Here is a 57,671-nt window from a genome sequence, read left to right as displayed (position 1 = left end):
CTCATTTCCGCCGCGCGTTACTTTTCGAACCTGACAGGGCTGGCGCTCTCTCTACTAGTCGAGGCGGGCCCCGGTCGCGTTGCTGAGGCGTATGGACTGGTCCTGCGTCACAAGTCGATCTCGGCGATGGCGCTGTTCGCGCGGCGCAATGCCGTCCTAGGCGGTCGTTACCCAGAGCTCGCGCCTAAGCTGGAGGAGCTCCACGAGCTACAGACCCAGATCGCCGCCGCCACCTTTGCTGGCGCGGAAACCGCCTATGTCCTCGTGGAGGCGGAGCTTCGACGCGACGCCCTGGAAGCCGAGCTCGCCCGGGCCATCCCGGAGATGGCCGTGGACGCGACCATGGCCGACCTCTCGGCCGCCAAAGTTGCCGCGGCTCTGCCGCCAGGCGCCGTGCTGGCGGAGGCTGTGGTCTACGAACCGTGGCGGTGGGAGCGGCTGGACTTCGACCCGAGCCTCGACACGATCACTGGAGACCCGCGCTATGGCCTCTTCCTGCTCGACGGCGCCGGGGCGGCTGAGTTCCAGGACATAGGCGACGCTAGGGCGATCGACGCGCACGTCCGCATGATGAACACCGCGCTGGAGGAGGGGCGCCCTTGGATCGAGCCCGCTCGCGCACTTGCCGCGGCCATCTCCGAGCGGGTCAGTACGTTCGCCCGGGCCCGTGCTGCGGAACGTGTATACATCGCGCCGGACGGGGCTCTGTCGCTCGTGGCGCTGGACGCCCTCGACAGCGGCGACGGCCGCGACGTCGTCGAGGTGTTCGAGGTCGTGTTCCTGACGACAGGACGGGATCTGCTCCGGGCCGAGATCCCTGCGCCGGCAAGTCCGCCCGTCGTGGTCTACGCACCTGACTTCGACCGGGTTGTCTCCGGTCCGGAGGCCGACTCCGATCAACATACCGAGACGCCCGGGTCGCCCAAGCGGCTCAATGTGCGGTTTCGGCCGCTGCCGGGGACTATTCGCGAAGGCGAAGCTGTGCTGCGCGTTTTCCCGGGCGCAGTCGGCTTGACGGGGGCGGCAGCCACTCGCCGTGCGCTTCAGCAGGTCCATCGGCCTGCGTTCCTGCACCTAGCGACCCATGGGTATTTCACGCCCGGCGACGAGGTGGACGAGGAGGTCGATCCGATGCTGCGTTCAGGCCTCGTCCTGGCCGGAGCCAACGTGGAGGACGACCCCGCGGGTATCCTGATGGCCGCGTCGGTAGCCACCCTGGACCTGCTGGGGACGGAGCTTGTCGTCCTTTCCGCCTGCGAGAGTGGCCTCGGGGACGCCGCCGCCGGTGAAGGTGTCTTCGGGTTGCGCCGGGCCTTCGGCGTGGCTGGGGCCCGCGCCCTGGTCATGAGCCTATGGGAAGTGCGGGACACGGCGACAAGCGATCTGATGCGCCTGTTCTACGAAGGCTTGGCGACGGAAATGAACAAGGCGGCGGCCCTGCGCGCGGCAAAGCTCGCGTTGCGCGAACGGTCGGCGCCGCCGCGCGACTGGGCGGCCTTCATCCTGGAGGGCGATCCTGCGCCGCTCAGTCCTAGAGCTTGAGCGCCGTCCACACGCTGCCCGGCAGCTGCCGGGCGCTTTGTTCGGCAAGGCCGGGGACGTCTTCAGCTCTGACCTTCATGAGATCCCACCCCCACCTCAACAGGGGGCGTCGCCCCTCGCGCAGGTGCAGGAGAAGGTCGGGGCGCCCCCCCTGGAAGGCGGTCCGCAAGACCTCGACGTCCAGCGCACCTGCAACGGGTTTTCTGAACTTCGGAAACTTCAACATGGCGGCGCCTTCGGGGCTCATCGCCAAAGCGTAGGCCGCTGCAAGGCGTAGGAGGTCTGTCTCTGTCTTCCTCTCCTCCGACGGCGCCTTAGCGTGGAGAAGTTCGAGAAGCCCCTCCCGGGAGAGCCAATCGAGGCGGCCGGCGGAGAAGAACGCATCCCAAGCGGGATGGCCGATGTTACTGAACGGCTCCACGCGCCCGGCGCGCGCCTCTATCGCGAACCGTTGCCTGGGCAGGGCGGCGATCTCGAACCCAGCGAACTGAATGAGCCCGCCAGGCACCACGTCATAAAACTCCCAAACGACGGTGGCGTCGCCGCGGCGAGCAAAGAACCCGTTTCGCAACGGCGGGCGGCCAATTTCATTGGGAAGCTCAATTACCGCCGGCTCGCCGCCGCCCGGACCACGTACTTTTACGATCGAAGTGCGGCTCCAGTGCCCCCAGGGTAGGTCGATGGACACGCGATAGGCGCCTGGGAGAAGTGTCAGCAGCATTGGCCCGTTGAGCGGCAGACGCACAGGATCGTCGCCCTCAGCTTCCAGCAGCAGCGTCGCCGATTCTGCCAAGGCCCCCGGAAGGGTTGGCGGCACTTCGATCCGCACCGTCGGCAGAACGTCCTGCGCCGGCGTGCCCGGCGGCGCCACGACAACAAGTTCATTGTTGATTTCAGCGACAAGACCCGCCCATTCCGCCGCAAAGGCCCGGGCGCCCTCCTCCTCACTCGCGCTCCAAATGGCAGGCTCGTAGTCCCCGAGGATCGACCGCCTCTGCCGCTGCAAGAGCAAGTCGGGACCATGCTCATGCCGCACGAACTTGAGCCCGAGGTCCTTCGCCCGTTCCATCAGTCGTCCGGCGCGCTCGTCGGCGTAGATCCGGTGCGCGTTGTAGGTCGGATTGCCCGTGGGGGCGACCGTCCGCAGGTTGAAGCTCATGAGTTCGGCGTAGTCGGCTCGGGCTCTCCGTCCACGCGTCGGTTCCAGTATCGTGAAGACCAAATCAACGGTAGAGCTGTTTACGGACGCGTCGAGGCGTGGCGGCTCCGGTGGCCGCTCAGGGTTGCGCCCACGGGCTTGCGCCACCACGTCTACCCCCTCGGGCAGTCTGAGGGTCGCTGGCAGGGCCACCGGCGGGATCGACAACACATGGTTCCACGTCGGGGCGATGGTGACTAGGCGCACGCTCTCGAGCAGGGCGCGATCACGGTCCGGACGAGCATCCACCGTCACATCGGCAAGGCGTTCGGCTGACCAGGTGAGGATCGGGCCGCATCTGACCGCGCCGCTCGCCGTGGCCCGCGGTGTCTGGGCGGCGCCCTTTAGCCGCTGGGCGGCCTCTGACACCTCAGGTGCGATCACGTCCTGCATCAGGCGGTCGAGCGGCAGCCTGAGCTCCCCGGTGTTCCAGTCATAGCTTACCGCTTGGTGGACGGGATCATCGTCGCCGAGACGCAGTAGGCGATCAGGGTCGAGTGCGGCGAGCAGCCGCGACATCATCAGACCGCGACCCTGATCCTCGTAGGCGCGCTGACCCGGAGATGCGGAGAAGGCTGCGGCGAGCCCCGTGTCCGCGCGAGGTGTGACGGTCTCGTCCGGCGGGCCTCGCGGTCGCACCCGGCTGCGCAATGTGGGCGAGGCGACGTAATTTTCGCAGGCGTCGCAGAACAGGAACTGCTCGGGGAAATTCATAGACAGAAAAAAGTCAATGAAGCGGGAGACGCCGAGATTGGCGGAGAAGTCGTTGTCGACCCCATAGTCTTGAAGGAGTAGCGCGGGTTCCTGGGGTGGAACCATGATTCCATGGCCCGACATCACGATGAACAGACGATCGCCCTTCGCTTGGGTCAGGGCATTGAGGCTGCGCCAAACTGACCTCCAAGTGGCGTCGGCGAACCGGATACTCGTTCCTTGAAAGGCTAGATCATCGGGCGCGGGAGGGGACGCCGGTGAGAGGTGTAGGTGAATCGCGTCCGGCGCCACCCCGATGTCCGTCAGCCACCGACAGGCGCCGATCGCGTCAGCGGTTGCGCCGCTCAGTTGGGGGATCTCGGCGAGATCGTAGGCTTCGACGCCCACCACAAGCGCGCGGGCGCCCTTTCCGCCGCGGATCATGGGCATTTCGCCGCGATAGCCTGATACACCTGGGGAAGTCGGAAGTAGGCGCCGTGAGACTCCGGGAAAGAGGTTCCAGACGAGACCTCCAGATCTTCAATCTTGCCGACGCCTGCGAACGAAGGCGACGCGCGGAATGAGAGGAGGTCGTTGCGGTCGAAGATGTTCAGCCAAGGTGTGAACGGGGCGCCGGCGCCGCCGCGCCTGACCGTCGCGAGCGCGTCGCATTTGAAGAAGAAGGCAGCCTGTGACCCAACGGTAATGAGCTGTGCGACCTCCCGTCCCGCTTCATTGTTCGAAAGAATGTCGAACAGGATCACGCCGCCCAGGCTGTGCCCAACGAGCACAAGCGGCTTGTCTCGCGGCGCGCCCCCGATGGCGCTCAAGACGGCGCGGCGGATCTCTTCGCCGCGGCGCTGGTACAGAAGGATGTCGCCGACGCCGGGGGAGGCCGCCTGCATCAGACCGCTGCGTCGCTCACGTCCGAAGGTGGTCGCGCGTGCAAGGCCAAAGTCCTTGAGGCGCTTTCCGAGCCAGTCGCCGAGGCCTCTCGTCTGCGGGGCGATGGCCGCCGCAACGGCGCGCACAAGTTCCATTCGCTTCTCCGGAAGATAAAGCGCGTCCGGCCCTTCGCCGATTCCTGCTCGCGACCGCGACAGGGTGATGGCGCTGACGGCCCGAGCGACAGCCGCTACGAATTCGGGATCGTCCGGATCTCCGACGGCTGCAGCTCCCTCAAGCAGAGTTGTCTCGCGGGCAAGCTGCGCGGCAGCGGCGCGAATCAAGCTGGCGGACACCCCACCTGGCGCGCCCTCGATGTTCAATTGCTGAAGCCGTCGTGTGACGACGACCTCCGGTGGGTCCGCGCCTGGCAGGGCGGACCCCGTCCGGGCAGCGGCGCCCGGCGGCTCGATGGCGACCACACGGAGTTCGAACAAATGGTCGTCGAGCAGCAGGCTCCACAGCCCGGCGTCGCTGCTCTCAGCGTCCATCAGGGCACGGGCGGGCTCGGGGAGCACGTCTCCAAGGTCGTGCTCACTGATCTGCACGCCATGCAGATCACCCCAGGCGCCAGGGCGAATCTCGACGTCCGCCGAGCGACCCTGGGCATCCAGTCCGTCGCGGATGCGATTGACGGTCGTATCGCCGCGCACGCCCGTGCCGTGCACAAAGATCAAGGTCGATGCCAACTACGGCCTCCCGCCCTATGTGCGAGAGCATAATCCACAAGTCTCAGGCGCGCGCAACATTGATGTCACCCACCGGCCGAACAGTAGGCGCCGGCTATAAAAGGGAGCCCCCGCGTACGACTTGCGTCATTAGGGTCGGCTCTCGCTCGGGAGATCCTCGGCGCCAAGTCAAGAGTGGTCCGAAACGTCGATCGCGCTCGAGACTGGATTCCGCAGCAAGGAGCCGCCGTCGGCATCTCGCCGCGGCGAACATCTGAAATCGGGCGGGGCACCAAGGTCTGCCGTCTACCAAGGCTATGTGAAAACGCAGGGACAGTAGAACGATCTTTCCTCGTAGGCCCTGGGCAGTGCCCGTATAGGCATCCTCATGGCCCTCCGGCCGCTATACATTGAGCCAAAATGGGGCGTCGTAGAGGTTTTTTCTGCATTTTCGGCGGCTCTCTTAGTTTTCGCACAGCCTCCACCCTAACCGGACCCTCATGGTAGATGACAATGGAGAGATGCGAGGATTTTTTTGGAGCGGTTACTTCGCGGCATGGCTTCCCGATCTCCCACGTCTCATGGCGAGCTTGTGTCGTGCCCATCGGCTGACACGACAACTTAGGATTTGAGGCAAACGGCCGTCCTGTTTACACTCCGGAGTAGAGGCGGCAAACTGGGCGAACATAATTAGCGGTCCATGAACGTGGATCCGCTCGCGTCTACAACGGCCCAGCTTGTGACAGGCTCTCTTACGGAGGTTAGCGCAGGCTATGGATCACGTTATTTCAACAGTAATAACGAATCAATTCGGCAATTTTCCAGCAAATGCAAGCCTACGAGAAACAGCATATGCTATAGACTCGGGTAGGAGGAAAAAATGCCACTCAATCGGCGAGAATTTCTTGAACTGCAATCCAAATGCTTGGCTCTGGCGAGCTCGGTTGCCGTCGCAGGGTGCGACAACACAGGCACATTTACCTCACTCGTAGTTGAGAATTTTGGCGCCGATGTGGCTTCGCCTACTCTGGAGCAAACGGTAAATTTAAGCTGGGCTTATAATTACGACAACCCCGAAATCCAGCAAAGCCGAAATAAACGTGTGAGGGCTCAGCGCTTGATTATCAAGCGTCTTCATCTGATAGGGATTGCAGAGCAAGCGATAGTAACCGGGCAAGAAATCGCAGGCAACGCCATTTTTCAAGCCGAAACTCGATCCTTTCAGTTGACTTTTAATGGCCCAATCGTTGTTCAGCTGCAGGGCTCCTTTTTTGAGAGTACGGCAAATGACGGATCCGATTTTCGCCCACACACGTCTGCCGTGCTAAGCTTGCGGCTCAATCAGGAACTCTTTTGCCGAGCGGTTTTTTCGCCCGGCTTAGGGCAGCAAAATGCGCTGTACCCTTATCTCGGATACTCTCAGGATCCCAACCCAGATTTCCCATTCATTTTTCCCGCTCAAGTGGAATTTACACAATTCGTTGCCTTCCATGACACAGGAACTCGGGGCCAAGTGGATCTTGCAACAAGAGCGCCTCAGATTTTCCAAGCCGAAAGGCCTTTTCGAGCCTTATCTTTCAGCGCTCTGGAGAGTGATAATTTTAGGACAATCGACGGGTCCTCGTATCCAGCGCAAATTCTGCAGAACCCCAATCTCGGCTTAACCAACTCGATGCTATTTGCTGGCGCGATAGTATTCAATGGAGAGGTCTTGAGGCCGACAAAAGGCCAAGATCCCTCGAATGGGGCACGTCGCGTCGTCGGCGTAAATGAAAGCGGCGTCGCAGTTGATCAAGTAATTATACCCATATTCTTGGCAGTGCCCATGCTTTTTGGCCAATCTGGCAATAGTTTTACAGTGGCCGATATTCATGCCGGCAGTGCAATTGATAGAAGCAGGTCGCCCCAACAGCAAAGGCCACTGGTGCTTACGGCGCTCTCAACTCCCGGCCAGACGGCAACGGGGAATTTAGGAACTATCCAACAGTTGGGCCTGACTCCTCAGGGTGGCGGCTTTCTTCATCGGGGAGCGATCAAGGGGGCCCGACTCGTTCGCGACGTAACTACGCTAAATCAGGATATATTTACATCTATTGTAGACATATTGAGTTTAGAATGGCTATGCCAATTTATGCGGGACGATCAGCTGGATCAGCTGCTGAATATTGGAAATGAATGAGCGCATCCGTTGCATTTCTATAAGTGCGGAAGCTATCGAAATGCAACAATAGCAAGATAACAACATAGGTATCTAGGCTGTGTAGGTAGCTGTAAATACACCTGACCGCCATGACCTTTCTCAAGATCAATGCCGAGTGTACTCGGCCAAACGGGAAACGTCAGCATCGGCGGACGGCCTCGCCATCGTCGCATGTCATCGGTCGCGCTTGGCAGACCGAACTAGCCTCGGACGGTGGCCAGCTCGGAGAAGCGGATGAAGCCGAGTTCAGAACAGCCGAGGCCCACGTCGAGCCATTCTCATACTGCAAGCCATGCTTGCGCAAAGCAGTTCGCAGGCCCGAGCAGGATTGGCGACATCTTATAAACGCATTACAAAACGGGTTCTGGCGCGCTGGTGAGGATGGCGAAACCGACCCTTCCCGACGATCTCTTGCATGCGATCGCCCCGCTTCTTCCCGCGGCGAAGCCACGCCCGTTGGGTGGTCGTCCTCCGTTGGAGCATCGAGCCGCGCTCACTGGCATCCTGTTCGTTCTACGCACAGGCATCCCGTGGGAGTGGCTGCCGGTCGGGATGAATTGTGGCTCGGGCATGAGTTGCTGGCGGCGTTTGCGGGACTGGCAGGAGGCCTGCGTGTGCTCGGCTGCATCAGATGCTCCTGGAGTGCGTTCACGCAGCCGGTGAAATCGATTGTAGCCGATCAAGCCAGGACAGCGCCTCCGTCCCGGCGAAAAAAGGGGTTCGGCCACGGGCCCGAACCCGACGGACAGGGGCAAGGCGGGCACGAAGCGCCACCTCGTGCCGATGCCCGCGGCACTCCGCTCGGTCTCCCCTGACAGGCGCCAACCGACACGACAGCCCGGTGATGACTGACGTCCCCCCATCGCTTTGGTCCGGCGTGAGTGCGAGTTTTCCGGTTGTGTGAGCCCCTGATGGGAGGAGCAGAGCCGTGAAGAAGAGCAGGTTCACTGAGGAGCAGATCGCCTTCGCGCTGAAGCAGGCCGAGACGGGGACACCGGTCGCGGAGGTGCTGCGCCGGATGGGCATCTCCGAACAGACGTTTTACCGCTGGAAGAAGCTCTACGGCGGCTTGGGCACAGGCGAGCTGCGGCGGCTGAAGCAGCTTGAGGACGAGAACCGCAAGCTTAAGCAGCTCGTTGCCGATCTGAGCCTCGACAAGCACAGCCTGCAGGACGTGCTCGCAAAAAAGCTCTGACGCCTGCTCGGCGACGCGAGCTCGTGCACCAGGTTCAGGAGGCGCACGGGGTGAGCGAGCGGCGCGGCTGCGCCGCGCTCGGCGTCGGCCGGTCGAGCATCCGCTACCGCTCGACCAGACCTGATCAGGCACCGCTGCGGATGCGCATCTGTGATCTGGCCAAGAGCCGGGTCCGCTACGGCTACTTCCGAATCTACATCCTGCTGCGCCGGGAGGGTTGGCGGGTGAATCACAAGAGGGTCCACCGTCTCTACCGGGACGAGGGGCTGAGCCTGCGGCTCAAGCGACCGCGCCGGCACGTCAGCGCGGCACACCGTGAGCGTCAGCCTGCTGCGCTCCAGCCGAACGAACGCTGGTCGATGGACTTCGTCTCCGACGCGCTGTTCGACGGCCGCCGACTGCGGGCCCTGACGGTCGTCGATGCGTTCACGCGCGAGGCTCTGGCGATCGAGGTCGACCAGGGCATCAAAGGCGAACAGGTCGTGGCTGTCGTCGACCGCTTGGCGCTGCTGCGCGGAGCACCGTGCGCGATTCAGGTCGATAACGGGCCTGAGTTCGTCTCGAAAGCCCTCGACCGCTGGGCCTATGAGAACGGTGTCACGTTGGACTTCTCGCGCCCTGGCAAGCCGACCGACAACGCACTGGTCGAGTCGTTCAACGGCCGGCTGCGCGACGAGTGCCTGAACGCGAAGTGGTTCTTGTCGTTGGCCGACGCGAGGAGCAAGATCGAGACGTGGCGGCGGCACTACAACGAGAGCCGTCCTCACACCGCCCTGGGGTGGCGAACGCCCCAGGAATTCGCCCTGGCGGCGGCCCTGCAGGCCGCCGAATGAGACCCGGAGGCTCACCTTTCGGCCGGACCAAGATCCGGGGGACCCTCAATCAAAGCCCGCTTCCCACCGAGGTCGTGTGAGAACGCTGATCTTCAGGGGTGGAGGGGCCGAGGGAGAGTAGCGCGGTGGATGGAGGTCGCGGGCTTCAGGCCCGGATGGCCCTCATCAGCGGACCGACCCCGAAGATCTGGATCATCCGCTTCATGTTGTAGGCTAGAACCTGCAGGCTCATCTCGGTTCTGACCTTGGCCAAGGTCCGGGTCAGGAAGTGAGTGGCGCCCATCCAGGCCTTCAGCGTGCCGAACGGGTGCTCCACGGTCTGGCGACGGATCTTCATCGCGTCCGGCATCCGGTCGAGCCGCTCCTGCATCGCATCGAGCACACCCTCGTGCACCCAGCGTTTGACACGCCGCGTCTCCGCTGGCGTGCAACGGGGCTTGAGCGGGCAGCCGAGGCAAGCCGTCAGGTTGCGGTAGTGATCCATCTCGTCGCCATCGGCCCGGCGATCGGACCGGGTAACGCCCTTGGTCAGGTGCTGGCCGGCGGGACAGATGTAGTGGTCACGTTTGGCGTCGTAGACGAAGTCCTGTCCCGTGAAGAGGCCGCGCTTGGCATGGCCAGGGGTCAGGGTCTTGGGCACGCACGGCAGCACGCCGGTGCCCTCGCAGGCCAGAACCTGTTCCCCGTTAAGGTAGCCTCGGTCGGCCAGCACCGTGAGCGTGGCGCATCCCGTCGCCTCCTGCGCCAGAAGCCCCATCGGCGCGAGTTGCGCCCGGTCGCTGCCGACGTTGGTCACGGCGTGGGCCACTATCAGATGGTGCTCGGCATCGACCGCGGCCTGGACGTTGTAGCCGACCATGCCCGTACCCTTGCCGCTGGTCGCCATGGAGCGCGCGTCGGGATCGGTCAGCGAGACCTGGCCGTCGGGTGCAGCCTCGACCTGCTGCCCTCTCGCCTGGAGAACCTGCATCTGCGCGCGCAGGCCCGCGATCTTCTCCTTGAGCCGTGTCGTGCGCGCCTCGGCGATGTCGCTCGGCTCACGGTCGGCCCGGTCCAGCGCCGCGAGGTAGCGGCCGATGCTTGCCTCGACCTGCGCCAGTCGGGCTTCGACCTTGGCGGCGGTGAAGTTCTTATCGCGGTTGTTGACCGCCTTGAACTTGCTGCCGTCGACCGCGACCACTGCCTTGCTGAACAGATTCAGCCGGCGGCACAACACCACGAACTGCGCGCAGACGGCCTGGATCGCCGGACCGTTGTCCTTGCGGAAGTCGGCCAGCGTCTTGAAGTCGGGCATCAGCCGGCCGGTGAGCCAGATCAGTTCGACGTTGCGTTGGCTCTCGCGTTCGAGGCGCCGGCTCGACGGGACGCGGTTGAGATAGCCGTAGAGGTAGATCTTGAGCAGTGTCGCCGGATGGTAGGCGGGACGGCCCGTTGCCTCCGGTACCGCCCCCGCGAAGCCGAGCGCGCCCAGATCGAGCTCATCGACGAACACTTCGACGAAGCGAACTGGGTTGTCGGCGGCAATGTAGTCGTCCAGGCAGTCGGGAAGGAGCGTGATCTGCTGACGATCCTCGCCTGCGATGAAGCGCTTCATCCCGACCTCCTCAGATCGGAAATTACTCTACCAGGTCAGCGCGTTTTCACACAGCCTGCACCCGTAGCGGACCAAACTCTCAAGTCGGTGGGCGCTCTGCCAGCTTGTCGTCGCGGACCGGCCCTGCTTCCCTTAGCAGGGCCGCCTTGTCCCGAGCTTGGCGAGCTTCCCGGAGGGCGACGTACAGCTTTTCGATAAGGACGTGACCGTCCCAATCATCAGCAATCCGAATGACGGTGTCGCCGTGCTCAACCTCGAAAAGGCACGGCGCATGAGGCTCAAACGCATGGTCGCTGAGCGCGGGGATGGGCGCTGATCGCGGGGAAGGCATCGTGGTCTCTCATCGGTATCGGACGTGCCGCCACCGGAGACCTATCTGGATATGAAAGCGCCGCCGGGATGCGGCGGCTTGGTATGATCGTTGGTCGTGATCGAACGCAGCCGCCCTATGGTGAGGGTGGGCGATAGCTCACGGCATTGCTGGCGCGACGGATCATGGGTGGTACTTACGCCAGCGTTCCGGGAGCCGTCAACGAGGCACGCATTGGATCCGCATCCGACCCCTTGCAGGCCCTGGGAAGGTCAGCTTCCAGGCTGTCGACGAGGCAGAGGACGACGACCAGCTTGATTGGATTTACGCCTGTCCGCTTCCTGTTCGATCGTCGAAAATGCTGCCGCTTATAGACTTTCCCACAAAGGGGCGTCGGTAGGCCGGGCCACCGCGCAGACGCATGGCGGTGCCGAGCTAGCTCAACTCGAGGCCCATACGCCCAACGCGATGATGCTGAACGCCGCTCCCAAGGCCGAGACCCCGAGCCAGCCGGCATGAGCGTAGGCCGTGGTCGCGCCGATCGCGCCTGTGGCGCTGCCGACAGCGTAGAACACCATGTAGCCGCCCAGGAGACGGCTGCGGGCATTGGGGTGCCGCGCAAAAAGGATGCTTTGATTGGTGACGCGCACAGCCTGCACGGCGAGGTCGAGCAAGATGACACCGACGAGAAGGAGGGGGATCGACTGCGCCAGCAGCGCGATCGGTCCCCATGAGCCCAGCAGGACGACAAGGGCCAAGCCCGTCGTCCATTGGCCAAGGCCGCGATCCGCGAGCCGGCCGGCAGCGGTTGCGGCGAACGCGCCAGCCATACCGAGAAGGCCGAACAGGCAAATCTGCGTGTGGGAGTAGGCGAAGGGTGCAGCGTTGAGGGGCGACACCATCGCCGTCCAGAAGGCCGCGAAGTCGAGGAGTGCCAGGATGCCCCGTACGAGCAGGATCGGGTCGTGCAGGAACAGGGTGGGAATGGAGCGGAGCGTAGCGGCATAGCTGCCCTAGCGGTCCGGAGCGGAATGCCGCGGCAGGGTGAGGGCGAAGAGACCGAGCATGATGAGCGTCAGCCCGGCGGAGGTCAGGTAGACGGCCCGCCACCCGCCGAGGTCCGCCACCGTCCCCGCCACGAAGCGGGCGGCCAGGATGCCGGTAACGACGCCGCTCGTAACCGTCCCGATCGCCCGACCCTGCTCGGCCGGCCTCGCCAGGATCGCGGCGAAGGCAACCAGCACTTGGACCACGACTGCCAGCAGGCCCACCGCCGCCATACCGGCAAAGAGCCAAGCCTCATCACTTGCAATAGACCTAAAGACGGCGATGGCTGCGGCGACAAGAATAAAATTCAAATGGCCATACTTGCCGCCGTTTGCGTTCGACAGCCATGCCCATCTATGAATTTGACAACTTCAATTCAAATGGCCGAGCACAGTGATTGTGCTCGGCCTTAAACAAAAATATGCTTGTCAAGAGATTAGTAGCCCGACCCCGTCCGCAGAAGATGCATAATTCGTCCGCACGCCGATGATGTAGGTGCGGCCAGCGATCAGCTTCGTCTCTAGCATCGCATTTTCTGGACGACCGGAATCATCAGCGGAACTATGATGCCGTGGCTGCCCATCCCTCTCTTCAAAAATAACCAGCCGAGAGTCGGAGGATCCAACGGTCTGAATTCTGTATTTACGAGTTGCTTTCGGGCTGAAGCTGAAGCTTGTTTGCGATCCGGCCTCTGTCGGCAAAGGCTCAAGCCTCATCACCTGAATTGAGCGTGGATGTCCTACGGGAGGATACATCTCTAAGGCTGACAACTTGTCTTGCTGCGAGAGCGCAAGATTCTCTCCAATCCCCTCTACATCGTAGGGGGGAGGGCCAAGGAGGTGGCCTGGAAGCTGCGGATAGTGCAAATTTGATGTGGGGTCCCATTTAGATCCACGTTTCTTCCCCGATACTATCTTCGATAATATGTTGCGTTCTATTGTTTGATCGTCCCAGTAGTTGGGATAGCCCCTATAATAAGCCATCACGGCCGGAACGTTCCAGCTAATCCCGGAGTCTGGATTTTGATGCTCATGCTCGAAGCCGAGAGCGTGCCCGATCTCGTGCAGCGCTGTGGCACCACCCCAGTCAGACCGCAGATCCCAACCAAAATTCATGGTACGCCCGAGATCGGAATTATGCAGACAATCCGTGCCAACATACGACCAACTGGAACCTGGCTCGAATCCTATTTTTATCTCCGCCTCGTGAAGATCATCCGTTTCCTCGAATGACAAGCCTATGCCAATTGCCTTCCATGTCTCGAACGCATGACGTATGATTTTTTTTTGGGACTCTTCCCATGACCACAGTGTAGGATGCTCAACAAAGGCGTAGTGCAACACCGTTCCGCTCAGCCACTTTTTGTTTGTTAGATATATAGAATACTTTCTGTCTTCGGATATTGTTTCCGGCAGCGAGATGCGCTGTACGGGAGGTTGAGCGCAGAGACGTCTATCCTCTGATTTTCGAGTGGCGTCGTTATGCTTCAGCTTGAGGCTGTCCTCCTGGGGCCTCTTCTCTTTATTGCGCGCTTCAGCTTGGTGGGGCTCCTTCAACGGGTTCATGGCTACAACCTCCGCTTTTGGTGATGAGTGGCGCGACCAAACACCGGCTTAAGTTTAGCAAAGGGCCCTGTATGGGTCACGAGCTTAGAGTAACAACCCTTACAGAGGTCTATTATCGAGGCGATCGAGTCTTTTTCAAACCAAACTTCAAGTTATTAACTAAAGACCCGTCTCGGGAGCCGGTCCTGCGTCGACGATCATTGCTAATTAGGCTGGATACGCATTTGGATGAAGGCTGCACGGTTGCTTGTAAAATCGGGATTAACCCCCGATAAATTATGGGGCATGTCCGGATATTTGGAGTCACAGCCTTATTGGTGCTCTACCCGAGCGCAGTGAAACGAATGTTGGGCTAAGAGGTTGGTCGGCGAAGAAGAGCGCTGATGTTGACCTGACCGGTATTTTGGACCGAGCCGAGTGAGAGGCTACTGTATGGCCGCTGCCATGGGTAGGCGGAAGGCTAGATCAGGGAAGCTGACAGGCGCAGGCGGCCGGTAGCCCAGGGACGAGTGCGGCCGGAGGCGGTTGTAAGTGGTCTGCCAGAGGGCGATCACAGTCTGGGCTTCCTTGAGCGAGTAGAAGATCTCCTGCCTCAGGCACTCGTCGCGCAGCTCTGCTCGGAGATCTCTGCCTCCTTGCACGCCAGCGCCAAGCTCTTGCCCTGGGCGGTCTGCACCTCGATCTGGCGCAGCTTCAACACCACCTGCTCTGCGCTCGTCTTCTGACCTCGCCGCATATCCGACTCCTTCAGTCCTGGCTGATCCTCTCAATCAGCCCGGTCCAAAGCCAGCCGGTCAGGTCACAGGTAGCCGAGCGCGAGGATCTCGTTCGCCTGACGCCAGCTGTCGATCCGCTCGGCCACGGCGTAGCCGTAGAACGCGCTCCGATCCTGTCGGCGCAGCCCTGTCCAGGTCGCGGTCTGAAGGAGAAGCGGGGTGACGATCTCGACACGTGCGAGGGCCGCCCCGAGCGTGGTGGCACCTAGATTCCTGCGCCTCCGGATAAAGGCATATTTTTTTGGGGAACGGCGTCCACATCGCATCTTTGAACTATGAAATCTTCGATAATTCGCGCGCCAGAACTTTCTATTATCTCCGGCCTAACTGCCAAATCTTCTGTCCATTTGCTGTGGCTGTAGGTACGCTGAAAAGCCTGACCAACGAAGAAACCAATCAAGCCACCTACCGCCATTGAATATACGATGAACAAGCGCACAACCTCCTCAATGGCAAAGATATTGAAGTTAGTTACCTCTGTAACAACGCTGGCAGATAAGGCAAAAAAAGAGGTTATGGCTGACTGCTTGATTGAGCGTAGATTTGAAATAGGTCGGCGGGCCTTCGATTTATCTACGTATTTGCCGACATAATACCCAGTGACCGCAGGAAGGGTAGCCCAGGCGAAAGCAACACTAGGGGGAGCCTTGACGTATATAGTAAATATTAACTGGAAGAATAGACAAGAAATATAGCACACAATCGCACAGACAATATTATCGATCTTGTCAGAGCTGGCTCTCTGGGGGACACGTCTAGCATAGAAGCGTTTTACTGCGAGGGCGACAATCACGGCAACCGTATGTATAATGGCCGCCATAACTACCCAGATAAGTACTTGAAGCGGGTTTGCCGGTACATATACCTCTAGGTGCCCAGGGACGGGCATGTGGGTAATCGAGATATATAATCCATAAACTAAGCTCGGAATTAGAGTTGCTAGGGCAGCGGACAAACTTACTTTCAGGATCGATTCCCAATGCCAACGGGGAGCTTCAACAACTTTGACGCCAAATCCAAGCCTTTTCAAGCTTTGATCTATGTTTTCAGAATTTCCCTCGATCGCAAAAACTGCTAATGAACAAAGCCTACAAAAGCGCAACTTCAAGGCCTTAACCTCAGCAATAAATTTTCGTCTCTGGACTAAAAGGTCTTGCAAGTCTGGCTCGTCCGTATGGCTGATCAAATAGCCGTCGATGTTTTCTACAAACTCTGGCAGCAATCTATCTTGCTGTTTTGAGTACCTGAATAAATGATCCCTCATGTCATCGACACGATTGGCAGCTTCCTCAATGTCGGCCTGCAAAACACTTTGCAAGAGAGGGTTTTGACTGCTGAGCACATACGCTTTGACGACTTCGCGTATACAGCGCAGCTCAAACCAGCAAGTCTCAAGTGATCCTTCTTCACGGCCAGCGATGACTTCACGGAAGTGATGTGTTCTTATGCCGGCAAAAATATCGTCGCCGATCGGCTGGGATGGTTTATATTTTGCTTCAAACAAATATTGAGCGGTATTTTCGACTCCGGTCGGAACATTGGCGCTTTTATGCAGTGTTCGTAGAAGAAACCCATCGATTTCACGGAATGCTGGAAAAGAAGTGAGAAGTCCTGTTAGTATAAATAATGCCCAAATTGCGCGCTCACGTACTGCCTCCGGAACATGAATTGGCTCGGCTTTTGCCGGTCCACCTAACAGAAAAACTGACTTTGCCAGTTCTGGGGAGAAAGTTATTGTCATGAACGCCAGCTGCAGTATTGCAACATATCTAATCATATGTCGCTGATATTGAGATCGCGTAGTAGTATATATCGGCGGAGCAAGGCCGCTAATCTTTGCAATGGATGGGTCTGCGACTAGGGATCTTGTGGCCGCATCTATATTACCGCTCAAAGCATAGTTGGGTGTATTGAAGTGATGGCGCCCATAGAAAAAAAGGGCTAAAACGCCGACTATGACAATCCAGTAATTCTCTATTGCATTTTGAAACCACGGTATTTCGATACCAATCAGAAGTTTGGGCAGATCAATCATGGATGCCTCCCCAACCACCCGATAGAATGATATGCCCGTGCTTCGGCACGGGCCCAGGCAGTAACTGCTCCTTATTGTCTTTTGTCAATTTACATTGTTTATTCGCGGCGCTGGTTAATCAGCTTGCCGAAATTGTGTCTGAAACAGTCTGAGGAAGCCGAGTGAGCAGTCGACAATTACCTCGTGGTCATGGGCGAGTGTCCGAAACAGCCATATCGGTGGAGCGCCGGTTTAATTGCCCGCTACTCAGGAAGAATATACTGCCAAATCTCTGCGCACCCAAAATCGCCACTGCCGCTTAATCCTCTTGCTCTGCTCGTTCGCACAAGCGACATATCGCAGCAGTAAATGGGCTTGCGGCACAGTTTTGTCGTAACCTCGACTTTGGGCACTTATGCTGCGTGGCAGAGGGCATAGGCCCAGGGCGCGGGAAAGCGAAGCGGGCTTTTGTTCGGCCGCGTCGGCGCGGTGATGTCGCCAAAGTCCGCTCGCGCTAGATTGCACAGCGCACGGCGGCTAAGGTATCGGCGAAGGTCGGGCGCGGTTTGGGGTATCACGCGGCGGTTGCGATGCATGGCCGTCGGCGGGCCGGGAGCCGTGCGACCAGCAGTGTGACAACGGAAAACGGGGCGAGCAGGCAGGGCGTGGTGCGGGCGATTGCCATGTTGGACCACTGCCGCTGCGTCTCGACAGCGAGATGGGCGCGCACTTCCTGGAAGGTCACCTCGGTGCTCCAGCGCCGCACGAACCACCCCACGATCTGTGCAGGCTCGCGGGTCGGATCAGTGCAGAGCCTGGGACGAGAAGCGTGCCTCGGGATCGTAGATGACACCCACCGGATCGGCACGACGGGCAGGCCGCCGTGCCGCCACACTGCGGTCGCCAAGGCGATCTCGATGATGCGCTCGCCCGCCTCGTATCAGCCCGGTGTTGCGGACGATCTGGAGTGTGCCGCTGCCGAAGCTGCCTCGACCCTGTGTCGTCGGCGTCGATGACTGGGCGCTGCGCAAGGGACGGACCTACGGCTCGATCGTCGTCGATCTCGAACGCCGACGACCTCTCGACCTGCTACCCGACCGCTCGGCCGAGACATGGGCCGCATGTCTCCGCCACGAGCCGCAGATCCGGCTCGTGGCGCGCGATCGTTCGACCGAGTACGTCCGCGGTACTACGCTGGGCGCGCCGGCGGCCGTGCAGGTCGCCGATCGCTGGCATCTCCTGCTCAACACCCGCCAGATGGTCGAGCGCTGCCTCGCCCGTGTCCACCCACGCCTGAAGCTGTTGCAGCCGATCACGGCGCCGGCATCCTCGACCCAGCGCATCAGAGCCTATCCGCGTTCACCCGCCGAAACGCTCGCCCGTGCCGCGGCGGTCGGTCGGTGGGAAGAACTCTACGACGATGTCCGTCGCCGCCGTGCAGGCGGGCAGTCGCTCCGCCAGATCAACCGAGAGACCGGCTTGGCGCGTGCCACGGTGCGCAAATACGCCTTCGCCGAGCGCTTCCCGCGGCATGGCCGACGCGGGCCTGGATGCAGCATCCTCGATCCTCATCTAGATCACCTGCACGCCCGCCAGGCCGCGGGGTGCGAGAACGCCATGCAGCTCTGGCACGAGTTGCGGTCCCGCGGCTTCGCTGGCACCGTCAAGCAGATCAGACGCTGGCTGTCCGAGCGGTGCACCTGCCCGGCCAGGACCACGATCCGGCGTCTCCAGACGCCGCTGCCCATGGCGCCCGCCGCACCGCCGCCGCTACCCTCACCGAAGCAGTTGTCGTGGCAACTCCTGCGCGAGCCGCACGATCTCGATGCTGAAGCCGCTGCTGCGGTCGCACGCGTGCTGCAGGATGACGAGGCTGCCAAGGTCGCTGACCTCGGCCGACGATTCTGTCGGATCGTCCGCAGCCGCTGCGGCAGCGCGCCGGCCGAGCCTGGCATCGCCCCCGCCTTCGACGCTTGGCTGAGCGATGCCCGAGCCTGCGGTGTGCGGGTGGTCGAGAGCTTCGCCAGCAGCCTCGCTCAGGATGGAGCCGCTGTTCTTGCCGGCCTCCGCTTGCCCTGGAGTAGCGGACAGGCCGGGGGGCAGGTCAACCGGCTCAAGCTCCTCAAGCGCGCCATGTACGGCCGGGCCAAGCTCGACTTCCTGCGCCGTCGCTTCCTCCTCGCAGCGTGATCCACCAAACCTGACGATGAACCACTTCAGTGGGGGCGGATCACAAGCCCAACGACAAACGCCCATTCCGTCCAACGGTGATCGCGGCAGCCATCAAGTGTTTCAACGGAATCACCTCCCAAGCCGACATCCGAACAGGCAGGGTGAACGGTCCGGAAGAGCTCAAACTGTGGATCGGCGTTGAGGCGTCTCATCATACGCTTCTTCTAAAGGCTGTAATCCATGTCTAGATTGTTATGGTCATGGTTGCGATCGGCATCGTCCGACAAGTAAGCTGGATGCGGCAGTACAGTCGCCCGCCCGGCATTACCAGCTACTCAATACCCGTCACGCGATCTTGGATGCCGAGCACGCCGCGCAGGTTCCGGATAACCATTCCCGCTCGACCTGCACTCCACCCTCGGTCATGGTGGGGTACTGGTCGATCCACCGGTCGGACCAACGGCCGCCCGCCTCGGTGAGCGAAGCACGCCGCGCGGCATGAATCCTATGGCACGGACGCGTCACCTTCCCCAGGAGGCAGTCCAGGGCCAGCTGGGCGACCAGCGACGTGACGAACCCAAGCTCGACAGGCCCGTACGGCTGATAGTGGGCGCCGCAAGCGGGCTCTTCAAAAGCGACTGCCCGCTCGTCGGGCCAAGCCACCACCCGGAAATGGGGTACCCCCGTCCGATCTAGCCCGCACCTGAGGCAGCCACCCCCAGGCGTGATGGCCACCGCATGCCCCGCGACAGCGTGCGCCTCGGTCCAGCCGTAGACGACGGGCATCGGCCTGCCCAGCCGGCACTGCCAGTCATTGAGTTGGCTTTCCGCGCGCCAATCCCCCATCGCCGACACGATGAGGTGACTTCCCCGGAGCGTTCCTTCATCGACGGCCAACATCGCCTGCGCGACGACCGGGAAGGCATCGAATTTCCCGTGCGGGTAGTCAATCCGCAGCTTCGCAGCCAGCCCTTCCGCCTTGTTCCCGCGCACGCAGGCGGCGCCGAGCGGATGGCGCCCGACGTTGGCCCAATCAAGTGCATCATGGTCGATAAGATTCAGGTGCCCGACGCCCGCCTGCGCGAGCGCGACCGCCACCGGCGCGCCGACCGATCCACAGCCCAAGACCGTGACCGTCGCGCCTGTCAGCCGTTCCGTGCGCAGATCGTGCCCGCGACCGTGGATCCAAGGGGCATCCGCTCGCGCCGGCTCGTCGCGCACGACGGGATCGCTGCCAAGGTATCGCCGTACCAGCAGTCCGCTCGGCAGCCGTGAGGGCCGAAAGCCGTCGTAAAGTGGCGCTGTCGAGCCGCCGCAGCTGCGTGCGCCCCGCGGGGGCGCAATAGAGGCCGTCACAATCCCAGGGCCGAACCGTCCCTCCGCGGCGATGACCGTGACGATGCTGTCCTGCCGCGCGGAGACGAGGTCCGATAGGAGACGCGGTGCCTCGCCGCCACACCTCTCCACCAAGACCTGCACGTCCCGCGCCGTCCTCGGGTACTCGGACGGCAGCATCGGCCGGTCGAGCCACACGAGTAGGCCCTTTTGCAGTCGCGACGGGCGGAGGACTTTGTCTCCATAACGGTTCCGCAGCCAACCCGTGACCTGCTCCTCGGTGTCTCCGAGCAGGCGGATGCCCGTGGTCTGCCAGACGGCGATCTCGCGTGACGGCCGCTCTAGCCGCAGGATGCTCGTCAGGCGTCCGTCCGAGGCGTTCCGATCGTAGCGCCAGTAGGTGAGGAACTCATCGAGGAAGTCCCTCTCCACCATGCCCCCTTCCAAAAGGTCCCGAACGAGGGTGCAGCTCTTTCCAAGCAGCCGGACCACCACTCCGGCCGGATCGTCGGGATCGAATTCGCTCATGTTGGCGAGTAGGCACAGACTGCCATCGCGCTCGACGTGGGGCCACGTGAGGAACGGCGGCCGTTCCAGCAGGCCGAACTGCGGTCGTACGAGCGGGAAACCCTCGGGTATCAGCACGTCGATGTGCCGTGGATGCGGTTCGCCGAAGTCGACGGGCAGTCGCCAACCCGACTTTATCCGGAAACGGTGGTGGTATGCGGCGAGGGCCCTTCGTCCCAACGGTGTCGGGTCGACACCGTGCAGTTCCCGGAGGCACTCGCGAACCCTCTCGACAGCCGCATGCCGCCGGATCGACGCCTCATGCATGGCGTCCGCTGCCTCGCTCCCGCACAGATCCGGCAGCGGCCGCGCCCTGGGAGATCAGCAGGCCGGACGAGAGCGCCGCCGGCCTCGCCACCGACGGGGCAGGGGCCGGCGTGACGACGTAACCGGCCCGGTCGTGGTCCATGTCATAGACCGGTCCGGCCCCGAATGCCCGCCTGACCGCCGGGGAGGCGTTGGCGAGTGCATTCGGCCCGAGGGCAGTCTGCCGTCCGTTCAGGTCGGACTGGATGGCCTCGGAGGTCGAGACTGCCTTGCTGGTGGCGCAACGGACGCTCCTGTCGCCCCGGATGCCCACCCTGCTGACCGGGGTCTCCCCGAACTCCGAGCCTATTGCGATGCCCATCTCGCGGATGCCGGGCAGCGTCGCCTTGCAGAGGTTGAACGAGGAGCGAAGGCCCCCGGAGAGCATGACGGCGGCGTCCACCGTACTCGCCGGCTCGGTCGCCAGCCGCGTGCCCACGGCCACAAGGCCGTGGAGGCAATCGCCGATGAAGCGTACCTTCCTGGCGCCGAAGTCGTCCCGGGCGCAGGCCGCCAGCTCGCCCCGGATGACGTGCAGGTTCGCCGTCATCTCGGCGATGCGTCGACCCTTGATGCACGCGTCCACGTAGGCGGTGAAGCCGGATAGATCGGCGAAGACCGAGGCGAGCCCCATCCTGATCGAACGGCTCGGCATCAACTCGGCGAAGTCGATGGTCTTGAGCGGCGGCTCGTGGCGGTGGAAGCGGAACGTCGCCTCGGAGGAGGTGAGCGCGGTCAGATCCATGTCCGTTTGCAGAGCGCGGACCGCGGCGAGCACCCGTGCCCGGATCGGCGCCGGATCGAGGCCGGACCACGCCTGGCCGTAGCCCGCGTTGGCAAGCCCGTATTGACGGCCCTCCGCGAGCGAGGTGGAGCGCTCCGAGGCCCAGCCGACGCTTGGTTCGCCCAGAACCTCGCGGGCGCGGTCGCTGAGATAGATGCCGGGATGGTTACCCTCTGCCAGCTTGGCTGCGTGGTTGGCCGGGCTGCCTAGGAAGAGCGGCTCCATATCCGCGCCCCGACCGCTGCTCACGGCGACCGCACGCCCCGTGTCGATACCAATCCTGACCCGGGTCTGGAGGCGGGCGCCGCCGATGTTCTGGCCGGCGGCCTCAATCGTCTCCTTCAAGGTCACTGCGAATGCGACGGCCCGGAGGACGCGTTGGCGCTCGTCCCCGACGGGCGTCACCAGGACGGCGTGCAGCCGGGGGCCGTGGTAGTCGACGCGCTGCGCCTCGAACTCCTCCACGACCCTATCGGTTGCCGAGTAGTGGAGGTGCAGGAACTGTAGGACGCGCTTATGGCTGGCTTCGGTCTCGCGGCCCTGATCCTGAAGCCGATCGTGGTAGTCGAGCAACTGGACGTAGACGTGCACACCATCGACGAGAATCGCGCGGTTCCGCGGGACGGCAAAGATAGGCGACTCATCGAAGCCGAGCCTCTTGCCGCGGGCCTGCGCGTCCCGAACACGCTGCAAGAGGTACGTTTGGTCAAAGGTTCGCACGTCGATGGCCGACTGCGGTACGGTCGTCATGAACCGCGCGATGCGGTTTCGGCTTCGGATCGGATCCCAGGCCATGTCGGCACCTAAGGCTAATTCGAGGACAGGAAGGCGACGAAGCGCTTGCGGTGCTTGTCGAAGAATTCGACCGGGCTCGGCAGAAAGGAGGCGCGAACGTCATTGGGGAGTAGTTCGAAGACCGCGTCGCTGACGCGGACCCGCCCGCCCGACTGTTGGGTGTCGGGCTTGAACTGCTCGTATCGCGCCGCCTCGTTGACGGGTTGGCCGACGATGGTGAAGGCGATGCGGTCGCCGCCACCGAAGTCGCCGACGGATACCTCCCCCAGGTGCAGGCCGATCCGGATGCCTACTGGCGCCGAGGCTTCCGCTGCTGCAGCCTGGACGCGGCGGGCGGCCTCGAGCGCCGCCCTTGTGGCTCCGGCAACGCCCTTACTGAGGCGAGGGGCGTCTGGGCATAGCCAGAAAGCCATCACCGCATCGCCCATATGCTTATCGACCTGCCCGTTCGACCGCTGAATCTCCTCCACCTGCGGGTCCGTAAGCCGACGGAGGGTGGCTCCCACCTCGACGGCGTCCCGCCCCTCGGAGTGGGCGGAGAAGCCCGAGAGGTCGCTGAACCAGATCACGGCCATCCTCTTGACCGGCGGGATGGCCTCCGCGCCATTGAGTAGGATGGCGCTGGTCGCCTGCACGCCCTCCGGGCAGACCAAGCGTGCGATAGCCCGGTCACCCCTGTTGAGATCCCGCGCCTGGCTCGCCCTCTGCAGGCTCGCCTCGTCGAGTTTCGCGACCAGGGCCCGCGCGACGGTCTCGTACCAAAGGGCCCTGGTTTCCCCGGCGAGTGCGTCGATTGTCGATCGGTCGATCCTCCACACCTTGGATCGGTAGGCTGCCACAACGTCGTTGCCGCGTACGGGTGAGGAGCCGGGCGCGCCCCGTAGGAATGCCATCTCGCCGATTATCTCGCCCCGTTCGCGGCGGGCGATGGGGCCGCCGGCCATGACCTGAAGCAGTCCCTCCTCGACGATCCAGAGGCAGTCCGCCTCTTCACTGCCTGAACAGAGGGCTTGGCCCTCGTGGAGCGTCTGAACCCGAAGCTCGTCGTGGAGGGCCGCTGTCAACACAGCCGGGTCGGGACAATATTTCTCAAGGAACATACTTATTCCAAGGCTACGGTTTTGCATGATTATTCCTAGAAATCGTAATGGCTGCGATGCCACAATGATTGGCTGAGCCCGACACTGGAAACCCAGGCTGCGCGAGCGACGATGACGCTCGTCCAGCTTCGGCCGGGCGCAACAGCTAAGCTTTCACGTTTTGTTCCCCGCGCCGTTCCAGGCTGCCATCCCAATGGCAGCCTGGAACCTATTCAGTCGAAGCTATTCACCTCTGCTCAAGAGGAGACTGGATGGAGGTGAACTCAAGCTGTCATCACACGCCCCGCTCTACGGAAGCCTGTCGGTCGAGGTGAATGTACTTCGACCGACAGGCTTCCTGCATCGGCGCATGCTGTGGGAATAAACCTAAGGGCAGGCTCGAAAAATTTTGCCTCTCAAGCAGAGCCTCCCAAGAAGCAATTCCAAACATCTTATGCCTCGCGCCGCAGGAGGGGCGCTTGAAAACCATCTATTCTCCTACAGTGCTCATCTTTTGGCTCAGGCTACATCTCCGTTACACACACGGCATAATCAGCTACACCCTGTTGTGCTTCCGCAGGTGTCGCATTTCAGGCAGGTGCCATTGCGGACCAGCGTGAAGTTCGCACATTCGGGGCAGGCCTCGCCGACATAGCCCTTCATCTTCGCTTCGGCCCGGCGGTCGGCGATGCTCCGCTCTGCCTTCGGTTCCGGCTTGGCGAAGGGCAGCGTCTCGATGCTGCCGACGCTTTGCGGCTCCGCCTTCAGGGCGGTCGCGCCCCGCACGGCGTGGACCGTGCCGCCGGCTGGGGCCGTCTGGCCTGTGGCGGCCGCGCCGATTCCGGTCGTGGCGCCTGCCGGGCCGCCCTGGATCAGGGTGAGCCGGTCGGCCGAGCCGCGCAGCAGGCCGCGGGACACCACCGAGGCCGCCGCAGGCGCCGCCTTGGATTCGCGGGTCGTGTCGCCCTCGCCGCCGCCGAGCACCGTGCCGCCGATCTCGGCCGGGTTGACGTGGGCGAGATCGGTCCGGCCGAGATACGAGACCGCCAGTTCGCGGAACACGTAGTCGAGCAGCGACGTCGCGTTCTTGATCGCGTCGTTGCCCTGCACGAAGCCCGCCGGCTCGAAACGGGTGAAGGTGAAGGCCTCCACGTATTCCTCCAGCGGAACGCCGTATTGGAGGCCGAGCGAGATCGCGATGGCGAAGTTGTTCATCAGGCTTCGGAAGGTCGCGCCTTCCTTGTGCATGTCGATGAAGATCTCGCCGAGGCGGCCATCATCGTATTCGCCGGTGCGCAGGTAGACCTTGTGGCCGCCGACGACCGCCTTCTGAGTATAGCCCTTGCGCCGGTCCGGCATCTTCTCGCGCGAGCGGATCCGCTCGATGCGCTCGATCACGCGCTCGACGATCTTCTCCGCCGCCGCCGTCGCCTTGGCGGCGGCCGGAGCCTGGATGATCGCCTCGAGAGCCTCGTCGGCCTCCTCCTCGTCGTCGGCGATCAGCGCCGAGTTGAGCGGCTGCGAGAGCTTGGAGCCGTCGCGGTAGAGGGCGTTCGCCTTGAGCGCGAGGCGCCAGGACAGCAGGTAGGCCGCCTTGCAATCCTCCACCGTGGCGTCATTGGGCATGTTGATGGTCTTGGAGATCGCCCCCGAGATGAAGGGCTGCGCCGCGGCCATCATCTGGATGTGGCTCTCGACCGAGAGGTAGCGCTTGCCGGTGCGCCCACACGGGTTGGCGCAATCGAACACCGCGTAGTGCTCGGGCTTGAGAAAGGGCGCGCCCTCCAGCGTCATCGCTCCGCAGACATGGGTGTTGGCAGCCTCGATTTCCTTGCGAGTGAAGCCGAGGAACGGGAGGAGTTCGAAGGTGGGATCAGCCAACTTCTCCGCCGGCACCTTGAGGGTGTCCTTGAGGAAGTCGTCGCCGAGGTTCCAGCGGTTGAACACGAACTTGATGTCGAAGGCCGACTTCAGGCCGGCTTCCACCGCCGCGATCTTGTCGTCGGTGAAGCCCTTGGCGCGGAGCGATCCCGGGTTGATCGCGGGGGCCTGACCCATCGAGCCGTGGCCGACGGCGTAAGCCTCGATCTCGGCGATCTCGGCCTCGCGGTAGCCCAGCGCCCGCAGGGCGTCGGGGGCGGCTTGGTTGATGATCTTGAAGTAGCCGCCGCCGGCGAGCTTCTTGAACTTCACCAGGGCGAAGTCGGGCTCGATGCCGGTGGTGTCGCAATCCATCACCAGACCGATCGTGCCGGTCGGCGCGATCACGGTGGCCTGCGCGTTGCGGTAGCCGTGCCGCTCGCCGAGCGACAGCGCCCGGTCCCAGGCCGCGCGGGCATGGGCGCCGATATCGGCCTGCGGGATGTTGGCGTGGTCGAGCGGTACGGGGCTGACGTTGAGGCCCTCATAGCCGGCGGCCTCGCCATGCGCCGCACGGCGATGGTTGCGGATCACCCGCAGCATGTGCTCGGCGTTGTCCGGGTAGGCCTCGAAGGTGCCGAGTTCGGCCGCCATCTCGGCGGAGGTGGCGTAGGCCACGCCCGTCATGATCGCGGTGAGCGCGCCGGCCAGCGCCCGGCCCTTATCGGAGTCGTAGGGCAGGCCCATGGTCATCAGCAGGCCGCCGATATTGGCGTAGCCGAGGCCCAGCGTGCGGTACTTGTAGGAAAGCTCGGCGATCTCCTTGGACGGAAACTGCGCCATCATCACCGAGATTTCGAGCACCACGGTCCAGAGCCGGTTGAGGTGCTCGAACGCCTCGACGTCGAAGTGCTTGGCCCCACGATCGTACATCGTCAGCAGGTTGGCGCTGGCGAGGTTACAGGCCGTGTCGTCGAGGAACATGTATTCGGAGCACGGGTTCGAGGCCCGGATCCGCCCGCCCTCCGGGCAGGTGTGCCAGTCGTTCATCGTGGTGTTGAAGTGCAGACCCGGATCGGCCGAGGCCCAGGCGGCCTCACCGATCTTCTCCCACAGGTCGCGCGCCTGAGGCGTCTTCACGACCTTGCCGGTGGTGCGCGAGGTCAGGCTCCACGGCCCATCCGCTTCCACCGCGCGCAGGAACTCGTCGGTCAGCGAGACCGAGTTGTTGGAGTTCTGGCCGGCGACCGTGAGATAGGCCTCCGAATCCCAATCGGTGTCGTAGACGGGGAAGTCGATCTTGGTGAAGCCCTGGCGGGCGAACTGCACCACGCGCTTGATGTAGGCGTCGGGCACCATCGCCTTGCGGGCGGCCTTGATCTCGCGCTTGAGCGCCGGGTTGCGCTCGGGGTCGAAGCAGGCGTCGCCCTCGGCCTCGCACTGGGTGCAGGCCTTCATCACCGCGGTGAGGTGCTTGGAGACGACCTTGGAGCCGGTCACCAGCGCGGCGACCTTCTGCTCCTCCTTCACCTTCCAGTCGATGAAGCTCTCGACGTCGGGATGGTCGATGTCGACGATCACCATCTTGGCGGCGCGCCGGGTGGTGCCGCCCGACTTGATCGCGCCGGCCGCGCGGTCGCCGATCTTGAGGAAGGACATCAGGCCCGACGACTTGCCGCCGCCGCCGAGTTTTTCGTTCTCCCCACGCAGCTGTGAAAAGTTCGAGCCGGTGCCCGAGCCGTACTTGAACAGGCGCGCCTCGCGCACCCACAGGTCCATGATGCCGCCCTCGTTGACGAGGTCGTCCTGCACGGACTGGATGAAGCAGGCATGCGGCTGCGGGTGCTCGTAGGCGGTGGCCGACTTCGTCAGCACGCCGGTCTTCGGGTCGCAGTAGAAGTGGCCCTGGCTCGGCCCGTCGATGCCGTAGGCCCAGTGCAGGCCGGTGTTGAACCATTGCGGCGAGTTCGGCGCTACCATCTGGCGAGCGAGCATGAAGCGCAGCTCGTCCATGAAGGCGGCAGCGTCTTCCTCGGACGAGAAGTAGCCGCCCTTCCAGCCCCAATAGGTCCAGCAGCCGGCGAGCCGGTCGAACACCTGGGTCGCCGAGATCTCGGAGACGAAGCGCTCCTCCTCCGGCAGTTCGGCGAGCGCGGCCTCATCCGGCACGGCGCGCCAGAGGAAGGAGGGAACGCTGTTCTCCTCCACCTTCTTCAGGCGGGCCGGAACGCCGGCCTTGCGGAAATATTTCTGCGCCAGCACATCGGCGGCGACCTGGCTCCAGCTCTCCGGCACGGAAATGCCGTCGAGCCGGAAGACGATCGAGCCGTCCGGGTTGCGAATCTCGCTCACAGCCTTGCGGAAGGCGATGGCTGCGTAGGGCGACTGGCCCGCCGTCGTGTAGCGCCGCTCGAACCGCATGAATCCCTCTCCCTCGGAGTCAAGCGACCCCGTGCCGCGGCGCAGGCCGCGGATCATGGATGAAAAGCCGGATGTGCCTCGGCCGGTTCGGGGCCCCGCCACAGACGACGTGGGAGCCTGTCCGCCATGCGAAAACGGGGTTCTTCCCAAACCCCGCCGAACCGTTCGAAGCGATGCCGGGACCTTACGTCCGAGCGGCCATCTGCGTCAATAACTAGTGCCGGCTACCCGTGTTCCGCCCTAGATGTTGTGTCCTTCATCATAAATCTGTGGATATTCGAGGCGGTTCGCTAAGTGGCCTTTCGGCTTGATCGAATCCGCCGGGAAAATTTTTCGGTCCACAGGGAAGGCGATGCGTTCGACCGCCTTCGACAGGGTCGGACAGGGTTAACGGCCGCGCGAGACAGGGGGAGCGTGCCGTAAATGCGACAGCGGCCCGGGGTGCTGGACTCACACGCGCGTGACGACCATAACGACCGCGGCGACGGCACCGCGGGTCCGTCGCTCGCCGGAGGAATCATGGCCCTCAAGGACACGCTGCTGCGCATCTTCACCTGGTGGAACGGGCAGACGATGTCGCTCGCGCTCTATACCGCGCGCAGCGGCCAGTTCGTCGGTTCGGACGAACTCGGCAACAAATACTACAAGGCGTTGGGCCCGCTGATCGACCGCTCGGTCGGCCCGGAGCGGCGCTGGGTCGTCTATAACGGCTATGCCGACGCGTCCCGCGTGCCGCCGGGCTGGCGGGCCTGGCTGTGCCACAACGGCGACGTCGCCCCGAGCGAGGAGGATTACCAGCCTCGCGAGTGGCAGAAGGCCCACGAGGAGAACCTCACCGGCACGGCGGCGGCCTACCGGCCGAAGGGCTCGCAACTCTCCTGGGGCCAGCGGCCGGCCGCGACCGGCGACTACGTGCCGTGGACGCCCGCCGAGTAGACGAAGCCATGCCGCGCGCCGGCTGGTCGCGATCTGCCGCAGGGCGGTCGGCGCGAAGCGCGGGCTGAACTTAAGAGCATCACGGCCCGGCCGCCCTTTTTCCACCACCCTTGGGGTGTTGGAACGGCCGCACCGTTTGCCGACCGCGATGGCCGGCTCCAGACTCAAGAGGGCGCCTTGAGCCGTATCCCCGCAACGATCCTGCGCCGGACCGCGCTCGGCACGCTCGCCCTGGCGCTCTGCGCGCTGCCGGCCTCCGCCGACAAGATCAAGAACCCGACCGCGGTGTTCTCCGGCCTCGACAAGATCACCGGCCGGATCGTGACCTTCGAGGTCGCCATCGACGAGACGGTGCAGTTCGGCGCCCTGCAGATGACGCCGAGGGTCTGCTACTCGCGCCCGCCCACCGAGACGCCGAAGACCACGGCCTTCCTCGAGGTCGACGAGGTGACGCTGGACAGCAAGTATCGGCGTATCTTCACCGGCTGGATGTTCGCGGCGAGCCCCGGCCTGCACGCCATCGAGCACCCGATCTACGATGTGTGGCTGACCGATTGTAAGGGCGGCTCCGACGTGATCGCCGAGGCGAAGGAGCAGGAGGACGTGCCCGCGCTCGCCTCGCGCCAGGACAAGCCGAAGAAGAAGGGCGCGGACCCGACCAAGACGTCCGCCCAAATCAACCAGAACGGTCAGGTCGACGTCGAAGGGCCGCGCGGCGTGCCGGTCCAGCCCAAGCAGAAGCCCTCGCGCAAGTTCTTCCCGAACAACGAAGGGCCGGCAGCGGCCCCACCGCCACCGCGCGAGCCGCAATCGATCTTCGACGCGATCTTCCGCTAGGCATCTCTACGAAGCCAGCCGCTGCCGCGAGGTCATGAAGGGCCCGAGCGGCTGGCGGGCGGCGGCGAAGGACGCGAGCCCGATCGGGCGCGGCATGCCGACATAGATCGCCTCCATCCCGCCCGAGAGCCGGTAGGCCTCGTGCCAGAAGCCGTTGCCGGCCGGATCGCGGCCGAAATCCCGCCACCACGTCTTGTGTGGGTCCGAGCGGGTGAAGGCCTCCAAGCTTTCCAGATCGCGCCAGTACTGCCGCATGCCGATATGGTTGAGGCCGTAGACGAGGTTCTCGTGCGCCAGCAGCCCGTCGGGCCGCTCGCGCTGCATCTGGGCCAACTCGCGCCCGATGCCGAGCAGCGCCTTCAAGCCCCGTATCCGTCCGACGCGAAAGCCGAGATAGACCACGACAAGACCCGGATAGGCCGAGAGATCGACCGAGTCCCGCGTGGGGCGGCCATTCGCGGTCGCTTGCCTATCCGATGTCTGCATGGCACCAACCCCATGTTTACGGTGTAATCATAGGCACGTTGCTTACAGTGTCAACATCGAAGGGCGAGCCGAACCCGGCCAAGGGCGGCTACCACCACGGCGATTTGCGCGAGGCCCTGGTCGCGGCGGGCCTGTCGATCCTGGAGGAGGGGGGCGATCCGGCCTCGCTCGGCCTGCGCGAGACCGCGCGCCGGGCGGGTGTGTCGGCGATGGCGCCCTACCGGCACTTTCCCGACAAGGACGCCCTGCTTGCGGCGGTGGCCATCGTCGGCTTCGAGCGGCTGCGCGCGGCGCTGGAGGTGGCGGATCGGGGAGGGGAGGGGGCGGGACGCGAGGCCCTCTACGCGCAAGGGGCAGCCTACGTCGCCTTTGCCTGTGCGCAGCCCGGATTGTTTCGCCTGATGTTCGGCGGCGCGCGCTCCGGCGGCTCACGGCCCCAGGCGTTGTGCGAAGCCTCCGCCGCCGCCTACGCGGTGCTCGCCGAGCGGGTTGCGACGCTGCTGCCGGGGGAAGCCGCTTCCGACGAAGCCTTGCGATCCTGGGCGCTCGTCCACGGCATCGCCGCGCTCGTCATCGACGGCTTGCTCGGTGAGGCCGTGCGGACCGACCCGCAGGCGGCCGCGGCGCTCGCCAGCCGCCTGCTGCGGCTCGAACCGATTCCAGACTGAAAGAGCCGGGATCCCAAAGGGATCATCCCTTTGGCGGGGTATCGGGGCAGCGGACCGATGTCCTCCCTATGCCTCGCTGCGCCCGATCCCGAGGGCGGCCAGGGCTTCGGCGCCACGGAAGACCCGGTCCGGCGGACCCCAGTCGGCCCGCTCGGAGATCGCGGCGGCGAGCTGGCGCTTGTAGATGTGGCGCGGCATTTCCTCGACGCCGAACTGGCTCAGGTGCTCTGTGAGGAATTGCGTGTCGGCGAGCCGGTAACCGCCCGAGCGCAGCCGGGCCACGAGGTGGACCAGAGCGACCTTCGAGGCGTCGCGCACCTCGTGGAACATGCTCTCGCCGAAGAAGGCCGCCCCGAGCGAGACGCCGTAAAGTCCGCCCGCGAGGCGGCCCTCGTGGTAGACCTCGATCGTGTGGCAATGCCCGAGTTCGAACAGCGCGCCGTAGAGGTCACGGATGCGGGCGTTGATCCAGGTGCGGGCGGTATCCCGGCGCGGGGCGGCGCAGCCCTCGATCACCGCATCGAAATCCCGGTCGCTGACGACCTCGAACCCGTCGGAGCGCACGGTGCGGGCGAGGCGCTTGGGCACGTGGAAGCGGTCGAGGGGCAGCACCCCGCGGGCGCGGGGCTCGACCCAGTAGATCGTCGGATCGTCCGCATCCTCGGCCATCGGGAAGATCCCGGCGGCATAGGCCTTGAGCAGGATGTCGGGCGTGATGTCCACGGGCGGCCTGTCGTGCATCGAAGCGTTGTCGCGCGCTCCGGGCGCGAACACCAGCCGTCAGGAGGCAGCAGGGGCGGACCGACCGGCCCCGCCCCGCCCCGCCCCGCCCCGCTTTCTCAGCGCCGCGTCTCGACGCCGTTCAGCTCCTCGCGGGCCAGGAAGCCTTCGAGCCAGTGGATGTCGTAGAGGCCGTTCTGCACGTCGGCGTTGCGCACCAGCGTGCGGAACAGCGGCAGCGTGGTGTCGATTCCATCGACCACGAACTCGTCCAGCGCCCGGCGCAGGCGCATCAGGCACTCGTTGCGGGTGCGCCCATGCACGATCAGCTTGCCGATCAGCGAGTCGTAGTTGGACGGGATTCGGTAGCCCTGGAACGCGGCCGAATCGACCCGGACGCCGAGGCCGCCCGGCGGGTGGAAATAGGTGATCAGCCCCGGCGAGGGCCGGAAGGTCGAGGGGTGCTCGGCGTTGATCCGGCACTCGATGGCGTGGCCCTCGACCTTGATATCCTCTTGAGCCACCGACAGGCCGCCGCCGGCCGCGACCCGGATCTGCTCGTTCACGAGATCGATTCCGGTGATCATCTCGGTGACGGGGTGCTCCACCTGGATGCGGGTGTTCATCTCGATGAAGTAGAACCGCCCGTCCTCGTAGAGGAACTCGATGGTGCCGGCGCCGAGATAGCCGAGTTCGCGCATGGCGTTGGCGCAGATGCCGCCGATCTCGGCGCGCATCGCCTCGTTGAGGGCCGGCGAGCCGCCTTCCTCCCAGACCTTCTGGTGGCGGCGTTGCAGCGAGCAGTCGCGCTCGGCCAGATGCACCGCGTGGCCCTTCCCGTCGCCGAGGATCTGCACCTCGATATGGCGGGGCTTGGTCAGGTACTTCTCGAGGTAGACCGCATCGTCGCCGAAGGCGGCCTTGGCCTCGGTGCGGGCCATGTCGAGCGCCTGCTCCAGCTCGCTCTCCGAGCGGGCGACCTTCATGCCGCGCCCGCCGCCGCCGGAGGCGGCCTTCACCAGGACGGGATAGCCGATCTCGGCAGCCACGCGCTTGGCTTCGTCCGGATCGGTGACGCCACCCTCCGAGCCCGGCACGCAGGGAATACCGAGGCGCTTGGCGGTGCGCTTGGCCTCGATCTTGTCGCCCATGATGCGGATATGCTCGGCCTTGGGGCCGATGAAGCCGATATTGTGATGCGCCAGAACCTCGGCGAACCGGGCGTTCTCCGACAGGAAGCCGTAGCCGGGATGCACGGCGTCCGCCCCGGTGATCTCGCAGGCGGCGATGATCGAGGGGATGTTGAGGTAGCTGTCGCGGGCGGCCGGGGGGCCGATGCAGACGCTCTCGTCGGCCAGCCGCACATGCATGGCGTCGGCATCCGCCGTCGAGTGGACCGCGACGGTGGCGATACCGAGCTCCTTCGCCGCCCGCAGGATGCGGAGTGCGATCTCGCCGCGGTTTGCGATCAGGATCTTGTCGAACATCGCGGGGAGGCTACTCGAGCACGAGGAGGGCTTCGCCGTACTCGACCGGCATCCCATCCTCGATGAAGATCGCGGTCACCGTACCGGCGCGGGGCGCGACGATTTCGTTGAAGGTCTTCATGGCCTCGACCAGCAACAGCTTGTCGCCCGCTTGGACCTTCGTGCCGATCTCGATGAACGGCTTCGCGTCCGGCGAGGGGCGTAGGTAGGCGGTGCCGACCATGGGCGACGGCACGGCGCCGGGATGGCCCGCGCCGGATTTGGCGGGTGCCGGCGCCAGAGCGGCGGGCGGCGCCGCGACCGGTGCGGCCGCAGCGGCGGGCGCGACCTGAACCGAGACCGTCTCGATCTTTCGGGCGACGCGGATGCGCAGATCGCCCTTCTCGACCTCGATCTCGGTCAGATCGGTCTCGGCGACCATCCGGGCGAGTTCGCGCACCAGTTCGGGATCGAAGGGTTCGTTCTTGGCCATCGGCTCGTAGTTCTGAAGTCAGGAGGCGGACGGGGTGCGTCCACGCAGGAGATGGGCGAGGGCGTCGAGCCCCAGGACGTAACTGTGGGCACCGAAGCCCGAAATCAAACCGGCGCAGACCGGCGCGATCCGCGAGACGTGGCGGAAGTCCTCGCGGGCGTGGACGTTGGAGAGGTGGATCTCCACCGCCGTCACCCCCGCGCCCTTGATCGCGTCGCGAAGCGCGATCGAGGTATGCGTGTAGGCGGCGGCGTTGATGAGCACCCCGGCCCCGGCGGCGCCGGCCTCCTGCACGAACGTCACGAGTTCGCCCTCGTGATTCGTCTGACGGAAGGTCAGGGCGATATCGAGGCGGGCCGCCTGCTCCCGCAGGTTTTGCTCGATGTCGGCGAGCGTGGCGGCACCGTAGATGCCGGGCTCGCGCTGGCCCAGGAGATTGAGGTTCGGCCCGTTGAGGCAGTGAATCGCGATCATGCCGTCCGGCTGCTTCGGCCGGAGGCTTCGCGAACCGCCCGGCAGGAGGGGCGGTCTTAGACGAGTGCGTCGGTGCGCGACAAGGGCGGTTGCCGGCCGGTTGCCCGGCCAAGCTTTCAATAAGTCCAGCGTTGTGCCTTGTTCACGAGGAAATCGCGGAAGGCCTGGACGCGGGCCACCGAGCGCATCTCCTCGGCATAGACGAGATAACTCTCCATCGTCGGCATCTCGCTCTCGCGCAGCACCTGAACGAGGCTCTCGTTCCCGTCGACGGCGTAGTCCGGCAGGATGCCGACGCCGACGCCGGCCTCCATCGCCTTGTGGAGGGCGGTGATGTTGTTGACCGTGAAGTGGACCGGACGGCGCTCGTCCCCCTCGCGGCCGATGCTGGCGAGATAGTGGGTCGCGAGCAGATAGGACGGCTCGTTGCCGCCAAACGAGACGAGGCGGTGCTCGTCGAGGTCGGCGATGGTTTTGGGTTCACCGAAGCGTTTGACGTAATCGGGGCTCGCAAAGGCGTGATAATGCACCGTGAACAGCCGCCGCTGGATCAGGTCCGGCTGGGCCGGGCGGCGCATACGGATCGCGATGTCGGCCTCGCGCATGGCGAGGTCCAGCTCCTCGTTGGTGAGCACCAGCTCGATCCGCACGTCCGGATAGAGGTCGAGGAATTCCGAGACACGCTGCGACAGCCAGGATGTGCCTAAGCCCACCGTCGTCGTCACCCGCAGGTCGCCGGAGGGGCGCTCGCTCGTCTCGACGAGGCGGGCGCGGGTGTTCTCCAGCCTGAGCTTCATGTCGCGTGCGGCGCGAAACAGCAGGTCGCCCTGCTCGGTCAGGATCAGCCCGCGAGCGTGCCGGTGGAACAGCGGCGCCTTCAACTCCCGCTCGAGGGCGCTGATCTGCCGGCTCACCGCCGACTGGCTGAGGCCGATGTCGTCGCCCGCCCGCGTGAAGCTCCCGGCCTCCGCGACGTTGAGGAAAATCCGGATCTTGTCCCAATCCAAGGCCGTCACTCCCGCCCGTCGAGGTCGGCCCGTCGCAGTCAGCCCGCACGGGGGGCCACGACCTTCGGGCGTTGCACGACGCCAGTCTGTTGCCCTGCCATACCCGGCGAAAGGCTTCTTCGCGAAACCTGCCGGCTCCCGCAGCTTTCAGGTTAGGACGACAAGCTTGCAATTTGGTTGCGTCATTTCCGCCATCAACAGGGAAATGCGTGTCGAACAACGTCTTGAATGCTTCGACAGCGCCTGTCCCCGGTCGGTCTCCGTGTCCGACACGATGGCGAAGCGGGCGTTCTTTTGAACAGTACTTGAAACGCCCGCAGCCCAGGCACCTACTCGGTCGTAGCCTTCGCAGGGCTCTTCTGAGCCTGGAAGTTGTGCGCATTCAAAGTGGTCGGTTGTCCACCGTATTTCCGGATAAAACTGAATAATTCCAAAAGCTTATGCATCGTCGAGTCCGTTCCCTCACCGTACACGACAGGGTCGCGGCGGGCGGTGCGAAGTGATGGGCTGAAGGATTCTCCGGCAAGAGGATCCCCCCATGTCTCTGTCTCCCCGCACCGCCCTGATCGCGAGTTTTGCGGCGCATCTGGGCCTGAACCACTCGCGTCCGGAGACGCTCGGCGCCCTGATGACCGGGCTGATCCATCGTCGGACGGTCAACCTCGGCCATATCGCCAGCCACTGTCACGGGCCGGCGCGGCACGCTTCAAAGTACCGCCGTCTGCAGCGCTTCTTCCAGTATGTGCGGCTCGATCAGGCGGTGGTCGCGACCCTCGTGGTGCGCATGCTCCATCTGGCCCGGTCCAAATGCCTGGCGCTGGATCGCACCCAGTGGAAACTCGGCCGAACCGACGTCAACATCTGGATGCTGGCCATTGTCACGCGCCGGTGTCGCGTGCCCCTGCTGTGGTCGGTGACCGCGACGCCTTCCTCCAGCGCGCGCCGGCGAACATCCTTGTCAAATACCGCAACGACGCCGGGGCGGTCGCGAGGGTCAAGCACCTGCTGCGCTCGCAAAACCCCGACGTCTGGCTGGATTTCGACGAGGTCGCGCAACGGTTCGACCTGTCGGCATCGACCCTGCGCCGACGGATCGAGGCCGAGGACCAGTCGTTCCAGGAGATCAAGGACACCGTCCGCAAGGAAATAGCGGTGCACCTCCTGCGGACCACGGACCTGAGCCTCGCGGCGGTTGCCGAGGCGGCGGGCTTCTCCGAGGCCAGCTCGTTCTTCCGCGCGTTCCGGAAGTGGACCGGGGTGAACCCGGGGGAGTACCGTTGCCGGCCCAGGTAGCGACCATCCGAGACAGCCACGATCCGCGTGGGGGCCAATCGGCCAGCACGCCTGGATGCCGCCACGTTCAAAGTCGGCATTCCTGAAAGACGCTCTCAGGCCGTCCATTCATGCATTCGCGCGACTAGGGGGAAGCATTGGCCTTCGCCCCACTTGCGGGCGAGGGCCTCGACCTCCTTAGGCTCGAAGCCCAGCCGCCACCGCAGCGAAGTGCTGGCGCCAGATGCTGGGCTCTCGCATCCGCCTGCCTAGTCGTAGGCTCCGATCATCTCTGGTTCCTGCAACTCCTCGGTCCTGACCTTCGGGTCCGGCGAATGCTCGGCCAGGAACTTCTCGGCCTCAAGCGCCGCCATGCACCCCATGCCGGCGGCGACCACAGCCTGGCGGTAGACGAATTCGGCGCAATCGCCGGCCGCGTAGACCCCCTCGACGTTGGTCCGCGTCGTGCCCGGCACGATCTTGATGTAGCCGCCTTCCAGCAGTTCGAGCTGTCCGGCGAAGAGCTTCGTCGCGGGATCGTGCCCGATGGCGACGAACATGCCGTCGGCCGGAACGTCACGCGTCGCGCCGGTGTCGGCGTCGCGCAACCGGACGCCGGTGACGGCCTTCACCGGCTCCCTCCGGCCGAGGACCTCCTCGACCACATGGTTCCAGATGACCTCGATCTTCGGATGGGCGAACAGCCGATCCTGAAGGATGGGCTCCGCCCGGAAACGGTCGCGCCTGTGGATGACGGTGACCTTCGAGGCCAGGTTGGCCAGGTACAGCGCCTCCTCGACGGCGGTGTTGCCGCCGCCGATCACGACGACCTCCTTGCCGCGGTAGAAGAAGCCGTCGCAGGTCGCGCAGGCTGAGACGCCCGCCCCGTTAAACTCGATCTCGGACGGCAGGCCGAGCCAGCGGGCCTGGGCGCCCGTGGCGGCGATCAGGGTGTCGGCGACGTAGGTGTCGCCGCTATCCCCCTCGGCCACGAAGGGGCGCTTCGAGAGGTCGACCGACACGATGGTGTCGGAAAGGATCCGGGTGCCGACGTGCTCGGCCTGCAGGCGCATCTGCTCCATCAGGTCAGGCCCCTGAACGGCGGTCGCGAAACCGGGATAGTTCTCCACGTCCGTGGTGATGGTCAGCTGCCCGCCCGGCTGGATGCCCGTCACGATGATGGGCTTCATGTTGGCCCGGGCGGCATAGATGCCCGCCGTGTAGCCGGCCGGTCCGGCCCCGATGATGAGGACCTTGGTCTTGTGAGTGGTCATGGCGTGCCTGGACGAACGAGGGAGCGGAGGGGACTTGAACGGGCTCTAAGCTGCAGCTTCAAGCATGGGCCGCGGACGGTCGTCGTTCGCCGGGCAGAGGTTTGGATACACACACATCCGGGGCTCCCCCGCTTCAGAGAAGCCGACGGGCTGGAAGCCCGAGATCAGCAGAGGCTCGACCATGGCGCGGGCGGCGTCGATCACGGCCGTGTAGCCGGCCGGCCCCGAGCCGATGATCACGAGCCTCGCATGGGTGTGCGCCATCGGTGCCGTCTCCTGTCCGCAACCGGCCGCGGCCGTCTTCCCGTCCTGTCGATCCTCGCGTGCAGTCTGACACCGCGAGGACAAAGATTTCTTTCACCGCGCGGGCCGCGCGCCGGTCACGTCTCAGGCCGTCCCAGCGGGACGGACACCGCCGGTCGCGCCTCCGCCCAGCGTCGACGGTGGCCCATGTATGCTTCCGCCAAGGCGGCAGCGATCTCCGGTGTCGCGTCGATCGGGGCGTAGCGCAGCGCTTCCAGGCGCCCGATGAACGGCTTCAGCGCGCCGGCCATGGCGAGGCCCGCAAACATCCGCCGATGCCGGATATAGGTGCGCGGCAGATCGAATAGGAGGAGGGGCACGCCGGTGCTCGCGGCCTCGCCCACCATGTTGGCGGAATCGGAGGTGACGACGATGTGGTCGGCGATCGCCAGCATGCCGACGTAAGGGTTCTCGCCGGTGCCGTCCCAGAAGAAGCCGCCCTTGTCCTTCACCAGGTTTTCGAGGGCGGTGCGCAGGTCCGGCGGCGTGCGCCGGGAGACCGTCAACATCAGCGAGCAGCCGCCATCGGCGAGCTTGGTGAGATCGCGCACCAGCCGCTGCATATCGGCTTGGCGGTAACGCAGATGCCGGCTGTCCCCGCCGATCAGCACGGCGATGCGCGGCCAGGGCAGGCGCGCGAGACGCGGATCGGGGGTCGTGCGGGCGGCGTCGAGCCGGGCGCGGGAGACGGGATGCGGCGCGGTGAGCGTGGTGAAGACGTTGGGGCCGCGCAGGTCGTCGTAGTCGGGAACCCAGATGAAATCCGCGGTGTCGTGGCCGGTGCGCGGATCCTTGAGGAAGGCCGTGAAGGTCTTCTCGCCCGAGGCGCGTCGCACGGCGCGCAGATAGGGTACGGAGCGCCGCCCCGACGCGATCAGGAGATCGGGAAGCGGGCCTTGCAGCAGGCCGCCGGATCGGCCCGGCGCGTCCCGCGGGTCGATCGGCCCCCACGGGGCCATCCAGGTCAGGGGCCGTCCGTCCGGAATCCGCCGCGTCTCGTAGGTGAGGCCGAGCGCCTCGGCGATGCCGATGCACTGGTTCTCGTCGCCGGCCTTGCCGTCGGTGAGGATCCAGGCGCGGGCCCGCGCGAGTTCCGGCAGTCCGCTGCCGTCGGGCTTCACCGGCCCCTGTTCGTTCACGCGACGCAAACCTTCGATCCCACCAAACCCGGCCTACTGGGCCGGGAGCCGGCGCCGCAGCCACTGCGCGTAGTGCTCGGCAAGGGCCGCGACCCGCCGCCGCTCGGAGGCCGGATCGTACCACGCGCCGCCGGAACTCGCGGGCAGGGCCGAGAGCTGGGGATGGCGCGCGAGGATCTCGCCGCCACGGCCGACCAGCAGCGCTTCGCCGTCGAGGTAATCCGTCGTGCCGCTGCCGCCCAGGCTGCTGCGGTCGCCGCCCTGCGCACCGCCATAGGCCGCGAGCGACAGGCCGCTCACGCGCACCACCAGCGTCGGCGCACCGCGGACGATGCGGTCACCGAAACTGCGCCGCATCGCCTCGGTCAGGTCCGCGCGCAGAAGCTCCGTCTGCGGACCACGGGCATAAACCTGCAGGGGGCGCACATCGACGGCGACGCCGCCGACCCGGTCGAAGTCAACCCGGTCGAAGTCAACCCGGTCGAAGTCCTGCGCCGCGGCCGGGACGCCGAGCACGACCCCGGCCAGGAGGCCGAGCGCGGCCGCGAGGCCGGGGACGCGCATGCGGGTCAGGCTCCCCACTCGACGGCGACGACCTCGTAGGACTTGCCGCCGCCGGGGGTCGTGACTTCCACCGTGTCGCCGACGGCCTTGCCGATCAGGGCGCGGGCGATGGGCGAGGAGATCGAGACGCGGCCCTCGCGCACATCCGCCTCCGGCTCGCCGACGAGCTGGTAGGTCTTCTCCTCCTCGGTGTCCTCGTCCACGAGTTTCACGCGGGCGCCGAACTTGATCTTGGCGCCCGACAGCTTCGAAGTGTCGATGATCTCGGCGCGCGCGATCATGCTCTCCAGTTCGAGCACCCGGCCCTCGTTGTGGGACTGGGCCTCCTTGGCCGCATGGTACTCGGCATTCTCGGAAAGGTCGCCGAGCGCGCGGGCTTCGGAGATCGCCTGGATGATCCGGGGGCGTTCCACCTGCTGGCGACGCTTCAGCTCCTCCTCGAGGGCTGCGTAGCCGCGTGCCGTGATGGGAAGCTTGTCGATGCTCATGGTCTCGCGCCACAATGAAGAGGCCCGGCCGGAGCGACATGCTCCTTCCGGGCCGGGATAACGGCTCTTGATTGTGTGCTTTCGGGCCGCCCGCTTCCGCTCGGCGGGCCGCCCGGCACACGAACGTCTATTTAGGCCGCGAAGTATTCCTGCAAGGCGCGAACCTGAAGATCGCCTTCGAGATAGGCCTTGATCCCCTCGGCCGCCGCCATCGCGCCGGCGAGAGTGGTGTAGTACGGCACTTTATGCAAGAGGGCCGCCCGCCGGAGCGAGCGTGAGTCGGACAGCGCACCGGCACCCTCGGTCGTGTTGATGACCAGCGCGATGTCGCCGTTCTTGATCGAATCGACGATGTGGGGACGGCCCTCCAGCACCTTGTTGATGCGCTGGGTCGGGATACCCTCATCCGCCAGGTAGCGCTGCGTGCCGCCGGTCGCGAGGATGGTGAAGCCGAGGCCGGAGAGCTGCCGGATCGCCGGCAGCACCCGCGGCTTGTCGTCATCGCGCACGGAGACGAACACGGTACCGGTGCGCGGCACCGCCGTGCCCGATCCGAGCTGGCTCTTGGCGAAGGCCACGCCGAACCCGGCATCCAGTCCGATCACCTCGCCGGTCGAGCGCATCTCCGGCCCGAGCAGCACGTCGACGCCGGGGAAGCGGGCGAACGGGAACACCGCCTCCTTCACCGCGATGTGGTCGAGCCGCTTCGGCTTGAGACCGAAGCTGTCGAGGGACTCGCCGGCCATGATCCGCGCGGCGATCTTGGCGATCGGTTCGCCGATCACCTTGGCGACGAAGGGTACCGTGCGCGAGGCGCGCGGGTTCACCTCCAGCACGTAGATCGTGCCGTCCTTGATCGCGTACTGCACGTTCATCAGGCCGCCGACCTTGAGGGCCAGCGCCATCGCCTTGGTCTGCCGCTCCAACTCCGTGATGATCTCGGGCGAGAGCGTGCGCGGCGGCAGCGAGCAGGCGGAATCGCCCGAGTGGATGCCCGCCTCCTCGATGTGCTCCATGATGCCGGCGATGAACACGGTCGCGCCGTCGCAGACCGCATCGACATCGACCTCGGTCGCGTCGGACAGGTAGCGGTCGAACAGGAGCGGGTTCTTGCCCAGCACCGTGTTGATCTGCCCCGTCTTGTCGTTGGGGTAGCGCGCCTTGATGTCGGAGGGGATCAGGCTCGGCAGGGTGCCGAGCAGGTACTCGGCGAACTGCGTCTCGTCGCGGATGATCGCCATGGCCCGCCCGCCGAGCACGTAGCTCGGGCGTACCACGAAGGGCAGGCCGAGTTCGGCTGCGACGAGCCGGCTCTGCTCCACCGAGTAGGCGATGCCGTTCTTGGGCTGCTTGAGGCCGAGCTTGTCCAGCAGGCGCTTGAACTGGTCGCGGTCCTCGGCAAGGTCGATGGCGTCGGGCGAGGTGCCAAGGATCGGGACACCGGCGGCCTCCAGGGCGCGCGCGAGCTTGAGCGGGGTCTGGCCGCCGAACTGCACGATCACGCCGTGGAGCGTGCCTGCCTGCCGCTCGGTCTCGACGATCTCCAGGACATCCTCTTCGGTGAGCGGTTCGAAGTAGAGCCGGTCGGAGGTGTCGTAGTCGGTCGAGACCGTCTCCGGGTTGCAGTTGACCATGATGGTCTCGTAGCCGGCCTCGGTGAGTGCGAAGCAGGCGTGGCAGCAGCAATAGTCGAACTCGATGCCCTGGCCGATCCGGTTCGGGCCGCCGCCCAGGATGATGACCTTCTTCCTGTCCGACGGGTACGCCTCGTCCGCATTCTGGCCGGCGAAGGGGGCGACGTAGGTCGAGTACATGTAGGCGGTCGGTGCCTTGAACTCGGCGGCGCAGGTGTCGATCCGCTTGAAGACCGGGCGTACGCCCAAGCCCCGGCGGGCGGCGCGCACGGCGTCCTCGTCGGTGGCGGTCAGCACGGCCAGCCGCGCGTCGGAGAAGCCGGCGGCCTTGAGCTGGCGGAAGGCGCCCGGGGTCTTGGGCAGGCCATGCGCCTTCACCCGGTTCTCCAGATCGACGATGGCCTGGAGCTGCTCGAGGAACCACGGATCGATCGCGCAGGAGGCGTAGATCTCCTCGTGGCTGATCCCGAGCCGCATGGCCTGCGCGACCTTGAGCAGCCGGTCCGGCGTCGGCGTGCCGAGCGCGGCCTTGATCGCGTTGTGGTCGTCGCCCTTGCCGAGACCCTCGATCTCGATCTCGTCGAGGCCGGTCAGCCCCGTCTCGAGCGAGCGCAGGGCCTTCTGCAGCGATTCGGCAAAGCAGCGGCCGATCGCCATGGCCTCGCCCACCGACTTCATCGCGGTGGTCAGCGTCGGCTCGGCGCCGGGGAATTTCTCGAAGGCGAAGCGCGGGATCTTGGTGACGACGTAGTCGATCGTCGGCTCGAACGAGGCCGGGGTCGCGCCGCCGGTGATGTCGTTGGCGATTTCATCGAGCGTGTAGCCGACGGCGAGCTTGGCCGCGACCTTGGCGATCGGGAAACCGGTGGCCTTCGAGGCCAGCGCCGAGGAGCGCGACACGCGCGGGTTCATCTCGATCACGATCATCCGGCCCGTCTTCGGGTCGATCGCGAACTGCACGTTCGAGCCGCCGGTCTCGACGCCGATCTCGCGCAGGACCGCGAGGGAGGCATCGCGCATCACCTGATATTCTTTGTCGGTGAGCGTCAGGGCCGGGGCGACGGTGATCGAGTCGCCGGTATGCACGCCCATCGGATCGAGGTTCTCGATGGAGCAGACGATGATGCAGTTATCCGCCTTATCGCGGACGACCTCCATCTCGTACTCCTTCCAGCCGAGCACGCTCTCCTCGATCAGCACCTCGTTGGTCGGCGAGGCGTCGATGCCGCGCTCGACGATCTCGAGGAACTCCTCGCGGTTGTAGGCGATGCCGCCGCCGGTGCCGCCCATGGTGAAGGAGGGGCGGATGATCGCCGGCAGGCCGACTTCCGCCAGCGCGATCAGCGCCTGACCCAGGGCGTGCTCGATGTAACGCCGCCGCCGGTCGCCCTCAGCCCCGCTCCATTGCCGATCGAACTCGGCGAGCGCCGCCGCGCGGACGGCTGGGTCCGATTGCGCTGCCTCAATGCGCGCCTTCTCGGCGAGATAGCGGTCGCGATCGGCCTTCTTGGCGGCCGAGGCGTTGGCGAGTTCCGATTTCGGGGTCTCCAGGCCGATCTTGGTCATTGCGTCGCGGAAGAGGTTGCGGTCCTCCGCCTTGTCGATGGCCTCGGCCGTCGCGCCGATCATCTGCACGCCGAACTCTTCCAGCACGCCCATGCGCTTCAGCGAGAGTGCGCAGTTGAGCGCCGTCTGTCCGCCCATGGTGGGCAGCAGCGCGTCGGGCCGCTCCTTCTCGATGATCTTGGCGACGATCTCCGGGGTGATCGGCTCGACATAGGTCGCGTCGGCCATGTCCGGGTCGGTCATGATCGTTGCCGGGTTCGAGTTCACCAGAACAATCCGGTAGCCCTCTTCCCGCAGGGCCTTGCAGGCCTGGGTGCCGGAATAATCGAATTCGCAGGCCTGCCCGATGATGATGGGGCCCGCACCGATGATGAGAATGGAGGAGATGTCGGTGCGTTTCGGCATTGAGCGCCTTGAAGCGAGTTCGCGCGCGCTCGCCCTCGCGCACCGCCGTTTCGAAGGCGGCGCCAAGGGGGCGCAGGCGCTGGGATGATCGTCAAGCCCCGCGTTTACACGCAGCCGCGTAGGTTTGAAAGGCCCAGCCCGTCCAGCCCCATGACGCTTCTCGGAGAACGTATTTCAAAGTATAATAATTCGATTTTGAAAGTAATTATCGATTTGATGCCTGAAGAATGACTCGATATGTCGTAGTATTCGATGGAGATCGTCGATTATCTTAAGAATTAATACGAGAAAGCGAATGATGAGCTTCAGGGTCCTGATCAGTGCCGCCACGCTCGCCATCGCCTTGCCGGCGGCGGCCGACGAAGTGGCGGTCAAGATGCTCAACAGCGGGCCGGGCGGGATGATGGTGTTCGATCCCGCGCTCGTGCGGCTGAAGCCCGGCGACAGCATCAAGTTCCTGCCGACCGACAAGGGGCACAACGTCGAGACGATCAAGGGCATGGCGCCGGACGGCGCCGACATCGTCAAAACGACCGTCGGTCAGGAAGCCGTGGTCAAGTTCGACAAGGAGGGCGTCTACGGCTTCAAATGCGCGCCGCATTACATGATGGGGATGGTCGCCCTCGTGGTCGTCGGCGACAAGCGCGACAACCTGGAGGCCGCCAAGAGCGTCCCGCACAACAACAAGAGCGTCCCGCACAACAAGCTGACGCAGAAGCGCCTGGATCCGCTCTTCGCGCAGGTTCGGTAGCGGTGACGGGTGGCCCGGCCGCGTCGGGCTCGGGCCGCTTCGCCTCAGTCACCGGCCATCACCAGCGCCCAGAAGCGCTTGTAGCGCGTCCCTGGAGCATCGAACCGGGCGATGCCGACGCGCCGGAGCTGCGGCATCAGCATGTTGCGGTTGTGCTCGGGCGAGGCCTTCCAGCGGGCGAGCACCTGATCGAAGGTCTCGGACCCGGCGCTCAGGTTCTCCGAGGCGTAGCGCCGGCCGAAACCGGCGCCCGCCATGCGGCTGTCGAAGCTTCCGGCGATCTCGTGGCTGAGCCGCCCGGCTCGCGCATTGGCTTGTGCCTGGAACGAGGCCGCGGTGATCAGACGGGAATCGATGACGACGGCGCTCAGCCCGTGCTGCGCTCTGTAGCGGGAGAGCGCGGCGGCGGCGGCCTGTTCGTCGAGGATCGCCGGCACGGCCGGTACGCCCGCATCGAGAACGGGTGATCCCCCGCAGCCGGCCAGTGTCAGGGCGAAGAGGGCCGCGGCGGCGGAGAGGCGCAGATTCGGCATCGGAGGGGGCTGCAGCGTGAGTCGGATGCGCCCGCTTCCCTGTCCGTTGCGGCGAAACCGGGGCACCCTCCGCTCGGACCCGCCACATCGCGCCGGTTGTGGCGCATCGGTCACGCCGGACAAGGCGAACGGCACCGCACGCTCATCACGCAGCGATGGAAAAACTTGTCCGAGGAAGGTGAAGTTCTGGTGTCCCGGTCGGATCGACATCGGGACCATGGCGCGGGCGACGGGGCTCGAACCCGCGACCTCCGGCGTGACAGGCCGGCACTCTAACCAACTGAGCTACGCCCGCGTTCTGCGTCGCCGGCCGGCTGGGCTCGTGTCGGCGACGAGGCGGGGTTTATGTGGGGCGCCCCGGGCTGTCAAGCAGCCGATTGGGGAAATGCGACGCTCCGACGACGGTTCGCGGAAACGCCGCCCAAAACCCCAAAGGAGGACAGGCGTAGCGCGTCGCTGCTGCCGTTCGGGTGCTGCGTCGGGGGCTTCTTGGCCGCCGCCGGGCCGTGCTTGCGATCATCGACGCTGGTATGCCAGATACCAAGGTCGGTAGTCGATGAAGCGACGGGGATGAAACGGCGATGGTCAATCGTGCACGGCATGCGCCGATTCCGTCCCGTCGTCCGGTGCACGAATACCCCCATCTGTCAGCGAAAGAGGTGATTGTGCGACGCGCAATGCCCTTGTTTCGCCGGGGGGGCTCGTCTAAGCCTCGCCCGCGCTCAGTCTGGCATTGGAGGAATTCCATCTCGGGGATTCCACGGGCCGTAAGCCGTCGCGAGGGCCGTCCTTCATGATCCTCACGCGCAACCACATGAGAGGTGCGGCATGACCGGCCTATTGGCGGATTACCTGCCGCTCATCATCTTCCTCGGTGTGTCGCTGTTCATCGCAGTGGCGCTGCTGATTGCTCCCTTCATCGTGGCCTATTCGAGCCCCGATCCGGAAAAGCTCTCGGCTTACGAATGTGGCTTCAACGCCTTCGATGACGCGCGCATGAAGTTCGACGTGCGCTTCTATCTCGTGGCGATCCTGTTCATCATCTTCGACCTCGAGGTCGCCTTCTTGTTCCCCTGGGCGATCACCTTCGGGGAACTCGGCTGGTTCGGCTTCTGGTCGATGATGATCTTCCTCGGCGTTCTCACCGTCGGCTTCGTCTACGAGTGGCGCAAGGGCGCCCTCGAATGGGACTAGCGGCGCAGTTCTTCTCGCGTCGTTTCCCTCCCGCTCTCGCTCAGAGGCAGAGATGGCCCTGACTCCGACCTTCTCCCGCGCGCCCGACATCGCGCCGGCGCCCAAAGGGATCATCGATCCCGCGACCGGGCGTCCGATCGGCGCGAACGATCCGACCTTCCTGTCGATCAACGACGAGCTGGCGGACCGCGGCTTCCTCGTCACCAGCGCCGACGAGCTCATCAACTGGGCCCGCACCGGCTCGTTGATGTGGATGACCTTCGGTCTCGCCTGCTGCGCGGTCGAGATGATGCAGATGTCGATGCCGCGCTACGACTGCGAGCGCTTCGGCTTCGCGCCGCGCGGTTCGCCGCGGCAATCCGACGTGATGATCGTCGCCGGCACGCTGACCAACAAGATGGCCCCGGCCCTGCGCAAGGTCTACGACCAGATGCCGGAGCCGCGCTACGTCATCTCCATGGGCTCCTGTGCCAACGGCGGCGGCTACTACCACTACTCCTACTCGGTGGTGCGCGGCTGCGACCGGGTGGTGCCGGTGGATATCTATGTGCCGGGCTGCCCGCCGAGCGCCGAGGCCCTGCTCTACGGCGTCCTGCTGCTGCAGCGGAAGATCCGCCGCATCGGTACGATCGAGCGGTGAGGGAGGGCGCGATGGAGGCCATCACCACCAACGGCATCACGCTTCGCCGCACCGTCGCGGCCGCTCAGGGCGAGGACGCTCTGCGAGCCATGGGCGGGCGGATCGCCGGAGCGCTCGGCCCGGCGGTCACCGAATGGGCCATCGCCCATGGCGAGCTGACGCTCGTCGTCCAGGGCAGCGACATCGTCTACGCGCTGACCTACCTGCGCGACGAGCCGGCCTGCGCCTTCCGCTGCTTCATCGACATCTGCGGCGTCGATTACCCGCAGCGGGCGCGCCGCTTCGACGTCGTCTACCACCTGCTCTCCTTGCGTCATAACATGCGGGTGCGCGTGAAGGTGCAGACGGACGCCGCGACCCCGGTGCCCTCCGCGATCCCCGTCTTTCCGGCGGCCAACTGGTACGAGCGCGAGACCTACGACCTCTACGGCATCCTGTTCTCGGGCCATCCCGACCTGCGCCGGCTGCTCACGGATTACGGTTTCGAGGGCCATCCGCTCCGAAAAGACTTCCCGCTGACCGGCTTCGTCGAGGTCCGCTACGACCAGGACGAGGCGCGCGTCGTCTACGAGCCGGTCAAGCTGACCCAGGAGTTCCGCAACTTCGATTTTCTCTCGCCGTGGGAGGGCACGGATTACGTGCTCCCGGGCGATGAGAAGACGTCGAGCTGAAGGCTGCGGCGATGACCGAACACAACATCCGCAACTTCTCGATCAATTTCGGGCCGCAACACCCGGCGGCGCACGGCGTGTTGCGCCTCGTGCTCGAGCTCGACGGCGAGGTGGTCGAGCGGGTCGATCCGCATATCGGGCTGCTGCACCGGGGCACCGAGAAGCTGATCGAGCACAAGACCTACCTCCAGGCGACGCCCTATTTCGACCGGCTCGACTACGTCGCGCCGATGAATCAGGAGCACGCCTTCTGCCTCGCGATCGAGCGGCTTGCGGGCATCGAGGTGCCGCGCCGGGCCCAGCTCATCCGCACCCTGTTCTGCGAGATCGGGCGGCTGCTCTCCCACCTCCTCAACGTCACCACGCAGGCGATGGACGTCGGCGCGCTGACGCCGCCCCTGTGGGGCTTCGAGGAGCGCGAGAAGCTGATGATCTTCTACGAGCGCGCATCGGGCGCTCGGCTCCACGCCAACTACTTCCGGCCCGGCGGCGTGCACCAGGATCTGCCGCCCGCGCTGATCGACGACATCGAGGCGTTCTGCGACCCGTTCCTGAAGGTGGTCGACGACCTCGACAACCTCGTCATGGCCAACCGCATCTTCAAGCAGCGCAACGTCGATATCGGCATCGTCTCGGTCGACGAGGCGATGGCCTGGGGCTTCTCCGGCGTGATGGTGCGCGGCTCCGGCATCCCGTGGGATCTGCGCAAGTCGCAGCCCTACGAACTCTACGAGGAGATGGAGTTCGACATCCCCGTGGGGAAGAACGGCGACACCTACGATCGCCAGGTGATCCGCATGGAAGAGATGCGGGAATCCGTGAAGATCATGCGGCAATGCGTGGCCAAGCTGCGCGAGCCCGCAGGTGGGGGCCCGATCGCCTCGATCGACGGCAAGTTCGCGCCGCCGCCGCGCCGGGAGATGAAGCGCTCGATGGAGGCGCTCATCCACCACTTCAAGCTCTACACCGAGGGCTTCCACGTGCCCGAGGGCGAGGTCTACGCCGCGGTCGAAGCCCCCAAGGGCGAGTTCGGCGTCTACCTCGTCTCCGACGGCACCAACAAACCCTACCGCTGCAAGATCCGCGCTCCGGGCTTCGCCCACCTTCAAGCGATGGATTGGATGTGCCGCGGCCACCTGCTCGCCGACGTGTCCTGCGTGCTCGGCACGCTCGACATCGTGTTCGGCGAAGTGGACCGCTGAGGAGACGGGTCGAACGTCATGGCCAACCGCAGGCTAGCCCCCGCCGCCGAGCAGCCCCAGGACTTCGCGTTCACGCCCGAGAACGCTGACTGGGCTCGCGGCCAGATCGCGAAATATCCGGAAGGCCGGCAGGCCTCGGCCGTCATCCCGCTCCTGTGGAAGGCGCAGGAGCAGAACGGTGGCTGGCTGCCGCAGAAGGCGATCGAGGCGGTCGCCGACGAACTCGGCATGCCGCATATCCGCGTGCTGGAGGTCGCGACCTTCTACACGATGTTCGCCCTGGAGCCGGTCGGCCGGTTCTGGATCCAGCTCTGCGGCACCGTGCCCTGCGATTGCTGCGGGGCGAAGGAATTGAAGGCCGCGCTCCACGAGCGCCTCGGCCCGGCAGGCCACGTCTCGCCGGACGGCAATTTCTCCTGGCTCGAAGTGGAATGCCTCGGCGCCTGCTGCAACGCGCCGATGGTGCAGATCAATCAGGACTATTACGAGGACCTCACGCCCGAGAGCCTGAACAAGCTCATGGACGACCTCGCCGCCGGCCGCCCCGTGAAGGTCGGCTCGCAGATCGGCCGGGTCTCCTCCGAGCCGAAGGATGCGGTCAACACCCTGACGGACGAGTCGCTGTTCGACGGCTCCCGCGTCGGCGCATGGCGCAAGCGCTTCGAGCAGACCGAGGGCGCCGACCAGGGCGGAGAGAGCGTCAAGAAGGACGAGGCCGCCTCGACCGAGGCCCGCGTCAAGGACGAGACCAAGCCGGCCCGTCCGTCGTCCGGGCGCGCCAACGAGTCGAACGCCGTCGATGCCCCCGCCGAGCGGGCGAGCGCGGGCGAAACGCCGGTCAAGCCGGAGGATCGGGCTCAGGCGCGCGACGCGAAGGCGCCGGCCGCCCAGGACCCGGCCGTCGAAGAGGACAGGCGCCTGCGCACCGAGCCGCCGCAGCAGCCGGCCACGATCGGCGCGGGCAACGACGTGTCCGAGGGTGAGAACCCGGAAGCCCGGGCCGACGCCGCCGGCACCCGTCCCAAGGGGCTCGACACCCCCCGCGACGACCGGCCGGACGACCTGACCAAGATCAAGGGCATCGGCCCGATCAACCAGCGCCGTCTCAACGATCTCGGCGTCTGGCACTACGATCAGGTCGCTGCGTGGTCGCCGACGGAGGTCGCCTGGGTGAGCGCCTACCTCGCCTTCCCGGGACGGATCGACCGGGAGAACTGGGTCGGACAGGCGTCCGATCTCGCCGGCAGCAGGGGCTGAGGAGCGGATCATGCTCGCCGATCAGGATCGCATCTTCACCAATCTCTACGGCCTGCACTCGCCGGGGCTGGACGCCGCGAAGAAGCGCGGCGCCTGGGATGGAACAAAGTTCCTCCTCGACATGGGCCGTGACTGGATCATCGACGAGATGAAGGGCTCCGGCCTGCGCGGCCGTGGTGGCGCGGGCTTCCCGACCGGCCTCAAGTGGTCGTTCATGCCCAAGAAATCCGATGGTCGCCCGCACTATCTCGTCGTCAACGCCGACGAATCGGAGCCGGGCACCTGCAAGGACCGGGAGATCATGCGGCACGATCCGCATCTCCTGATCGAGGGCTGCATGCTGGCATCCTTCGCCATGGGCGCGCATGCCTGCTACATCTACATCCGCGGCGAGTACGTGGCGGAGAAGTTCGCGCTCCAGCGCGCGGTGGACGAGGCCTACGAGGCGCGTCTCGTCGGTCCGTCGAACGTCCACGATTACCCGTTCGACATCTATGTCCACCACGGCGCGGGCGCTTACATCTGCGGCGAGGAAACGGCGCTCATCGAGAGCCTGGAAGGCAAGAAAGGGATGCCGCGGCTGAAGCCGCCCTTCCCGGCCAATATGGGCCTCTATGGCTGCCCCACGACCGTCAACAACGTCGAGTCGATCGCGGTGGCCGGCACGATCCTGCGCCGGGGCGGCGCGTGGTTCGCGGGGCTGGGCGGCAAGAACAACACCGGCACCAAGCTGTTCTGCGTCTCGGGCCACGTCAACAAGCCCTGCAACGTCGAGGAAGAGCTCGGCATCACCTTCCGCGAGCTGATCGACAAGCATTGCGGCGGCATGCGCGGCGGCTGGGACAACCTGCTCTGCTCGATCCCCGGCGGCTCCTCGGTGCCGCTGGTGCCGGCCGAGCAGATCATCGACGCCAAGATGGACTTCGACACCCTGCGCAACCTCGGCTCGGGCCTGGGCACCGCGGCGGTGATCGTGCTCGACAAGTCGACCGACATCGTCGGCGCGATCGCCCGCATCTCGTACTTCTACAAGCACGAGAGCTGCGGCCAGTGCACGCCCTGCCGCGAGGGCACCGGCTGGATGTGGCGCGTGCTGACCCGCATGGCTGCCGGCCGGGCGCAGAAGCGCGAGATCGACATGCTCTTGGAAGTCACCAAGCAGGTCGAGGGCCACACGATCTGCGCGCTGGGCGACGCCGCGGCATGGCCGATCCAGGGCCTGATCCGGCACTTCCGGCCCGAGATCGAGAAGCGGATCGACCAGTACAGCGCCAACCCGCACATGGATGCGGTGCCGATGGCGGCGGAGTGAGTGCGATGAGGGGCATCAACCGTCGACGCCTAGCCTTGGGAATTGCCAGCGTTTCAGCTCTCGGCTTGGCTGGTTGCGGCAGTTCCGGCCTTGGAGTTGTAGAGAGCGCTCGCACGACTGGCGCTGCGGCTGCAGGTGCAGCCGCTGAAACGAAAATTGTGAGACCGACTGTCTCGCCGGCTGAAATGAGACGCTTCTTAGCCAAGCAGCTTGTCGAGAATCTTGCTATCGGTGCCCAACTTGTTGGGTCGAAGCGAGAAATTATCAAAGCTTCGATTTTTGGTCCAATACCGGATTCGGGATTCTTGGCAAGTCCCGAAGACGATTTCTATTGCGTGAGTGTGGTTGTCAAAAACTTCGATTTTATTCAGAAGGAAAAATCTGTTACCGCGATATTCCGTGTTCATCAGATTGGGAGCGTACTATCTGCTAAGTTCAAGACTTACCCGGTCGAATGCAAGGAGGCTGGGGTGCCGTTTCCGGAGGCTGTAGAAATGAGCACGCAAAGAGTGAGCTCTTGAGTTTCAGTCTCAGTTTTCTAGGGCGCAGGTTGCTAGTGGAGATATCGCGGTGACCAAAATCCTCATCGACGGCACCGAGGTCGATGTTCCGGCCGACTACACCTTGCTGCAGGCCTGCGAGATCGCGTGCGCGGAGATCCCGCGCTTCTGCTTTCACGAGCGGCTGTCGATCGCCGGCAATTGCCGCATGTGCCTCGTCGAGCTGAAGGGCGCGCCCAAGCCCGTCGCCTCCTGCGCCTACGCGGTGAAGGATTGCCGGCCCGGCCCCAACGGCGAGCCGCCGGAGGTGCTGACGCGTTCCGGCACGACGAAGAAGGCGCGTGAGGGGGTGATGGAGTTCCTCCTCATCAACCACCCGCTCGATTGCCCGATCTGCGACCAGGGCGGCCATTGCGACCTGCAGGATCAGGCGATGGCCTACGGCGTCGACTCGACGCGCTATCACGAGAACAAGCGCGCGGTCGAAGAGAAGTACATCGGCCCGCTGGTGCGCACGGCGATGAACCGGTGCATCCATTGCACCCGCTGCGTCCGCTTCCTCGCCGAGGTGGCCGGCGTGCCGGATCTCGGCGCGATCGGCCGCGGCGAGGACATGGAGATCACGAGCTACCTCGAACAGGCGATGGGCTCGGAGCTTCAGGGCAACGTCGCCGACCTCTGTCCGGTCGGCGCGCTCGTCCACCTGCCGCAGAGCTACAACGTGCGCCCCTGGGAGCTGCACAAGACCGAGTCCGTCGACGTGATGGATGCGGTCGGTTCCGCGATCCGCATCGATGCCCGCGGCCGCGAGGTCATGCAGATCGAGCCGCGTATCAGCGAGGAGATCAACGAGGAGTGGATCTCCGACAAGACTCGCCACGTCGTCGACGGCTTGCGTCTCCAGCGCCTCGACCGCCCGTTCCTGCGCGAGAATGGCCGCCTGCGTCCCGCTTCCTGGGGGGAGGCATTCTCGGCGATTGCCGCCAAGGTGAAGGGCGCCGATCCCAAGCGCATCGGCGCCCTCGTCGGCGACCTCGCGGGTGCGGAGGAAATCTTCGCCCTCAAGGCGCTGATGGGTTCGCTCGGCGTCACCAATCTCGACGCCCGCCAGACCGGCGAGGCGATCGATCCGGCCTGGGGCCGGGCCGCCTACACGCTGGGCGCGACCATCCCCGGTATCGAGCAGGCGGACGCAATCCTGATCGTCGGCGCCAACCCGCGCACCGAGGCTTCGCTGCTAAACGTGCGCATCCGCAAGCGCTGGCGCATGGCCCCGGTCTCGATCGGCCTGATCCTCGACGAGCAGCCGGACTTGACCTACCCCTACACCTATCTCGGCGCCGGCACCGACACGCTGGCCTCGATCGCCAAGGGCGAGCACAGCTTCCTCGATGTGCTGAAAAAGGCCGAGCGTCCGCTCGTCATCGTCGGCGAGGGCGGGCTCGGTTCGCTCGCCGCCGCCGCGGCGTTGGCGAAGGATGTCGGCGCGGTGACCGACGGCTGGAACGGCTTCGGCGTGCTCAACACCGCCGCTGCCCGCGTCGGCGCCCTCGATCTCGGCTTCGTGCCGGGGGAGGGGGGCTTGAGCTTCTCGCAGATGCTGGAGCCGGGGGCACTCGACGTGGTGTTCAACCTCGGTGCCGACGAGCGGGTGATCGGGCCGGGCGCCTTCGTGATCTATCAGGGCACCCACGGCGATGCCGGCGCGAGCCGCGCTGACGTGATCCTGCCGAGCGCCGCCTACGCCGAGAAGAGCGCGACCTACGTCAACCTCGAGGGTCGGGTGCAGATGGCCAACCGCGCCGGCTTCCCGCCGGGCGACGCCCGCGAGGATTGGGCGATCCTGCGCGCCTTGTCCGACGTGCTCGGCAAGCGCCTGCCCTACGATTCGCTGGGCGCTCTGCGTAAGGCGATGTATGCCGCCCATCCGCATCTCGCGGCGGTCGGACAGGTCGAGTCGTCCGACGCTGCGGCCACGCTCGATCGGCTTGCCGCTCTGCCGGCCGCGACGGAGAAGGCAACCTTCTCCTCGCCGGTCGCCGACTTCTACCTCACCAACCCGATCGCCCGCGCTTCGCGGGTGCTCGCCGAGTGTTCCGGCCTCGCCCGCGGCCGCGCCCTCGAAGCGGCGGAATAGGGGACGCCACCGATGACCTTCTGGGAAGTGCTCGGCACCGTCCTCCTGATCGCGTTGAAGAGTTTCGTGCTCCTCGCCGCGCTCCTGGTCTTCATCGCCTACGCGCTGCTGGCCGACCGCAAGATCTGGGCGGCGGTGCAGTTGCGCCGCGGCCCGAACGTGGTCGGGCCCTGGGGCCTGTTCCAGTCTTTCGCCGATCTCCTGAAGTTCGTCCTGAAGGAGCCGGTGATCCCGGCGGGCGCCAACAAGGCGATCTTCCTGCTGGCACCGCTGGTCTTCGCGATGCTGGCGCTGGCGTCCTGGGCGGTGATCCCGCTCGCCGATGGCTGGGCGATCGCCGACATCAATGTCGGCATCACCTACATCTTCGCGATCTCCTCGCTCGGCGTCTACGGCGTCATCATGGGCGGCTGGGCCTCGAACTCGAAATACGCCTTCCTCGGCGCGCTTCGCTCGGCGGCGCAGATGATCTCCTACGAGGTCTCGCTCGGCTTCGTCATCATCTGCGTGCTGCTCTGCGCCGGCTCGCTCAACCTCTCGCGCATCGTCATGGCGCAGGACACGGCGCTCGGCCTGTTCGGCTGGTACTGGCTCTGGCTGTTCCCGATGTTCGGCGTGTTCTTCGTCTCGGCCCTGGCCGAGACCAACCGCCCGCCCTTCGACCTGCCGGAGGCCGAATCGGAGCTCGTGGCGGGCTACATGGTCGAGTACTCCTCGACGCCGTACCTGCTGTTCATGCTCGGCGAGTACGTGGCCATCATGACCATGTGCGCGCTCGGCACGGTCCTGTTCCTTGGCGGCTGGCTCTCCCCGATCCCGTTCGTGCCCTTCACCTGGGTGCCCGGCGTGATCTGGTTCACGCTCAAAGCCAGCTTTCTCTTCTTCATGATCGCCATGGTGAAGGCCATGGTGCCCCGCTACCGCTACGACCAGCTCATGCGGCTCGGCTGGAAGGTCTTCCTTCCGCTCTCCCTGATCTCGGTCATCGTCGTCGCCTTCGTCCTCAAGCTCACTGGCCTCGCGCCGGGAGCCTGAACCGCCCCTTGTGAGGTCGCATTTCCTTCACGCGAGCCGGTCACCGCCTCGCTTGGAAATGCTTCCAGAATTGGAGATCGCGCCGTGAAGCTCGATCAGGTCGCCAGAAGCCTTCTCCTGAAGGAGTTCGTGTCGGGGTTCTTCCTCGCCATGAAATACTTCTTCAAGCCGAAGGCCACGATCAACTACCCCTTCGAGATGGGCCATCGCGGGCCGCGCTTCCGCGGTGAGCACGCCCTGCGCCGTTATCCCAACGGCGAAGAGCGCTGCATCGCCTGCAAGCTCTGCGAGGCGATCTGCCCGGCCCAGGCCATCACCATCGAGGCGGGGCCGCGCCGCAACGACGGCACGCGGCGCACCACGCGCTACGACATCGACATGGTGAAGTGCATCTATTGCGGCATGTGCCAGGAGGCCTGCCCGGTGGATGCCATCGTCGAGGGGCCGAACTTCGAGTTCTCGGTCGAGACCCGCGAGGAGCTGCTCTACGACAAGCAGAAGCTCCTTGAGAACGGCGATCGCTGGGAGCGCGAAATCGCCCGCAACATCGCGGTCGACGCGCCGTACCGCTAGTTCGGCCGCCGACATCGGTTGTGCGCCGCACAGCCCAGTTCTATAGAGCATCGTCCCGAACGGCGGCTTCCGGCCTTCGGAAAAAGACGATGCGGAAACAGGAACCTAGCGCCTCGCTCTCGATGCGCTAGACGGGCCGCCGCCTGCGGCCGAGGGTCCACCGAGGCAGAAGGGAGCCGCTCGCTTGGGCGGCCGATGCTGAAAATCGCATGACCGCAGCCGCCGCCTTCTTCTATCTCTTCGCGGGCTTCGCCGTGGCCTCGGGCTTCATGGTGATCGCAGCCAGGAACCCCGTCACCTCGGTGTTGTTCCTGATCCTCGCCTTCGTGAACGCCGCCGGGCTGTTTGTGCTGATGGGCGCCGAGTTCCTGGCGATGATCCTGGTCGTCGTCTATGTCGGCGCCGTCGCAGTGCTGTTCCTCTTCGTCGTGATGATGCTCGACGTGGACTTTGCGGCCCTCCGCCAGGGCTTCCAGCGCTACTTGCCGATCGGCGGGTTGATCGGCGCGATCTTCCTGATCGAGCTGCTTCTCGTCGTCGGCACCTGGACCATCGATCCGGGCCTCGTGCAGGCGCCCCTCGGCCGCGCCGCCCATGGCGAGACGGCGACCAACACCGAGGCGCTCGGGCGGGTGCTCTACACGGACTACGTCTACGCCTTCCAGATCGCCGGCCTGATCCTACTGGTGGCGATGATCGGCGCCATCGTGCTGACCCTGCGCGAGCGCACCGGCGTGAAGCGCCAGAACATCGCCGTACAGAACGCCCGCACGCAGGGCATGGCGGTCGATACCATCAAGGTGCCCTCGCGGCAGGGTGTGGAGGTCTGAGGCCGATGATCGGATTGAGCCACTACCTGACGGTTGCCGCGATCCTGTTCACGCTCGGCGTGCTCGGCATCTTCATCAACCGCAAGAACGTCATCGTCATCCTGATGTCGGTCGAGCTGATCCTGCTCGCCGTGAACATCAACCTCGTCGCCTTCTCGACCCACCTCAACGACATCACCGGACAGGTTTTCGCCCTGTTCGTGCTGACGGTCGCCGCGGCCGAGGCCGCGATCGGTCTGGCGATCCTGGTGGTGTTCTTCCGCAACCGCGGCTCCATCGCCGTCGAGGACGTGAGCATGATGAAGGGCTGACGCCGCCTCCCTGAAGAGAGCCCCGTCCCCTTCGTCCGCCTGCTGCGAGGCACGACCGACCCATGTATCACGCGATCGTCTTCTTCCCGCTGATTGGCGCCCTGATCGCCGGCCTGTTCGGCCGGCTGATCGGCGCGCGGATGAGCGAACTCGTGACGACGGGCTGCCTCGCCTTCGCGGCCCTGCTGTCCTGGGGCGCCTTCTTCCTCGTCACCGGCGACGGCCGCGCCGAGACCGTGCCCGTCGCCCAGTGGTTCACCGCCGGCGACCTCGTGGTCGATTGGGCCTTCAAGGTCGATACGCTCACCGCGGTGATGCTGGTGGTCGTGACCTCGGTCTCGACCCTCGTGCACCTCTACTCCATCGGCTACATGCACGAGGATCCGCACCGGCCGCGCTTCTTCGCCTACCTGTCGCTGTTCACCTTCGCCATGCTGATGCTGGTGACGGCCGACAACCTCGTGCAGATGTTCTTCGGCTGGGAAGGCGTCGGCCTCGCCTCCTACCTGCTGATCGGCTTCTGGTACGAGAAGCCCTCGGCCAACGCCGCCGCGATGAAGGCCTTCATCGTCAACCGCGTCGGCGATTTCGGCTTCTCGCTCGGCATCTTCCTCGTCTTCGTCCTGACCGGCTCGGTCGGGTTCGACGCGATCTTCGCCAAGGCGCCGGAGCTGAAGGACGCGACCTTCCACTTCCTCGGCCATGAGTGGCACGCCCTGACGCTCGCCTGCCTGCTCCTGTTCATGGGCGCCATGGGCAAGTCGGCGCAGTTCCTGCTGCACACCTGGCTCCCCGACGCGATGGAGGGCCCGACCCCGGTCTCGGCGCTGATCCACGCCGCCACCATGGTGACGGCCGGCGTCTTCATGGTCGCGCGCCTGTCGCCGCTCTTCGAACTGGCCCCGACCGCGCTCACCGTCGTCACCGTCATCGGCGGCATCACCGCTTTCTTCGCGGCCACCGTCGGCCTCGTGCAGAACGACATCAAGCGGGTCATCGCCTACTCGACCTGCTCGCAGCTCGGCTACATGTTCGTCGGCCTCGGCGTCGGCGCCTACGCCACGGGCGTGTTCCACCTCTTCACCCACGCCTTC

General features: G+C 65.0%; 45 protein-coding genes, 1 tRNA gene and 4 pseudogenes (2 of these 50 running past the window's edge). 23 read left to right on the top strand and 27 right to left on the bottom strand.

Translation table 11 applies throughout. From position 1 onward, the window contains the following. Positions 1 to 1,542 carry the 3' portion of a CHAT domain-containing tetratricopeptide repeat protein gene (locus E4V01_RS18675; protein ID WP_135299357.1) on the top strand. The gene continues 2,109 nt to the left of window position 1, outside the view, so the window shows 1,542 of its 3,651 coding nt (coding positions 2,110–3,651); its start codon lies off the left edge, out of view; the stop codon is at positions 1,540 to 1,542. On the opposite strand, the gene E4V01_RS18670 is transcribed toward E4V01_RS18675, so the two are convergent. Further along, on the bottom strand, positions 1,532 to 3,877 hold the full coding sequence (locus E4V01_RS18670) for a caspase family protein (protein ID WP_193763230.1): 2,346 nt from the start codon (positions 3,875 to 3,877) through the stop codon (positions 1,532 to 1,534). The genes E4V01_RS18675 and E4V01_RS18670 overlap by 11 nt on opposite strands. Beyond that, complete coding sequence (locus tag E4V01_RS18665) at positions 3,874 to 5,067, bottom strand: hypothetical protein (protein ID WP_135299355.1); 1,194 nt, start codon at positions 5,065 to 5,067, stop codon at positions 3,874 to 3,876. The genes E4V01_RS18670 and E4V01_RS18665 overlap by 4 nt, the downstream gene beginning before the upstream one ends. An 859-nt stretch (positions 5,068 to 5,926) precedes the next feature. Here E4V01_RS18665 and E4V01_RS18660 point away from each other — a divergent pair. From E4V01_RS18660 to E4V01_RS18650, 3 genes and pseudogenes are all read left to right on the top strand, one after another. Further along, entirely contained in the window at positions 5,927 to 7,225 is a 1,299-nt protein-coding gene (locus E4V01_RS18660; RefSeq protein WP_135299354.1) for a hypothetical protein, read from the top strand. A gap of 402 nt (positions 7,226 to 7,627) precedes the next feature. Next, positions 7,628 to 8,123: pseudogene (locus E4V01_RS18655) on the top strand (IS5 family transposase); the annotation flags it as partial. Positions 8,124 to 8,174: 51 nt separating this feature from the next. After that, positions 8,175 to 9,274 (top strand): IS3 family transposase gene (locus E4V01_RS18650; protein ID WP_135299353.1). Its coding sequence is split into 2 segments (ribosomal slippage): positions 8,175 to 8,427 and positions 8,427 to 9,274, totalling 1,101 coding nucleotides; the frame shifts between segments, so codons are not numbered across the junction. Between the two features lie 145 nt (positions 9,275 to 9,419). Here E4V01_RS18650 and E4V01_RS18645 read toward each other — a convergent pair. The 7 genes and pseudogenes from E4V01_RS18645 to E4V01_RS18620 all read right to left on the bottom strand — a co-directional run bounded on the left by E4V01_RS18645 (position 9,420) and on the right by E4V01_RS18620 (position 16,601). After that, the gene (locus E4V01_RS18645; RefSeq protein WP_135299352.1) at positions 9,420 to 10,868 is read right to left on the bottom strand and encodes an IS1182 family transposase; all 1,449 of its coding nucleotides are present in this window, start codon (positions 10,866 to 10,868) and stop codon (positions 9,420 to 9,422) included. A 750-nt stretch (positions 10,869 to 11,618) separates the two neighbouring features. Then, positions 11,619 to 12,080, bottom strand: a complete 462-nt coding sequence (locus tag E4V01_RS26260) for a hypothetical protein (protein ID WP_245517609.1) — start codon at positions 12,078 to 12,080, stop codon at positions 11,619 to 11,621. 111 nt (positions 12,081 to 12,191) lie between these two features. Next, positions 12,192 to 12,536 carry an MFS transporter gene (locus tag E4V01_RS26255; RefSeq protein WP_245517608.1) on the bottom strand — a complete coding sequence of 115 codons (345 nt, stop codon included), beginning with the start codon at positions 12,534 to 12,536 and terminating at the stop codon, positions 12,192 to 12,194. Positions 12,537 to 12,653: 117 nt separating this feature from the next. Further along, on the bottom strand, positions 12,654 to 13,790 hold the full coding sequence (locus E4V01_RS18635; RefSeq protein ID WP_135299351.1) for a M12 family metallopeptidase: 1,137 nt from the start codon (positions 13,788 to 13,790) through the stop codon (positions 12,654 to 12,656). 425 nt (positions 13,791 to 14,215) lie between these two features. Then, positions 14,216 to 14,404: pseudogene (locus E4V01_RS18630) on the bottom strand (integrase core domain-containing protein); the annotation flags it as partial. Further along, positions 14,401 to 14,526 (bottom strand): annotated as a pseudogene (locus tag E4V01_RS25760) (IS3 family transposase); the annotation flags it as partial. The pseudogenes E4V01_RS25760 and E4V01_RS18630, both read right to left, overlap by 4 nt. A 245-nt stretch (positions 14,527 to 14,771) precedes the next feature. Then, positions 14,772 to 16,601, bottom strand: coding sequence for a hypothetical protein (locus E4V01_RS18620; RefSeq protein WP_135299350.1), 1,830 nt, complete (start codon positions 16,599 to 16,601; stop codon positions 14,772 to 14,774). A 927-nt stretch (positions 16,602 to 17,528) separates the two neighbouring features. Between E4V01_RS18620 and E4V01_RS18610 the strand changes: the two are divergent. Continuing rightward, positions 17,529 to 18,770, top strand: a pseudogene (locus E4V01_RS18610) (ISL3 family transposase); the annotation flags it as partial. A 327-nt stretch (positions 18,771 to 19,097) separates the two neighbouring features. Here E4V01_RS18610 and E4V01_RS26250 read toward each other — a convergent pair. The 4 genes from E4V01_RS26250 to E4V01_RS18585 all read right to left on the bottom strand — a co-directional run bounded on the left by E4V01_RS26250 (position 19,098) and on the right by E4V01_RS18585 (position 27,899). Then, positions 19,098 to 20,921 carry a ThiF family adenylyltransferase gene (locus E4V01_RS26250; RefSeq protein ID WP_245517607.1) on the bottom strand — a complete coding sequence of 608 codons (1,824 nt, stop codon included), beginning with the start codon at positions 20,919 to 20,921 and terminating at the stop codon, positions 19,098 to 19,100. Then, positions 20,914 to 22,335: an adenylate/guanylate cyclase domain-containing protein gene (locus tag E4V01_RS18595; protein WP_245517606.1), complete on the bottom strand. Its 1,422-nt coding sequence runs from the start codon at positions 22,333 to 22,335 to the stop codon at positions 20,914 to 20,916. The genes E4V01_RS26250 and E4V01_RS18595 overlap by 8 nt, the downstream gene beginning before the upstream one ends. Positions 22,336 to 22,553: 218 nt before the next feature. Then, entirely contained in the window at positions 22,554 to 23,639 is a 1,086-nt protein-coding gene (locus E4V01_RS18590) for an adenylate/guanylate cyclase domain-containing protein (RefSeq protein WP_245517605.1), read from the bottom strand. A 531-nt stretch (positions 23,640 to 24,170) separates the two neighbouring features. Then, on the bottom strand, positions 24,171 to 27,899 hold the full coding sequence (locus E4V01_RS18585) for a vitamin B12-dependent ribonucleotide reductase (RefSeq protein WP_060772154.1): 3,729 nt from the start codon (positions 27,897 to 27,899) through the stop codon (positions 24,171 to 24,173). A 519-nt stretch (positions 27,900 to 28,418) separates the two neighbouring features. On the opposite strand from E4V01_RS18585, the gene E4V01_RS18580 reads away from it, so the two are divergent. Together E4V01_RS18580 and E4V01_RS18575 are read left to right on the top strand one after the other, a co-directional pair. Continuing rightward, entirely contained in the window at positions 28,419 to 28,835 is a 417-nt protein-coding gene (locus E4V01_RS18580; protein WP_012752230.1) for an NADH:ubiquinone oxidoreductase subunit NDUFA12, read from the top strand. Positions 28,836 to 29,012: 177 nt separating this feature from the next. After that, positions 29,013 to 29,672 (top strand): DUF2155 domain-containing protein, encoded by a 660-nt coding sequence (locus E4V01_RS18575; protein WP_135299348.1) that lies wholly within the window; start codon positions 29,013 to 29,015, stop codon positions 29,670 to 29,672. A 6-nt stretch (positions 29,673 to 29,678) separates the two neighbouring features. Here E4V01_RS18575 and E4V01_RS18570 read toward each other — a convergent pair whose 3' ends face one another. Next, entirely contained in the window at positions 29,679 to 30,158 is a 480-nt protein-coding gene (locus tag E4V01_RS18570) for a monooxygenase family protein (RefSeq protein ID WP_060768796.1), read from the bottom strand. A gap of 47 nt (positions 30,159 to 30,205) precedes the next feature. Between E4V01_RS18570 and E4V01_RS18565 the strand changes: the two genes are divergently transcribed. Next, positions 30,206 to 30,826, top strand: a complete 621-nt coding sequence (locus E4V01_RS18565; RefSeq protein ID WP_135299347.1) for a TetR/AcrR family transcriptional regulator — start codon at positions 30,206 to 30,208, stop codon at positions 30,824 to 30,826. A gap of 66 nt (positions 30,827 to 30,892) precedes the next feature. Here the strand turns inward: E4V01_RS18565 and aat are convergent, their stop codons facing one another. From aat to E4V01_RS18540, 5 genes are all read right to left on the bottom strand, one after another. Further along, entirely contained in the window at positions 30,893 to 31,567 is a 675-nt protein-coding gene (gene aat / locus E4V01_RS18560; protein WP_135299346.1) for a leucyl/phenylalanyl-tRNA--protein transferase, read from the bottom strand. Positions 31,568 to 31,665: 98 nt separating this feature from the next. After that, entirely contained in the window at positions 31,666 to 33,033 is a 1,368-nt protein-coding gene (accC, locus tag E4V01_RS18555; RefSeq protein ID WP_003598219.1) for an acetyl-CoA carboxylase biotin carboxylase subunit, read from the bottom strand. A 10-nt stretch (positions 33,034 to 33,043) separates the two neighbouring features. After that, entirely contained in the window at positions 33,044 to 33,505 is a 462-nt protein-coding gene (accB, locus tag E4V01_RS18550; RefSeq protein WP_135299345.1) for an acetyl-CoA carboxylase biotin carboxyl carrier protein, read from the bottom strand. 18 nt (positions 33,506 to 33,523) lie between these two features. Further along, the gene (aroQ, locus tag E4V01_RS18545) at positions 33,524 to 33,979 is read right to left on the bottom strand and encodes a type II 3-dehydroquinate dehydratase (protein ID WP_003598216.1); all 456 of its coding nucleotides are present in this window, start codon (positions 33,977 to 33,979) and stop codon (positions 33,524 to 33,526) included. A gap of 116 nt (positions 33,980 to 34,095) precedes the next feature. Next, positions 34,096 to 34,986 (bottom strand): LysR family transcriptional regulator, encoded by an 891-nt coding sequence (locus E4V01_RS18540; protein WP_060772152.1) that lies wholly within the window; start codon positions 34,984 to 34,986, stop codon positions 34,096 to 34,098. 906 nt (positions 34,987 to 35,892) lie between these two features. Between E4V01_RS18540 and E4V01_RS18535 the strand changes: the two genes are divergently transcribed. Continuing rightward, on the top strand, positions 35,893 to 36,279 hold the full coding sequence (locus E4V01_RS18535) for an AraC family transcriptional regulator (protein WP_193763228.1): 387 nt from the start codon (positions 35,893 to 35,895) through the stop codon (positions 36,277 to 36,279). Positions 36,280 to 36,527: 248 nt separating this feature from the next. Here the strand turns inward: E4V01_RS18535 and trxB are convergent, their stop codons facing one another. From trxB to carB, 6 genes are all read right to left on the bottom strand, one after another. Then, entirely contained in the window at positions 36,528 to 37,532 is a 1,005-nt protein-coding gene (gene trxB, locus E4V01_RS18530; RefSeq protein ID WP_060768792.1) for a thioredoxin-disulfide reductase, read from the bottom strand. A gap of 45 nt (positions 37,533 to 37,577) precedes the next feature. Next, complete coding sequence (locus tag E4V01_RS26700; protein WP_371688531.1) at positions 37,578 to 37,796, bottom strand: hypothetical protein; 219 nt, start codon at positions 37,794 to 37,796, stop codon at positions 37,578 to 37,580. A gap of 116 nt (positions 37,797 to 37,912) precedes the next feature. Next, the gene (locus E4V01_RS18520; protein WP_135299361.1) at positions 37,913 to 38,974 is read right to left on the bottom strand and encodes a mitochondrial fission ELM1 family protein; all 1,062 of its coding nucleotides are present in this window, start codon (positions 38,972 to 38,974) and stop codon (positions 37,913 to 37,915) included. A gap of 33 nt (positions 38,975 to 39,007) precedes the next feature. Then, positions 39,008 to 39,538, bottom strand: coding sequence for a hypothetical protein (locus E4V01_RS18515; protein ID WP_135299343.1), 531 nt, complete (start codon positions 39,536 to 39,538; stop codon positions 39,008 to 39,010). Between the two features lie 5 nt (positions 39,539 to 39,543). Then, the gene (gene greA / locus E4V01_RS18510) at positions 39,544 to 40,020 is read right to left on the bottom strand and encodes a transcription elongation factor GreA (RefSeq protein WP_181425498.1); all 477 of its coding nucleotides are present in this window, start codon (positions 40,018 to 40,020) and stop codon (positions 39,544 to 39,546) included. A 137-nt stretch (positions 40,021 to 40,157) separates the two neighbouring features. Beyond that, a complete protein-coding gene (gene carB, locus E4V01_RS18505) occupies positions 40,158 to 43,631 on the bottom strand; it encodes a carbamoyl-phosphate synthase large subunit (RefSeq protein ID WP_135299342.1) in 3,474 nt (1,157 codons plus the stop codon). A gap of 295 nt (positions 43,632 to 43,926) precedes the next feature. Between carB and E4V01_RS18500 the strand changes: the two genes are divergently transcribed. Then, on the top strand, positions 43,927 to 44,382 hold the full coding sequence (locus E4V01_RS18500; protein ID WP_135299341.1) for a pseudoazurin: 456 nt from the start codon (positions 43,927 to 43,929) through the stop codon (positions 44,380 to 44,382). Positions 44,383 to 44,426: 44 nt separating this feature from the next. On the opposite strand, the gene E4V01_RS18495 is transcribed toward E4V01_RS18500, so the two are convergent. Both E4V01_RS18495 and E4V01_RS18490 read right to left on the bottom strand, forming a co-directional pair. Beyond that, entirely contained in the window at positions 44,427 to 44,915 is a 489-nt protein-coding gene (locus E4V01_RS18495) for a CAP domain-containing protein (RefSeq protein WP_193763227.1), read from the bottom strand. A gap of 218 nt (positions 44,916 to 45,133) precedes the next feature. Then, positions 45,134 to 45,210 (bottom strand) — tRNA-Asp (locus tag E4V01_RS18490). Between the two features lie 533 nt (positions 45,211 to 45,743). Between E4V01_RS18490 and E4V01_RS18485 the strand changes: the two genes are divergently transcribed. The 13 genes from E4V01_RS18485 to nuoL all read left to right on the top strand — a co-directional run. Further along, a complete protein-coding gene (locus tag E4V01_RS18485; RefSeq protein WP_003598200.1) occupies positions 45,744 to 46,109 on the top strand; it encodes an NADH-quinone oxidoreductase subunit A in 366 nt (121 codons plus the stop codon). 52 nt (positions 46,110 to 46,161) lie between these two features. Next, positions 46,162 to 46,749: an NADH-quinone oxidoreductase subunit B family protein gene (locus E4V01_RS18480; protein WP_003598199.1), complete on the top strand. Its 588-nt coding sequence runs from the start codon at positions 46,162 to 46,164 to the stop codon at positions 46,747 to 46,749. 11 nt (positions 46,750 to 46,760) lie between these two features. Further along, a complete protein-coding gene (locus E4V01_RS18475) occupies positions 46,761 to 47,420 on the top strand; it encodes an NADH-quinone oxidoreductase subunit C (RefSeq protein ID WP_060768786.1) in 660 nt (219 codons plus the stop codon). An 11-nt stretch (positions 47,421 to 47,431) separates the two neighbouring features. Then, positions 47,432 to 48,622, top strand: a complete 1,191-nt coding sequence (locus E4V01_RS18470) for an NADH-quinone oxidoreductase subunit D (protein WP_060768785.1) — start codon at positions 47,432 to 47,434, stop codon at positions 48,620 to 48,622. An 18-nt stretch (positions 48,623 to 48,640) separates the two neighbouring features. Continuing rightward, complete coding sequence (gene nuoE / locus E4V01_RS18465) at positions 48,641 to 49,879, top strand: NADH-quinone oxidoreductase subunit NuoE (RefSeq protein WP_135299339.1); 1,239 nt, start codon at positions 48,641 to 48,643, stop codon at positions 49,877 to 49,879. A 10-nt stretch (positions 49,880 to 49,889) separates the two neighbouring features. Then, entirely contained in the window at positions 49,890 to 51,191 is a 1,302-nt protein-coding gene (nuoF, locus tag E4V01_RS18460) for an NADH-quinone oxidoreductase subunit NuoF (RefSeq protein WP_060768783.1), read from the top strand. A gap of 5 nt (positions 51,192 to 51,196) precedes the next feature. After that, positions 51,197 to 51,712, top strand: coding sequence for a hypothetical protein (locus E4V01_RS18455; protein ID WP_135299338.1), 516 nt, complete (start codon positions 51,197 to 51,199; stop codon positions 51,710 to 51,712). A gap of 49 nt (positions 51,713 to 51,761) precedes the next feature. Continuing rightward, positions 51,762 to 53,828, top strand: coding sequence for an NADH-quinone oxidoreductase subunit NuoG (nuoG, locus tag E4V01_RS18450; protein ID WP_135299337.1), 2,067 nt, complete (start codon positions 51,762 to 51,764; stop codon positions 53,826 to 53,828). A gap of 12 nt (positions 53,829 to 53,840) precedes the next feature. Continuing rightward, on the top strand, positions 53,841 to 54,863 hold the full coding sequence (gene nuoH / locus E4V01_RS18445) for an NADH-quinone oxidoreductase subunit NuoH (RefSeq protein WP_003598188.1): 1,023 nt from the start codon (positions 53,841 to 53,843) through the stop codon (positions 54,861 to 54,863). Positions 54,864 to 54,947: 84 nt separating this feature from the next. Then, positions 54,948 to 55,436, top strand: a complete 489-nt coding sequence (gene nuoI, locus E4V01_RS18440; RefSeq protein ID WP_056205043.1) for an NADH-quinone oxidoreductase subunit NuoI — start codon at positions 54,948 to 54,950, stop codon at positions 55,434 to 55,436. Positions 55,437 to 55,645: 209 nt separating this feature from the next. Beyond that, positions 55,646 to 56,266 (top strand): NADH-quinone oxidoreductase subunit J, encoded by a 621-nt coding sequence (locus E4V01_RS18435; protein WP_056502646.1) that lies wholly within the window; start codon positions 55,646 to 55,648, stop codon positions 56,264 to 56,266. A gap of 5 nt (positions 56,267 to 56,271) precedes the next feature. Next, positions 56,272 to 56,577: an NADH-quinone oxidoreductase subunit NuoK gene (nuoK, locus tag E4V01_RS18430; RefSeq protein WP_003598182.1), complete on the top strand. Its 306-nt coding sequence runs from the start codon at positions 56,272 to 56,274 to the stop codon at positions 56,575 to 56,577. 62 nt (positions 56,578 to 56,639) lie between these two features. Next, positions 56,640 to 57,671, top strand: the 5' portion of a protein-coding gene (gene nuoL / locus E4V01_RS18425; protein ID WP_135299336.1) for an NADH-quinone oxidoreductase subunit L. 1,068 nt of this gene lie beyond the right edge of the window; only the first 1,032 of its 2,100 coding nucleotides appear in the window; its start codon is at positions 56,640 to 56,642; its stop codon lies beyond the right edge, outside the window.

Source organism: Methylorubrum sp. Q1 (assembly GCF_004683995.1).
Taxonomy (GTDB): domain Bacteria; phylum Pseudomonadota; class Alphaproteobacteria; order Rhizobiales; family Beijerinckiaceae; genus Methylobacterium.
This window is presented reverse-complemented; position numbering and strand designations above follow the sequence as displayed.

Excerpts from the sequence above, each read along its gene's own strand:
- E4V01_RS18670 (WP_193763230.1), bottom strand. The coding sequence starts at position 3,877 with ATGATCCGCGGCGGAAAGGGCGCCCGCGCGCTTGTGGTGGGCGTCGAA.
- E4V01_RS18660 (WP_135299354.1), top strand. The coding sequence starts at position 5,927 with ATGCCACTCAATCGGCGAGAATTTCTTGAACTGCAATCCAAATGCTTG.
- E4V01_RS18645 (WP_135299352.1), bottom strand. The coding sequence starts at position 10,868 with ATGAAGCGCTTCATCGCAGGCGAGGATCGTCAGCAGATCACGCTCCTT.
- E4V01_RS26260 (WP_245517609.1), bottom strand. The coding sequence starts at position 12,080 with ATGGTGTCGCCCCTCAACGCTGCACCCTTCGCCTACTCCCACACGCAG.
- E4V01_RS18635 (WP_135299351.1), bottom strand. The coding sequence starts at position 13,790 with ATGAACCCGTTGAAGGAGCCCCACCAAGCTGAAGCGCGCAATAAAGAG.
- E4V01_RS18620 (WP_135299350.1), bottom strand. The coding sequence starts at position 16,601 with ATGATTGATCTGCCCAAACTTCTGATTGGTATCGAAATACCGTGGTTT.
- E4V01_RS26250 (WP_245517607.1), bottom strand. The coding sequence starts at position 20,921 with ATGCATGAGGCGTCGATCCGGCGGCATGCGGCTGTCGAGAGGGTTCGC.
- E4V01_RS18590 (WP_245517605.1), bottom strand. The coding sequence starts at position 23,639 with ATGTTCCTTGAGAAATATTGTCCCGACCCGGCTGTGTTGACAGCGGCC.
- E4V01_RS18585 (WP_060772154.1), bottom strand. The coding sequence starts at position 27,899 with ATGCGGTTCGAGCGGCGCTACACGACGGCGGGCCAGTCGCCCTACGCA.
- E4V01_RS18580 (WP_012752230.1), top strand. The coding sequence starts at position 28,419 with ATGGCCCTCAAGGACACGCTGCTGCGCATCTTCACCTGGTGGAACGGG.
- E4V01_RS18570 (WP_060768796.1), bottom strand. The coding sequence starts at position 30,158 with ATGCAGACATCGGATAGGCAAGCGACCGCGAATGGCCGCCCCACGCGG.
- aat (WP_135299346.1), bottom strand. The coding sequence starts at position 31,567 with ATGCACGACAGGCCGCCCGTGGACATCACGCCCGACATCCTGCTCAAG.
- accC (WP_003598219.1), bottom strand. The coding sequence starts at position 33,033 with ATGTTCGACAAGATCCTGATCGCAAACCGCGGCGAGATCGCACTCCGC.
- accB (WP_135299345.1), bottom strand. The coding sequence starts at position 33,505 with ATGGCCAAGAACGAACCCTTCGATCCCGAACTGGTGCGCGAACTCGCC.
- aroQ (WP_003598216.1), bottom strand. The coding sequence starts at position 33,979 with ATGATCGCGATTCACTGCCTCAACGGGCCGAACCTCAATCTCCTGGGC.
- trxB (WP_060768792.1), bottom strand. The coding sequence starts at position 37,532 with ATGACCACTCACAAGACCAAGGTCCTCATCATCGGGGCCGGACCGGCC.
- E4V01_RS26700 (WP_371688531.1), bottom strand. The coding sequence starts at position 37,796 with ATGGCGCACACCCATGCGAGGCTCGTGATCATCGGCTCGGGGCCGGCC.
- E4V01_RS18515 (WP_135299343.1), bottom strand. The coding sequence starts at position 39,538 with ATGCGCGTCCCCGGCCTCGCGGCCGCGCTCGGCCTCCTGGCCGGGGTC.
- carB (WP_135299342.1), bottom strand. The coding sequence starts at position 43,631 with ATGCCGAAACGCACCGACATCTCCTCCATTCTCATCATCGGTGCGGGC.
- E4V01_RS18500 (WP_135299341.1), top strand. The coding sequence starts at position 43,927 with ATGATGAGCTTCAGGGTCCTGATCAGTGCCGCCACGCTCGCCATCGCC.
- E4V01_RS18495 (WP_193763227.1), bottom strand. The coding sequence starts at position 44,915 with ATGCCGAATCTGCGCCTCTCCGCCGCCGCGGCCCTCTTCGCCCTGACA.
- E4V01_RS18485 (WP_003598200.1), top strand. The coding sequence starts at position 45,744 with ATGACCGGCCTATTGGCGGATTACCTGCCGCTCATCATCTTCCTCGGT.
- E4V01_RS18480 (WP_003598199.1), top strand. The coding sequence starts at position 46,162 with ATGGCCCTGACTCCGACCTTCTCCCGCGCGCCCGACATCGCGCCGGCG.
- E4V01_RS18475 (WP_060768786.1), top strand. The coding sequence starts at position 46,761 with ATGGAGGCCATCACCACCAACGGCATCACGCTTCGCCGCACCGTCGCG.
- E4V01_RS18470 (WP_060768785.1), top strand. The coding sequence starts at position 47,432 with ATGACCGAACACAACATCCGCAACTTCTCGATCAATTTCGGGCCGCAA.
- nuoE (WP_135299339.1), top strand. The coding sequence starts at position 48,641 with ATGGCCAACCGCAGGCTAGCCCCCGCCGCCGAGCAGCCCCAGGACTTC.
- nuoF (WP_060768783.1), top strand. The coding sequence starts at position 49,890 with ATGCTCGCCGATCAGGATCGCATCTTCACCAATCTCTACGGCCTGCAC.
- E4V01_RS18455 (WP_135299338.1), top strand. The coding sequence starts at position 51,197 with ATGAGGGGCATCAACCGTCGACGCCTAGCCTTGGGAATTGCCAGCGTT.
- nuoH (WP_003598188.1), top strand. The coding sequence starts at position 53,841 with ATGACCTTCTGGGAAGTGCTCGGCACCGTCCTCCTGATCGCGTTGAAG.
- E4V01_RS18435 (WP_056502646.1), top strand. The coding sequence starts at position 55,646 with ATGACCGCAGCCGCCGCCTTCTTCTATCTCTTCGCGGGCTTCGCCGTG.
- nuoK (WP_003598182.1), top strand. The coding sequence starts at position 56,272 with ATGATCGGATTGAGCCACTACCTGACGGTTGCCGCGATCCTGTTCACG.